Annotated in this window: 42 protein-coding genes (2 of these 42 only partly in view); 20 read left to right on the top strand and 22 right to left on the bottom strand. The window is 52.1% G+C overall.

Features of this window, described 5'->3' with window-relative positions:
- The 4 genes from dcuC to OGW16_RS14355 form a co-directional block, all read left to right on the top strand.
- Window positions 1–1,208, top strand: partial view of a C4-dicarboxylate transporter DcuC gene (gene dcuC / locus OGW16_RS14370; protein WP_286518551.1) — the 3' portion only. 154 nt of this gene lie to the left of the window's left edge; only the last 1,208 of its 1,362 coding nucleotides appear in the window; its start codon lies beyond the left edge, outside the window; its stop codon occupies window positions 1,206–1,208.
- A gap of 298 nt (window positions 1,209–1,506) precedes the next feature.
- On the top strand, window positions 1,507–2,142 hold the full coding sequence (locus OGW16_RS14365; protein ID WP_286518550.1) for a DUF2913 family protein: 636 nt from the start codon (window positions 1,507–1,509) through the stop codon (window positions 2,140–2,142).
- Between the two features lie 91 nt (window positions 2,143–2,233).
- The gene (locus OGW16_RS14360; protein WP_100194010.1) at window positions 2,234–2,479 is read left to right on the top strand and encodes a hypothetical protein; all 246 of its coding nucleotides are present in this window, start codon (window positions 2,234–2,236) and stop codon (window positions 2,477–2,479) included.
- A gap of 253 nt (window positions 2,480–2,732) precedes the next feature.
- Entirely contained in the window at window positions 2,733–4,325 is a 1,593-nt protein-coding gene (locus tag OGW16_RS14355) for a methyl-accepting chemotaxis protein (protein ID WP_286518549.1), read from the top strand.
- Between the two features lie 90 nt (window positions 4,326–4,415).
- Here OGW16_RS14355 and OGW16_RS14350 read toward each other — a convergent pair whose 3' ends face one another.
- The gene (locus OGW16_RS14350) at window positions 4,416–5,045 is read right to left on the bottom strand and encodes a LysE family translocator (RefSeq protein ID WP_047413170.1); all 630 of its coding nucleotides are present in this window, start codon (window positions 5,043–5,045) and stop codon (window positions 4,416–4,418) included.
- A 109-nt stretch (window positions 5,046–5,154) separates the two neighbouring features.
- Between OGW16_RS14350 and OGW16_RS14345 the strand changes: the two genes are divergently transcribed.
- The 3 genes from OGW16_RS14345 to foxA all read left to right on the top strand — a co-directional run bounded on the left by OGW16_RS14345 (window position 5,155) and on the right by foxA (window position 9,395).
- Entirely contained in the window at window positions 5,155–6,060 is a 906-nt protein-coding gene (locus OGW16_RS14345) for a LysR substrate-binding domain-containing protein (protein ID WP_047413165.1), read from the top strand.
- Between the two features lie 121 nt (window positions 6,061–6,181).
- Entirely contained in the window at window positions 6,182–7,165 is a 984-nt protein-coding gene (locus OGW16_RS14340; protein WP_075145097.1) for a helix-turn-helix transcriptional regulator, read from the top strand.
- 121 nt (window positions 7,166–7,286) lie between these two features.
- Entirely contained in the window at window positions 7,287–9,395 is a 2,109-nt protein-coding gene (foxA, locus tag OGW16_RS14335) for a ferrioxamine B receptor FoxA (protein ID WP_286518548.1), read from the top strand.
- Between the two features lie 99 nt (window positions 9,396–9,494).
- Here the strand turns inward: foxA and OGW16_RS14330 are convergent, their stop codons facing one another.
- From OGW16_RS14330 to OGW16_RS14315, 4 genes are all read right to left on the bottom strand, one after another.
- A complete protein-coding gene (locus OGW16_RS14330) occupies window positions 9,495–10,004 on the bottom strand; it encodes a hypothetical protein (protein WP_223306664.1) in 510 nt (169 codons plus the stop codon).
- Between the two features lie 183 nt (window positions 10,005–10,187).
- Window positions 10,188–11,285: a 4Fe-4S binding protein gene (locus OGW16_RS14325; protein ID WP_286518547.1), complete on the bottom strand. Its 1,098-nt coding sequence runs from the start codon at window positions 11,283–11,285 to the stop codon at window positions 10,188–10,190.
- Between the two features lie 219 nt (window positions 11,286–11,504).
- Window positions 11,505–12,893, bottom strand: a complete 1,389-nt coding sequence (locus OGW16_RS14320) for a diguanylate cyclase (RefSeq protein ID WP_286518546.1) — start codon at window positions 12,891–12,893, stop codon at window positions 11,505–11,507.
- Window positions 12,894–12,972: 79 nt separating this feature from the next.
- Window positions 12,973–13,605: a LysE family transporter gene (locus tag OGW16_RS14315; protein WP_043015327.1), complete on the bottom strand. Its 633-nt coding sequence runs from the start codon at window positions 13,603–13,605 to the stop codon at window positions 12,973–12,975.
- A 269-nt stretch (window positions 13,606–13,874) separates the two neighbouring features.
- On the opposite strand from OGW16_RS14315, the gene yahO reads away from it, so the two are divergent.
- Window positions 13,875–14,150 (top strand): DUF1471 family periplasmic protein YahO, encoded by a 276-nt coding sequence (gene yahO / locus OGW16_RS14310; protein WP_003830901.1) that lies wholly within the window; start codon window positions 13,875–13,877, stop codon window positions 14,148–14,150.
- 32 nt (window positions 14,151–14,182) lie between these two features.
- On the opposite strand, the gene prpR is transcribed toward yahO, so the two are convergent.
- Window positions 14,183–15,793 (bottom strand): propionate catabolism operon regulatory protein PrpR, encoded by a 1,611-nt coding sequence (prpR, locus tag OGW16_RS14305; protein ID WP_286518545.1) that lies wholly within the window; start codon window positions 15,791–15,793, stop codon window positions 14,183–14,185.
- A 252-nt stretch (window positions 15,794–16,045) separates the two neighbouring features.
- On the opposite strand from prpR, the gene prpB reads away from it, so the two are divergent.
- From prpB to prpE, 4 genes are all read left to right on the top strand, one after another.
- Complete coding sequence (gene prpB, locus OGW16_RS14300; protein ID WP_043015329.1) at window positions 16,046–16,927, top strand: methylisocitrate lyase; 882 nt, start codon at window positions 16,046–16,048, stop codon at window positions 16,925–16,927.
- Window positions 16,928–17,051: 124 nt separating this feature from the next.
- On the top strand, window positions 17,052–18,221 hold the full coding sequence (prpC, locus tag OGW16_RS14295) for a bifunctional 2-methylcitrate synthase/citrate synthase (protein WP_043015330.1): 1,170 nt from the start codon (window positions 17,052–17,054) through the stop codon (window positions 18,219–18,221).
- Window positions 18,222–18,260: 39 nt separating this feature from the next.
- Window positions 18,261–19,712 carry a bifunctional 2-methylcitrate dehydratase/aconitate hydratase gene (locus OGW16_RS14290; protein ID WP_286518544.1) on the top strand — a complete coding sequence of 484 codons (1,452 nt, stop codon included), beginning with the start codon at window positions 18,261–18,263 and terminating at the stop codon, window positions 19,710–19,712.
- A gap of 39 nt (window positions 19,713–19,751) precedes the next feature.
- Window positions 19,752–21,638, top strand: coding sequence for a propionate--CoA ligase (prpE, locus tag OGW16_RS14285; RefSeq protein ID WP_286518543.1), 1,887 nt, complete (start codon window positions 19,752–19,754; stop codon window positions 21,636–21,638).
- A 44-nt stretch (window positions 21,639–21,682) separates the two neighbouring features.
- Here prpE and OGW16_RS14280 read toward each other — a convergent pair whose 3' ends face one another.
- The 5 genes from OGW16_RS14280 to OGW16_RS14260 form a co-directional block, all read right to left on the bottom strand.
- Complete coding sequence (locus OGW16_RS14280) at window positions 21,683–21,955, bottom strand: YceK/YidQ family lipoprotein (RefSeq protein ID WP_286518542.1); 273 nt, start codon at window positions 21,953–21,955, stop codon at window positions 21,683–21,685.
- Between the two features lie 153 nt (window positions 21,956–22,108).
- Window positions 22,109–22,720: a galactoside O-acetyltransferase gene (gene lacA, locus OGW16_RS14275; RefSeq protein ID WP_043015334.1), complete on the bottom strand. Its 612-nt coding sequence runs from the start codon at window positions 22,718–22,720 to the stop codon at window positions 22,109–22,111.
- A 29-nt stretch (window positions 22,721–22,749) separates the two neighbouring features.
- Entirely contained in the window at window positions 22,750–24,003 is a 1,254-nt protein-coding gene (locus tag OGW16_RS14270; protein ID WP_043015335.1) for an MFS transporter, read from the bottom strand.
- A 57-nt stretch (window positions 24,004–24,060) separates the two neighbouring features.
- Window positions 24,061–27,138: a beta-galactosidase gene (locus OGW16_RS14265; RefSeq protein WP_286518541.1), complete on the bottom strand. Its 3,078-nt coding sequence runs from the start codon at window positions 27,136–27,138 to the stop codon at window positions 24,061–24,063.
- A 121-nt stretch (window positions 27,139–27,259) separates the two neighbouring features.
- On the bottom strand, window positions 27,260–28,351 hold the full coding sequence (locus tag OGW16_RS14260; RefSeq protein ID WP_123915733.1) for a LacI family DNA-binding transcriptional regulator: 1,092 nt from the start codon (window positions 28,349–28,351) through the stop codon (window positions 27,260–27,262).
- 155 nt (window positions 28,352–28,506) lie between these two features.
- On the opposite strand from OGW16_RS14260, the gene OGW16_RS14255 reads away from it, so the two are divergent.
- Window positions 28,507–29,115 (top strand): class I SAM-dependent DNA methyltransferase, encoded by a 609-nt coding sequence (locus tag OGW16_RS14255; RefSeq protein WP_200007611.1) that lies wholly within the window; start codon window positions 28,507–28,509, stop codon window positions 29,113–29,115.
- Here OGW16_RS14255 and OGW16_RS14250 read toward each other — a convergent pair.
- Both OGW16_RS14250 and OGW16_RS14245 read right to left on the bottom strand, forming a co-directional pair.
- The gene (locus OGW16_RS14250) at window positions 29,112–30,062 is read right to left on the bottom strand and encodes a GlxA family transcriptional regulator (protein WP_181634040.1); all 951 of its coding nucleotides are present in this window, start codon (window positions 30,060–30,062) and stop codon (window positions 29,112–29,114) included. The two genes, OGW16_RS14255 and OGW16_RS14250, sit on opposite strands and share 4 nt — an antisense overlap.
- A 19-nt stretch (window positions 30,063–30,081) precedes the next feature.
- Complete coding sequence (locus OGW16_RS14245) at window positions 30,082–30,858, bottom strand: MBL fold metallo-hydrolase (protein WP_047413135.1); 777 nt, start codon at window positions 30,856–30,858, stop codon at window positions 30,082–30,084.
- Between the two features lie 307 nt (window positions 30,859–31,165).
- Between OGW16_RS14245 and OGW16_RS14240 the strand changes: the two genes are divergently transcribed.
- The 5 genes from OGW16_RS14240 (at window position 31,166) to OGW16_RS14220 (ending at window position 46,359) form a co-directional block, all read left to right on the top strand.
- Complete coding sequence (locus OGW16_RS14240) at window positions 31,166–32,803, top strand: ShlB/FhaC/HecB family hemolysin secretion/activation protein (RefSeq protein WP_286518571.1); 1,638 nt, start codon at window positions 31,166–31,168, stop codon at window positions 32,801–32,803.
- Window positions 32,804–32,815: 12 nt separating this feature from the next.
- Complete coding sequence (locus OGW16_RS14235; protein ID WP_286518540.1) at window positions 32,816–44,635, top strand: hemagglutinin repeat-containing protein; 11,820 nt, start codon at window positions 32,816–32,818, stop codon at window positions 44,633–44,635.
- Entirely contained in the window at window positions 44,632–44,934 is a 303-nt protein-coding gene (locus OGW16_RS14230) for a hypothetical protein (RefSeq protein ID WP_181230710.1), read from the top strand. Before OGW16_RS14235 ends, OGW16_RS14230 begins: the two co-directional genes overlap by 4 nt.
- A gap of 616 nt (window positions 44,935–45,550) precedes the next feature.
- Window positions 45,551–45,796, top strand: coding sequence for a YmjA family protein (locus tag OGW16_RS14225; protein ID WP_043015341.1), 246 nt, complete (start codon window positions 45,551–45,553; stop codon window positions 45,794–45,796).
- Window positions 45,797–45,882: 86 nt separating this feature from the next.
- Window positions 45,883–46,359 (top strand): cold-shock protein, encoded by a 477-nt coding sequence (locus OGW16_RS14220; RefSeq protein WP_016151966.1) that lies wholly within the window; start codon window positions 45,883–45,885, stop codon window positions 46,357–46,359.
- Window positions 46,360–46,504: 145 nt separating this feature from the next.
- On the opposite strand, the gene OGW16_RS14215 is transcribed toward OGW16_RS14220, so the two are convergent.
- Window positions 46,505–46,894, bottom strand: a complete 390-nt coding sequence (locus OGW16_RS14215) for a VOC family protein (RefSeq protein WP_043017853.1) — start codon at window positions 46,892–46,894, stop codon at window positions 46,505–46,507.
- Between the two features lie 134 nt (window positions 46,895–47,028).
- Window positions 47,029–47,331 (bottom strand): putative quinol monooxygenase, encoded by a 303-nt coding sequence (locus tag OGW16_RS14210; RefSeq protein WP_199994231.1) that lies wholly within the window; start codon window positions 47,329–47,331, stop codon window positions 47,029–47,031.
- A 429-nt stretch (window positions 47,332–47,760) separates the two neighbouring features.
- On the opposite strand from OGW16_RS14210, the gene mmuP reads away from it, so the two are divergent.
- Entirely contained in the window at window positions 47,761–49,164 is a 1,404-nt protein-coding gene (gene mmuP, locus OGW16_RS14205; protein ID WP_286518539.1) for an S-methylmethionine permease, read from the top strand.
- A complete protein-coding gene (mmuM, locus tag OGW16_RS14200; protein WP_181230708.1) occupies window positions 49,151–50,083 on the top strand; it encodes a homocysteine S-methyltransferase in 933 nt (310 codons plus the stop codon). The genes mmuP and mmuM overlap by 14 nt, the downstream gene beginning before the upstream one ends.
- Window positions 50,084–50,193: 110 nt before the next feature.
- Here mmuM and OGW16_RS14195 read toward each other — a convergent pair whose 3' ends face one another.
- The 7 genes from OGW16_RS14195 to uhpC form a co-directional block, all read right to left on the bottom strand.
- Entirely contained in the window at window positions 50,194–50,598 is a 405-nt protein-coding gene (locus OGW16_RS14195; RefSeq protein WP_087051657.1) for a hypothetical protein, read from the bottom strand.
- Window positions 50,573–52,039 (bottom strand): PAAR domain-containing protein, encoded by a 1,467-nt coding sequence (locus OGW16_RS14190; RefSeq protein WP_179947985.1) that lies wholly within the window; start codon window positions 52,037–52,039, stop codon window positions 50,573–50,575. Before OGW16_RS14190 ends, OGW16_RS14195 begins: the two co-directional genes overlap by 26 nt.
- A gap of 7 nt (window positions 52,040–52,046) precedes the next feature.
- Window positions 52,047–52,469 (bottom strand): hypothetical protein, encoded by a 423-nt coding sequence (locus OGW16_RS14185; RefSeq protein ID WP_286518538.1) that lies wholly within the window; start codon window positions 52,467–52,469, stop codon window positions 52,047–52,049.
- A gap of 502 nt (window positions 52,470–52,971) precedes the next feature.
- Complete coding sequence (gene fbpC / locus OGW16_RS14180) at window positions 52,972–54,018, bottom strand: ferric ABC transporter ATP-binding protein (RefSeq protein WP_087051655.1); 1,047 nt, start codon at window positions 54,016–54,018, stop codon at window positions 52,972–52,974.
- An 11-nt stretch (window positions 54,019–54,029) separates the two neighbouring features.
- Window positions 54,030–56,108 (bottom strand): ABC transporter permease, encoded by a 2,079-nt coding sequence (locus tag OGW16_RS14175; protein WP_043015346.1) that lies wholly within the window; start codon window positions 56,106–56,108, stop codon window positions 54,030–54,032.
- Window positions 56,109–56,176: 68 nt separating this feature from the next.
- Window positions 56,177–57,208: an ABC transporter substrate-binding protein gene (locus tag OGW16_RS14170; RefSeq protein ID WP_043015347.1), complete on the bottom strand. Its 1,032-nt coding sequence runs from the start codon at window positions 57,206–57,208 to the stop codon at window positions 56,177–56,179.
- A protein-coding gene (gene uhpC / locus OGW16_RS14165) for an MFS transporter family glucose-6-phosphate receptor UhpC (RefSeq protein ID WP_043015348.1) crosses the window boundary here: on the bottom strand, window positions 57,205–57,671 show its final stretch. 838 nt of this gene lie beyond the right edge of the window; only the last 467 of its 1,305 coding nucleotides appear in the window; the start codon falls outside the window, past its right edge; its stop codon occupies window positions 57,205–57,207. The genes OGW16_RS14170 and uhpC overlap by 4 nt, the downstream gene beginning before the upstream one ends.

Below are 57,671 nucleotides of genomic sequence, written 5' to 3'. Positions count from 1 at the left end.
TTGCCAGTACGGGGATTTCCTTCCTTGATCCTTTCGAGGTGATGCGCGATCTCTTCAGCACCCGTGCCGCCGATCTCGGCCTGATGATCATGGCGTTAATGGGATTTGCGCATTACATGGACCACATCGGGGCAAATGAAGCGGTCGTGCGCGTCGTCACGAAACCCTTACGGACGCTGCGTTCACCCTATGTGCTGCTCTTTTTCTCCTACCTGCTCGCCAGCCTCCTGCAGTTGGCCATTCCTTCAGCAACCGGGCTTGCCGTATTGCTGATGGGGACGATGTTCCCCATTATGCTGGGATTAGGGCTTTCTGCGGCTTCGGCTGCCGGGGTTATTGCCACTTCGCTTGGCGTGGCTTACACCCCGACGGCAATCGATGCTATCCGGGGCTCTAAAGCGGTCAATATGGATGTGGTGGAATATGTTGTCTACCACCAGGGACCCGCCGCGCTGGCAACGGTTCTGGTCGTCGGCGTTTGCCATTTTTTTTGGCAGCGACATTGTGACCGTAAAGCGGGGACGTTACCACGGGAAATCGGTAGCGCTGAGGTGACTGACTCAGGAAAAGCTCCGGCATTTTACGCGCTGCTTCCGATGCTACCAATTCTGATGGCAGTGGGATCATCCGAGATGTTCGTCAGCGGTATTAACCTGAATATTATCACCATTGTCCTCATTTCAATGGCAATCTGTATGCTGATCGAGTGGCTGCGGGTGCGTGATTTAAAGTCGGTATGCGAAGGATTCAGCCATTTCCTTAAGGGAATGGGCACTGCGTTTACTGGCGTGGTTGGACTGTTGGTGGCGGCGGGGGTTTTTGCTCATGGCATTAAGGTTATCGGTGCTATCGACCAACTTATACTGATGGCTGAACACGTGGGGTTACCACCGTTTGCCATGGCGGTGGTATTTGCGTTGGTGACGCTGGCCGCGGCTATCATTATGGGCTCGGGAAATGCGCCATTCCTCGCCTTTGTTGAGCTCATCCCGCAAATCGCCGCCAGCATGGGGGCTAATGCTGTTGCCATGATCCTGCCGATGCAGCAGGCATCGCATATGGGACGGGCAATTTCACCGGTATCCGGCGTGGTGATTGCCGTTTCCAGCGGAGCCAAAATAACCCCATTTGATGTGGTGAAACGGACCGCCGTGCCGTTGATCGTAGGTTTAGTTACTCATACTCTGATCATCGGTATTTTCTATTAACAATTGCAGGCACAGGCAAACCTCCGATTCATTGAATCTGGAGGTTTTCTGGTTTGATATGTTGTTGCATTGATTGCTGGTGATTATTATTAGCTTTCAGCTTTATTGAGCTGTTCTTATTATTTGTGGTCAACCTTTCAACTATTAATGATTAATAAAGATAATGTGTTTCAGGGTTCATTTTTTACATTGAAATATATTAATCTGGATCATATTTTGAGGTTTTTAGTTGTAGTAGTTTTTTAAATGGAATGATGCAAGGTCGACATGAAATAATGATTTATTTGGGCAGGTTTCAGTGGTAAAAGATTCAGGAAAAGTTAGTACGTTACGACACCATTATCAGGATGACCTGGAAGCGTTTACCTGGAGTGCATTAGTTGCAATCGGTATCGCAATACAGGATCGTAAGATTAACTCTAAAATGTCAGAACATCTTTTTATTATGCATTGGCTGGCCATCGCTAAAAAAAGAAAACTCTTTTCAAGGAGTATCGTCAATGAGCTTCAGTGGTTAATTGATGAAGGAAAGAAAAAAAGCCTCAATGCACAGCTTAAATTTAAAATAGAATACCTGTACTCGACTTCGAGTGGTGATGTAACAATGCAAAACGACTATTTTAAGTTTACTCATACGATCGAGGTATTGAGAAATAATGGCTGGGAAAGCTTTTTGCTTACGCCGGAAAAATGGCGAGGTCTGCATGAAAAAATTAAGGTAAGAGACGGTAATTTTATTTTTATGGATGACACCAGACTTCAGGAGTGCTTTGGCATTCAGGGAGAGATTGTTAACCCCTTCTGTATCCGGGTGTATGGTGATGTTGAGTTTGCAAAGTTAACTTTCATCAAACATAACCTCACAGTTGAATTTGTAAAGCACATATCGAATGAGTTTTACCACTTCCATTTTCTTCAGGTAAGTAATACTTAACTGACGAACTGAGCAGTGTGCTGATAATTCGAACAATGTATTGTTCTACATATCAATGTATCGGATATAAACCACGCGCCAAGGATAGCGAATGTTTACGCGAAAGTTAGCGATCGGCAGCGAATGGATTAGGTTGTCTGATATTTCAGACAACGTATCCATTTCTTTTCGGGGCGTTCTCGAGATAGCGGAAAGCACAGGTATGCCAGATGGCAGTACGCCTTTATTACGCTTAGAAAATGAAATGGCGCCAATCACCGTTGATTCGTTGTCCTGGGTGCGGGTTCCGGGCGATAGACAGGCAGAGGTTACCGTCTATATTCGCTGCCTGGTTTAAGTCAGATAACGCCAACTCAGCTATTCTCAATGGCTTGTTGGCGTTCAATTTGCGTATCATTTTATTATCCATAAATAATATTAATGTGGGTTTGTTCTGGTTTTATTTATCCCTGCTTGAGATATACGCAGCTGGCCGCAGTGTGTAGGTTCGTGCATCTAATTTATGACGAGAAAGCCAGCGAGAATACGTTCTGATAATTAACCATTTTACAGGTTAAGGTATTTCTTTGCGGGTCGATAACAATTAGGTCGTGGATGAACTTTATTGTTATGGAGATGTTCAAATGTTAAAGGATATGAGGATTAAAACCAGTCTGTTATTATTGCTGTTGTTATTCACTTTTATGCAGTTTTTTTCTAATGGATTTGAGCTCATCGATCTCAAAGAGAACCAAAAAAGTACACTTTTACTGCATAATGTCATTAAGGAACAGGATGCATTGCATCAGGTTGCTGAGGCTGTTTATAAAATAAGAGGGGGACTTGATAACATTCAGTTGAATAATATGTCTGATACTCAACAAACATTGAGCCAGGCGCAAGAGGAGATTGGTAAAGCCAGAAAACAGTTCAATAATTTCTGGGACATACCGGGTTTAACCGCTGATGATCCGCAGATCGGTAAAGCTATCAGGGCTGCCTTTGAGCAACAAATGAATGCGGCACAAAAACATGTTGATAAATTAAATGAGATGATTTCTACCGGCAGTATTGTGGATACACAAGTAACTATCGAGCCTGAACTGCTTGCTATTCGCAAAAACTTTGATAGCCAGGTGGAGAATTATTACAAATCAACACTGTTGGTCGGTGAAAAGATCGTAGAACAGACCCACGTTCAGTTTAATAAGTCAGTACTGAAGGTATCTGTGATCCTGATGGTAACAGTACTTATCTTTTTTATCTGCAATATCTGGATGAACCGGACAATCATTCGGCCATTAAATACCGTGTCTGAGCATTTTTCACGGATTGGCAAAGGCGATCTGAGTCATCCGGTTAAGGTATCGGGTAATAATGAGATAGGTCTGTTGTGTTTGAATTTACAAAATATGCAGAACGGTCTGCGTGAGACGGTCAGCACTATTCGCGATGGCGTCGAATCGATTAATACGGGTATGCAGGAGATTGCTTCCGGTAATTCAGACTTATCGACCAGAACGGAGCAGCAGGCGGCGGCAGTGGTGGAAACGGCGGCCAGCATGGAACAGATTTCGGTAACGACAAGAAATAACTCCGATAAGTCCCACCAGGCATCTGCCATGACCAGTGAAAGCACAGAAATGGCCCTGCGCGGCGAGCGTTTGATGAGTGAGATGGTCGAGAAAATTCACCTGATCAGCATCAATGCGCAAAGCGTAAACGAAATATCACATGTTATTGATAGTATTGCGTTTCAGACCAATATCCTGGCGTTAAACGCCGCGGTAGAAGCAGCACGCGCAGGTGAATCCGGGCGTGGGTTTGCCGTTGTAGCCAGTGAAGTCAGAACCCTTGCCCAGCGTAGCGCCGCCTCGGCGAAAGAGATCAGTGAACTGGTAGCCAAAGCGGCAATCAGCGTCAAAGAAGGCGTTGAGATAGCTGAAAATAGTGGGGTCATGATGGCGGATCTCGCCAAAGCGATACGCAACATCAACGTATTAATGGAAGATATCTCCGGCGCATCAGGAGAACAAAGCCGTGGTATTGAACAGATCCGGGTCGCGGTAACGCAGATGGAGCAAGTGACTCAACAGAACGCATCGTTGGTTGAGGAGATTGCCGCCACGACAGGCAGTGTGGAAGAGCAGTCGGCCATGCTGTCCGAGGCGGTGGCTGTGTTTCAGGTGGAAGAAAAATCGTAGCATAGTGTTCAGGGCGTTAACCCGGCGCTGCTCATCTCATCAGTGGGTTATTCCGCCTGATGAGATGATTAGCTGAACAACTTGCCAGGCTTAATTTGCGAGTGAAAGTATTTGTAACGCGTTCACATTATAGATTACGCCAAATATCGCTACCGCCAGCAAAAACAGTGAGGAGATAAAAAGGCTGTGCCGGGTAAAACGTGCGGGCATCCAGCGTTTAAAAATCACGATGTAAAACGACAGCACTGCAACATCAAAAATAACCCACACCAGCGTTAGCGTCAGAATGCTGGTGGCGAAGTCTTGTGTAATGGCAATGAACTGCGGAAAAAACGCAACGAAAAACAGAATATCCTTCGGGTTGGCGACCCCGGTCAGAAAACCGTGGATTAGCCCGCTGTTATCGCGTTCTCGTGCACCCGGCGCGAAGTTTGGAATTTTGCCCCGCATGCCGTTAATCGCCATCACGCCGATATACAACGATCCCGCAAGACCCAGTACGCCAAGCCATATTGTAGAGATCGACACCACGCCTGCCAGCATCAACGCAGCCAGAGCAATCAGTACTAAAGAAGCGCCGTTAGTACCAACAAGCGTGATAAATGCCCGGCGGTAACCATACTGGGCTGCGGTGGCGGTAACCAGCGCCACGACGGGGCCGGGTGTTAGCAGCAGGGTTACAATGCTGAGGCTGTAGGCAGCCAGTAAAGTGAAATTCATACCTGATTATCCTGATGATATTTTCCATCAGTATTCCTCCTGAGTGACGCATTGAAAAACGAATAAAACTGCGCTTAACTGTGAGTAAAACTCAATATAGAAATTCACGATGACGCTACCTCCGTTGTACGCCCTGAGGGCTTTTGAAGCCGCAGCCAGGTTGGGGTCGTTCAGTAAAGCCGCTATTCAACTTAACGTAACGCCGGGCGCGGTAAGCCGACATATTCGCACGCTGGAAGCATGGTTTGACTGTGAGCTATTTGTTCGCAGCGGCCCACGCGTTGAGATAACGCCTTCCGGCCAGGGGCTGGCGCAGCAACTGACTGTCGGGTTTCAGAGTCTGGAACAGGCATGTCATGCTTTTCGCAGCAGCAGCCATCAGTTGCGATTGAAAGCGCCGTCCACGTTGACGATGCGCTGGCTATTGGACGTGCTGCGCTATTTCCGTGAGGCGCATCCAACCCCAGTGATCGAAATTGCCAGCATCTGGATGGATACCGATTCGGTGGCCTTCAGCCGAGAACCGTATGACTGTGCGATCCTATTAGGGAATGGCCATTTTGGTGACGATACCGATAGCCGGTTACTGTTTCTTGAGTGGCTTATTCCAGTGTGCTCACCTGCGTTACTGGCGCAAGCGCAGCGTGATCTTTGTGCCTGCGAATTGATTCACCCCTCCGCCGATCGCCGCGACTGGCGTCGATGGCTACAACGCACCGGGAAGTTTCCTGCGTTGAATCTGGCACGTGGCAAAGTGTTCGACACGCTGGAACAGGGGAGTCTTGCGGCGATGAGCGGTCATGGTGTTTCTGTTGCCGATCTGTTGTTAAGCCACGCCGCTATTCAGTCCGGAATGCTGGCGTTACCGTTTAAAGATGTGGTGGCGACCGGCGAGGGGTATTACCTTGTTTGGCCAAAGGCTTCCACACGGCTCAGAAATATTGAGTTACTGTATCGCTGGTTAAAAGAGGCTGCGCCGTGTACCCCTACGGCAGATCTGAACTGGCTGGAGTAAGCGAATTATTTAGTTTTACCATATTGATAATAGTTCTCATTATTATTGTCGTGTTGTTCAGGGAATGGTAATGTTGCTTCAGTGATAAATCGTTAATCCCATTTCCTGTGCAGAAGACAGCATGAAGAACACCACCGCCCTGAATGCCTCCAGACGCGCTGCTCGCACCTTCTCCGTCAGCGAGTTTATGGATTTTGGTGAACGCTACGGGATTGATTACCGTTTTCCCCTGTTGGCGCAAAAGCCGGATTTACCGTCCTGCAGCCCCGTTCTGCAAGGTGAGGTGGAGGAGATGACGCTCCCCTGCGGAATGTGCGTGACGCACTCCGACGTACAGGTATTGCAACCTTACGAAACCACCTCCCGCCACAGCAGCCCTCTCTATATGCTGGTAGTCATGGAAGGTTGCGTGATCCTGACGCTCAACGGGCAGGAGCATATGGTGCGTTCCGGGATGGCGTTTAGCTCACGCCTGAGCGAGCACCAGACGATGCGTGCCCGCCATCATGCCGACTGCAAACTGCGAACCTTATCGCTTGGTCTGTATCCCGACGGCGCGTGGCGCACGGGGTTGCTTGAATCATTGATGCGTGAGTGGGAAAGATGCCAGACACCGACGCTTATATGGCAGGTACCGGGGTTTTTACTCAGCGGACTGCAGTACGCGCAGCAGAGCACGATTAGCCATGTTTCTCGCCAGTTGATGCTGGAAGGGCTGATATTACAACTGTTCGGCCATGGCCTTAGCGTGTGTCAGGTTGAGAGCGGCAAACGCCTTGCGGCCAGCGGTGAGCAACAACGGCTGGAGGTCGTTCGCCGTCTGCTGGAGCAGAGTCCCGAAAATGACTACACCCTTAATGAACTGGCCCAACGCGCGGCGATGAGTCCCAGCAGCCTGCGCAGTAAGTTTCGCGCAGCCTATGGCTGTTCGGTATTCGACTACCTGCGCGATTGCCGTCTGGAACGTGCGCGCGGATATCTACTGGAAGGATATAGCGTACAACAGGCGGCCTGGATGTCGGGTTATCAGCACGCCACCAACTTTTCTACCGCTTTTCGTCGCCGTTACGGCTTTTCGCCGGGCGATTTGCTCAAACCTTGCTAATCCATATTTGCGTTTTACGCACGTGATTTCCTGACAATTTGGCACTGCGCATAGGCAACCTGGCATCCGGCATAGCTATCTCCGTCAGCAAAAAGGTAATAATTCTCACTTACAATTAGACATGCCTTTGGAGATATTCATGTTCGCGAAGACTCGCTTGGCGCTGCTGGTGGGATGGGTTACCGGCAGCGTGGCTTTTCCTCTGCTGGCGCAGGAAACAACAAAAAACGATACGGTGGTTGTCACCTCACAGATGCAGAGCGGGGCCACGAAGCTTGCCACGCCGGATATTGAAACGCCGCAGTCGGTATCGATCGTTACCCGTGAACAATTTGAAGAGCAGGGCGCAACCAGCGTGCGCCAGGCCGTCAGCTATACGCCGGGGGTGTACAGCAATCAGATTGGCGCTTCCAATCGCTTTGACTACATCGTGCTGCGCGGCTTTTCTGACGGCAGCCTGGACAACGTCTATCTCGATGGTCTGAAGATGATGGGCGACACCAACTCTCACAGCTCGCTGGTGGTCGATCCGTGGTTCCTCGAAGATATCGAAGTGGTGCGCGGCCCGGCTTCCGTACTGTATGGCCGCTCCTCTCCGGGCGGTATTGTGGCGCTGACCTCACGTAAGCCATCGTTTGATGCGGGTGGAGAAGTAAAGCTGTTTGCCGGCAACAATAACCAACGCGGCGCGGCGTTTGACGTCACCGGGGCGCTGGATGATAACGATCGCGTGGCGGCGCGACTGAGCGGAATGACGCGTTACGCGGACTCGCAGTTTGGTCCATTGAAGGAAGAACGTTATGCGCTGATGCCCAGCCTGACCTGGCGCATCACCGACCAGACGCGTCTGGATCTGATGGCCTATCTACACCGTGACCCGGAAGGCGGTAGCCATTCTGGTCTGCCGTATGACGGCACCGTGGTTCCGCATTACGGACAAAAGATCTCCAACACCTTTTACGAAGGCGAGGATGATTACGATAAATACGATCGCCGTGAAAACATGGTGGGCTACAACATTGAGCACCTGTTTGATAACGGCTGGTCGGTGCGGCAAAAGCTGCGCTATCTGCATACCGACGTGGAGCTGAACCAGGTCTATGCGGCGGGCTGGCTGAATGAAACCGAACTTAATCGCGGCTACTCCGGCTCCGATGAAAAAATGTCGGCGATTACGTTGGATAACCAGCTCGACGGCAGCTTTGATACCTGGCAGGTTAACCACCGTCTGCTGGTGGGGATCGACTATCAGGATCGCAGCAATAATACCACTGGCTACTACGGCGCGTTCCCGCCGATTAACGCCTTTAATCCGGTGTACGGCGCGAAGCCTGATTACATCGACATGTATGCGCGCGAAAAGCACAAGCTGCGTCAGGCGGGGTACTATTTACAGGATCAGATGTCATGGGATCGCTGGCGTATTACGCTTGGCGGTCGCTACGATCAGGTCAGCGTCTCTAACATTGATAAGATCAACGATACCCGCAGCGATCTGGATAAAAACAACTTCAGTACCCGCGCCGCTCTGCTCTATTTATTCGATAACGGCTTTGCGCCGTACGTGAGTTATTCCACTGCCTTTACGCCAACCAGCTTTGCCGATGAGAACGGTAATCTGCTGGATCCGATGAAAGGCAAGCAGTGGGAAGCCGGGCTGAAATATGAGCCGGAAGGGCTCAACAGCCAGTTCAGCGCATCGGTATTCCGTATCAATCAGACGAATATCGCCACCAAAGAAGAGCCGACCGATCCGTACCGCTCGATTGGGGAAATTGAATCTGAAGGGGTGGAACTGGAGGCAATTAGCCAACTGACGGATAGCTTCCGTTTGCAGGCGGCGTATACCTATACCGACATTCGCTATAAGAAAAGCAGCCCGGAAGAGCAGGGTAAGCGCGCAGTGTATGCCCCGCGTAACCAGGCCAGTACCTGGCTGAGCTACGATGTGAAAAGCGGCCCGCTGGACGGCCTGACGTTGGGCTCAGGCGTACGTTATGTGAATGGTATTGCCAGCGATCGCCTGAATACTCACACTCTGCCGTCCTACACGCTGGTGGATATGGCAATTGGCTACGACTTAACGAATATCGGCATTAAAGGATTGAGCGCACAGTTGAACGTCAACAACCTGACCGACAAGCGCTACGTTGCGGCCTGTAACTCGCTCTCGTACTGCTACTTCGGCGCCGAGCGCAGCATTGTTGGTAGCGTTTCGTGGAAGTTCTGATGCTTTAGCCGGATGCGGCGCTGGCGCCTTATCCGGCCTCCGGCAGCGCGCAAATTGTATGCCTGATAAGCGCAGCGCATCAGGCATAGTGGATTGCGGCTATTTTGTAAAACCGTTTTGCATACAAATTTGCGCGCTGGTTCTCAGCGTAAAGGCGACCTTGTCCGGGTACTGACTGTAGTAGTTATGCTCTTCTTCCAGCCCTTTGGCCTGCGCCAGGCGTACCGTTTCCAGCGAGCAGGTACGGTAGACCAGGTCTTTATTCATATTGGTCTGCTTTTCGCGCTGTTTATCTGCAGACAGCGCCAGCCAGCTTTCGGACAGGGAGTAATCGTAGACCACCCGATTTCCTTTCGCCTGCACGTTCTCAATGGTAATGAATTCGTCGATTTTCAGCCTTGGCTGCCCACGCATTTTTTTCTTGTCTTCTGCGGCGGCATATTGGGCCAGCGCATTAATATCCATGCTGGCTATTTTCTGCTTATAAATATCGACATAGGCGGCCGGTTGCTGATAATGCTGAGCGTAGGCGTTTCTTAATTCTCCGTCGCTCATCGTACAGCCCGCCAGAAATAAAGGTAATAGCAGTGCCAGTTTTATTTTAGTCATGATGTTATCCCGTTCATTATTGTGGTCCCAGTCGCCCATAACAGAATAGAGAAATGATTACGGGTGATAGTTAAGGTTGTATAAACGAGGACACGATGACACAAGTTCAATAGTCTTAAAATGATGTAACAGGCGGGAAACCCTGCCAGAATTGGCAGGGTTTTTGAACAGACTGATAAAGAATTAATGGCCGATCATGTTTGCTTTCGGGATCAGCTGGAAATACATGTGATCGGGTACCGGTGTATCCCAGACATTGGCATATACAGCGTAACCAATAGTGGCAAACAGAATTCCCAGCACCAGTATTGTCATAGCAACACCCGACAGCGCCGTCTGGCGCCATAATGGTTTACCACCGTTGCCTTGCGCACCTGGCGGTGTCTGCAGGGAAAAGCTCAGCGTTGAGGCTACCGGGCAGGATTCAACGCAGGTCATGCAGCCAGTGCATTCCACTGTTCGCACCTGAATCAGCCTGTCTACCGGGATATTCGACGGGCAGTTTTTCGCGCATTTCCCGCAGTCGATGCAACTGTCGGCATTGCGGCGGATTTTAAACGGTGAGAGCAGCGAGAAAAGCCCAAGCAACGCGCCGTAAGGGCACAGATAACGACACCAGGCGTTGCGAATAAACAGACTCAGAATGCTGATAACCACCACGGAGATAAGCGTGGCGGAGCCAATATGGCGAAAGAAATCGAGCATCTTGACATCGATAATGATGCCATAGGCTGAGGTCAGAAAATATTGGATCCCCTGGGCGGGCATCGACAGGGCGATATACAAGAAGAAGCTCAGCAGCAAATACTTCAGGCTGAGCAGCGGGATATCCAGCCAGCGCGACAACGTGAAGTTGCGACCGAATAATTTTTTGCCCAGATTGCCGAGCAGTTCGGAAAGCGTGCCCACCGGACATAACCACGAACAGAAGGCTTTTTTTAACAACAGGCTGATCAGGATAAACGCAACTAACAGCAGCATGGAGGCGGCATGGATGGGCGGAAGAAAACCGGTCTCCAGCGTATAGCGGATATTCATTAAGCCCGCAATCGGTAGCCATCCCTCAATACCGCCGGGCCTTGGTATATAGACGCTGGTACCGGCGGTTTCGAAATAGCGGACCCAATACCAGAACGTCACGCCAATATAAATATTGATAACCAGCAGGAGAAATTGGGTGGCTTTTCGCCAACTGCTGGCATTGCGCCAGTCATTCCAGGGCAGTTTGCCTCCGGTCGTGCCTGGGCGGCGCTGCCAGCGCGTTCTCTTCTTCCCGTTCATGATTTTATACTGTCCCTCATATTTCCCCTTCTGCATTCAGAAGGCGTCATCACCGGGATATGCTAGCGCTATTCAGATTTGGTGTATTTGATTTGCATCTTATTACGCGGCTGTTATTTTTATCATGCAAAAATACCTGAATAATAATAACAGCCCGATATTTGTCACAGGTCAGATAAATACCCTGAACGGGGTATTTATTTCTCTGCAGGGCAATGGTTATTCCTGATAAACCTCAACGCGGTCACGACCATTACTTTTTGCCTGATAAAGTGCGCGATCCGCTTTATCAACCAGTTGTTTGTAGTCGGGATGATAGTCATATTCGGCAATACCGATACTGACGGTAATAGAAAACGTTTCTGTCGCAGAGGTGGCCATGCGCATCCCGGCAATTTTCATACGCAGCGTTTCCAGAATAATACTGGCCTGCGATTCATCTGACTCGACGAGCAGAATCATAAATTCTTCACCACCGTAGCGGAACACGTAATCGCTGCTACGGATATGATCATAAATAACCGCCGCGACGCTTTTGAGCGTCAGATCGCCGGTATTATGTCCGAAGTTATCGTTAATTTGCTTAAAGTAGTCGATATCCAGCATTGCCAGGCTAAAAGGCTTACGCGCATGTAACGCCAGCGAGATTTCGCGTCGCATGATGGTCGGAATAAAGCGGCGGTTAAGCAATTGGGTCAGCGAATCTTTACCATTTTCCTGCTTAACCAGCGCCTCAAACATTGAGGCGAGCAGGAAATGGATTTTTGCTGAGAGTTGGCGAACATCCTGTAATAAGCTCATCCGTTCGGGCTCTGTCGGCTGATGCTGAGGTGACAGGGTGGTCGTCAGACGAGTGTCGATCTCTGCAATCAGTGATTCCATTTCGTTGAGCAAATTGCTGTTGCCAAGAATATGTTTTCCCTTATGCGAGAACCACATACCAAAATCAGAGTTCGCCAGAAATACCATTTCACCGAAAGGCATTGCGGTGGCAATGTTATAGATAAACTGGTTTTCCCAGTCAGTAAATGAACGGATTTGCCGCTCACGCTCGACGTTAACGTCATCGTAAATAGTCTGCAGACGATACTGCTCCTGAGTATGCAGCGAGTTTTGATGGCTTGGGGAATAGGAGACTGTCATGGCCTCCAGTGCGGTATCCATTGCCAGACTGCTGAAACAGATAGCATCGCTCAGCAGAGAGGACGAATAGTCCGCTTTGGTTTTCAACACCCGATACAGCTCATCTTTGAGCTTACGCGCGCCGCGGTTCACCAGATCGATGGGCAGACCGATGCGGGCATGCACCACGCCAATTTTGCGTTGTTTGGCCAGCAGTTGCGAGAGATCTTCATGCGCGCTGCCAAGGACGCTGCGCAGCCAGTCAAACATGCTGCCGCTGAGGCGGGTACTGACCTGTTCTGTATTGAGGAATAATGCGCTCTGGGCGTGGGAGAGCATATAGTCATAAAAAACGGTTACTAAATGGCGGATCTCTTCATCGCTTAACGATGTCAGGAGCGTGTGAACTTCAGGCGATGTTTGTCGTATCAGCGCCTGCCATTCTGTAAGGAGTAATGTGTCGTTTACCGGTTCAACCTGTTCCATCTCACTGCCACTCAACGTGCGATTAAAAATTCAGGCGGTATTACGGACAATTACCTCACGATGGTCAAGTTAAACTCTCTTATCGATGGCTAATACCTTCATAAATAAGCCTGAGCGCGAAGACACCGATAATGGCGCCAATCACCCGGCTGGCAACCCGCTGGATTCGGCCATAAGCACGGCGCACGGCGGGCAATGAAAACGCCTGACTGAGAAAAATACGCCAGATAACGGAAGACAATATTATGCCTGCCCAGGCCATCAACCTGGCCCACGTTGGCGTGTCAGCGCTTAAGGTGACCGAGAAGATACTAATAAAAAACAGCACGGTTTGCGGATTAGATAAATCCGTTAATAATCCACGGCGGAAAAACACATACCACGGGGCGGAAAGCGGCTGTTGTAACGTTGCCATTTGCGGCGTAGCCTGATGCCGGATGCTGTTCCAGGCGAACCACAGCAGATAGGCGCCGCCGACAATCTTAATCAACGAAAAGATCTCTTCACACTGGGTGATAAGCGTCGCCATACCAAAGAGCCCGAGGCCGGAGTAAAACGCATCGCCTAAGGCCACGCCCAGACCGGTCATGACGCCTGCGCGTCGTCCTGACGCCAGGCTGGTTTGCACCACCACAAACAGATTCGCGCCGGGATTAAAAAAAGTTAAAACAAACAGGCTGACGGTGAGTATGACGGCGTGCAGAGGTTCCATAGACAACGTATCCATTAGTGAGGGCGGAAGCAGGGTCAGCTAACACTATAATTTTAGTATCCACGTCATTCTGCGTATTCACTCACACTGCGCGTTGAAAACGCAGCGCCGCTGCGTTTTGCGTATTTAACGATTAGCAAAATATCTTTATATTTCCGCCTGCTCTGGATCTTTTTATCAGCCTGAACTACTTATTAATCATCCTTGACTCGCGTGTCGAATGTTCAGGGGGCGATGATGGCATATATAACAAAACCTGGAGCTTTTATATGAAAACTGGATATAAAGTACTTATTGGTGCGTTAGCTTTAGTTTTTTCCAACGCCTATGCTGCGGAATTTATGACAAAACTTGAGTTTGAAAAGGTTGAGTCGCAGTACACAAAAATCGGTGATATTTCAACGAGTAATGAAGTTTCTGTTGCAGATGCTAAAGAAGAGCTGCTGAAGAAAGCTGAAGAGAAAGGCGCTGATGTGGTGGTATTAACCTCCGGCCAAACGGATAACAAAATCCATGGCACAGCTAATATTTACAAGAAAAAATAACACGCTGCTGTAAAAAATACGCCACCCGTCGGTCATTGTACTGGCGGGTTTTCTTTTAATCTGCGCCAGAACGTGGTTCTGCTAATTCCGAGATAGCGTGCAGCCGCGGTTTTATCACCATTGAATTGTGCCAGCACCTGCTGCGGCGTCAACGATGTGGATAGCTGTGGGGAGTCAGCAGCAACGACCAGTTCCGGTAACAACTGCTGCAGGAATTGTACATTCAGCTCAGGCTGCGGCTCGACGCTTAAAAACAGCGCCAGACGCTCCATCATATTACGCAGTTCGCGGATATTTCCCGGCCAGCCATAATTGAGCAACGTCGGTTGACTCAGTCCCAGCCCCTTACGCACGGGTTCAGAAAACGGCACATCCAGCTCCGCCAGCGACTGTTTTAAAAAGCCTTCCGCCAGCGGCAGGATGTCGGGCAACCGCTCGCGTAGCGGCGGCAGCTTAAGGCGTAAAATGCTCAGGCGATAAAACAGATCGGTACGAAACTCTCCCTGCTTCATCTCCTGCTCCAGATTACAGTGAGTGGCGCTAATCACACGTACATCGGCCGGAATCGGCTGATGTCCACCTACCCGGGTAACCTCTTTTTCTTCCAGCACGCGCAGTAGTCGGGTTTGTAACGGCAGCGGCATCTCGCCTATTTCATCAAGAAACAGCGTTCCGCCGTGGGCGATTTCAAACAGGCCCGCACGTCCTCCCCGACGGGAGCCGGTAAAAGCGCCATCTTCATAGCCAAACAGTTCAGCTTCCAGCAATGATTCAGTGATTGCCCCGCAGTTGACTGCAACAAACGGCGGCGAGGGCTTCCCGCGGCGATTGTCCTGACGGGTGAAAAACTCACGGTGAATGGCCTGCGCCGCCAGCTCTTTGCCCGTGCCGGTTTCGCCCTGAATCAGCACCGGCGCACGCGAACGGGCGTAGAGCATAATGGTGTGCCGTACCTGTTCCATTTGCGCAGAGTGACCGCGCATATCCCCCAGCGCATAGCGGGTGCGTAGCGTATCGCCAGAGGCGTACTGACCGTTTCTGCGCAGCGTCAGCCGGGTCATATCCAGCGCATCGACAAAAGCCTGGCGCACGGTAGCTGCTGAATAGATAAAAATACCGGTCATGCCTGCTTCTTCCGCCAGGTCGGTGATCAACCCCGCGCCGACCACTGCCTGCGTGCCGCTGGCCTTCAGCTCGTTGATTTGCCCACGGGCATCTTCTTCGGTGATATAGCTGCGCTGTTCAAGCTGCAAATTGAAGGTCTTTTGAAAGGCGAGAAGCGCAGGGATGGTTTCCTGATAGGTAATGACGCCAATCGACGAGGTGAGCTTTCCCGCTTTTGCCAGCGCCTGTAGCACGTCAAACCCGCTGGGTTTAATCAGGATCACCGGAATCGATAAACGGCTTTTCAGATATGCTCCGTTGGAGCCCGCGGCAATGATGGCATCACAGCGCTCGGTGGCCAACTTCTTGCGGATATACGTCACCGCCTTTTCGAAACCAAGCTGAATAGGGGTGATGGTCGCCAGATGGTCGAACTCGAGGCTGATGTCGCGAAACAGTTCGAACAGACGCGTGACCGAAACCGTCCAGATAACCGGTTTGTCATCGTTCACCCGCGGCGGAAGATGCGTATCAACCATAACCAACCCAAAAAGTAAGGAACCGAGTATTAGGGTTTAGTTGTGTTTCATAAATGTTGCAATGAAACGTGATGGAATGTTTCATGAAACGATAGCTGACACGCTTTTGTGCAACACAGAGACAAGGATTGACATTAACATATTGTTTTTAAATTAAAATTCATAAATTAATTAAAAATTAAGGTCTTTGGCATACCCCTTGCTTTAAGTAAATCAACGAATGCTAACAAGTTGATAACAAGAGGACGGGATATGTCTCTACACTCCCCAGGGCTGGCGTTTCGCGCCGCGCTCAGCAAAGAAAATCCATTACAAATCGTAGGCACCATCAACGCCAATCACGCTCTGCTGGCCCAACGCGCCGGATATCAGGCAATTTACCTCTCTGGCGGCGGCGTCGCGGCGGGCTCTTTGGGTCTGCCGGATCTCGGTATTTCTACCCTTGATGACGTGTTGACTGATATTCGTCGCATTACTGACGTTTGCCCGCTGCCGCTGCTGGTGGATGCAGATATCGGTTTTGGATCGTCAGCGTTCAACGTGGCGCGAACCGTGAAGTCTATTGCCAAAGCCGGTGCCGCCGCGCTGCATATTGAAGATCAGATCGGCGCTAAGCGTTGCGGTCATCGCCCGAACAAAGCGATCGTCTCGAAAGAAGAGATGGTCGACAGGATCCGCGCCGCCGTGGATGCGCGTACCGATCCCAACTTTGTCATCATGGCGCGAACCGATGCGTTGGCGGTGGAAGGGTTAGAGGCGGCTATCGATCGTGCCCAGGCATACGTTGAAGCGGGTGCGGACATGCTGTTCCCGGAAGCCATTACCGAACTTGCGATGTACCGCCAGTTTGCCGATGCGGTACAGGTACCGATCCTCGCCAATATTACCGAATTTGGCGCTACGCCGCTGTTCACCACCGATGAACTGCGCAGCGCGAACGTCGCGATGGCGCTGTATCCGTTGTCAGCCTTCCGCGCCATGAACCGCGCGGCGGAAAAGGTTTATAACGTGCTGCGTCAGGAAGGAACGCAAAAGAGCGTTATCGACATTATGCAGACGCGCAACGAACTGTACGAAAGCATCAATTACTACCAGTTCGAAGAGAAACTCGACGCGCTGTACACAAAAAAGTAGCCACGTAGGCCTGATAAGGCGAAGCCGCCATCAGGCAATGCCGGATGGCACTGCGTTTATCCGGCCTGCGTAGCTACTCGCACACCCTCAGCACCCTACATATTATAAAAATGACGAGGACAACATGAGCGACACAACGATCCTGCAAAACAGTACCCATGTCATTAAACCTAAAAAATCGGTTGCGCTGTCAGGCGTCACCGCCGGAAATACCGCGCTGTGCACCGTAGGAAAAAGCGGTAACGACCTGCACTATCGCGGCTACGATATTCTCGACCTGGCGCAGCAGTGCGAATTTGAAGAAGTTGCGCACCTGCTGATCCACGGAAAATTGCCTACCCGCGATGAACTCAACGCCTACAAGATTAAATTAAAAGCGCTGCGTGGATTGCCCGCTAACGTGCGTACCGTGCTGGAAGCGCTACCTGCCGCCTCGCATCCGATGGACGTGATGCGCACCGGCGTCTCCGCGCTGGGCTGTACGCTGCCGGAAAAAGAGGGGCATACCGTTTCCGGCGCGCGCGATATTGCCGACAAGCTGCTGGCGTCGCTCAGTTCAATCCTTCTGTACTGGTATCACTACAGCCATAACGGCGAGCGCATTCAGCCGGAAACCGACGATGATTCCATCGGCGGCCACTTTCTGCACCTGCTGCATGGCGAAAAGCCGTCGCAAAGTTGGGAAAAGGCGATGCATATTTCGCTGGTGCTGTATGCCGAGCATGAATTTAACGCTTCCACCTTTACCGGTCGCGTGATTGCAGGGACCGGCTCCGATATGTATTCCGCCATTATCGGGGCGATTGGCGCACTGCGCGGGCCGAAACATGGCGGAGCGAATGAAGTGTCGCTGGAGATCCAGCAGCGCTACGAAACGCCGGACGAAGCTGAAGCGGATATCCGTAAACGCGTTGAAAACAAAGAGGTGGTGATTGGCTTTGGCCACCCGGTTTACACCATCGCCGACCCGCGTCATCAGGTGATTAAACGCGTGGCGAAACAGCTTTCACAGGAAGGCGGTTCACTGAAAATGTACAACATCGCCGACCGCCTGGAAGAGGTGATGTGGGAAACGAAAAAGATGTTCCCGAACCTCGACTGGTTCTCGGCGGTTTCCTACAACATGATGGGCGTCCCCACTGAAATGTTCACTCCGCTGTTTGTCATCGCCCGCGTCACCGGCTGGGCGGCGCACATCATCGAACAGCGCCAGGACAACAAAATTATCCGTCCTTCCGCCAACTATACCGGCCCGGAAGATCGCGAATTTGTCGCGATTGAAGAACGTTGCTAATACCAAACCTCGAAAGATAAAAAACAGGAAATGTACCCTATGTCTGCACATATTTCGAACGTCCGCCCGGAATTTGACCGTGAAATCGTTGATATCGTTGATTACGTCATGAACTACGAAATCACCTCGAAGGTGGCGTATGACACCGCGCATTATTGCCTGCTGGATACCTTAGGCTGCGGCCTGGAAGCGCTGGAATATCCGGCCTGTAAAAAACTGCTGGGGCCGGTCGTCCCCGGGACTGTGGTGCCGAACGGCGTGCGCGTTCCGGGCACCCAGTTCCAGCTTGACCCGGTGCAGGCGGCGTTTAATATCGGCGCGATGATCCGTTGGCTGGACTTTAACGACACCTGGCTGGCCGCGGAATGGGGCCATCCTTCCGATAACCTCGGCGGTATTCTGGCTACGGCTGACTGGCTGTCGCGCAATGCGGTGGCGGTGGGGAAAGCGCCGTTAACCATGAAAAAAGTGCTCACCGGAATGATTAAAGCCCATGAAATTCAGGGCTGTATCGCGCTGGAAAACTCTTTTAACCGCGTAGGTCTCGATCACGTCCTGTTGGTCAAAGTGGCCTCGACGGCGGTGGTTGCCGAGATGCTTGGCCTGAGCCGGGATGAAATTCTTAACGCCGTGTCGCTGGCATGGGTCGACGGCCAGGCGCTGCGTACCTATCGTCATGCGCCAAATACCGGCACGCGTAAATCCTGGGCGGCAGGCGATGCCACCTCGCGTGCGGTACGTCTGGCGCTGATGGCGAAAACCGGTGAGATGGGATACCCGTCCGTACTGACGGCGAAAACCTGGGGCTTTTATGACGTCTCTTTTAAAGGTGAGTCGTTCCGCTTCCAGCGCCCGTACGGTTCTTACGTAATGGAAAACGTGCTGTTTAAAATCTCCTTCCCGGCCGAGTTCCACTCGCAGACTGCGGTAGAAGCGGCAATGACGCTATACGAGCAACTGCAGGCCGCAGGTAAAACGGCGGCGGATATCGAAAAAGTGACCATTCGTACGCACGAAGCCTGTATCCGCATCATCGATAAAAAAGGTCCGCTTGATAACCCCGCGGATCGTGACCACTGTATCCAGTATATGGTTGCCGTTCCGCTGCTGTTCGGACGTTTAACGGCGGCAGATTATGAAGACGGCGTGGCGCAGGACAAACGCATTGATGCCCTGCGCGAGAAGATCACCTGCTTTGAAGATCCGGCGTTTACTGCCGATTATCACGACCCGGAAAAACGCGCCATCGCCAACGCCATCACCCTGGAATTCACCGACGGTTCACGTTTTGAAGAAGTGGTAGTGGAATACCCAATCGGCCACGCGCGCCGTCGTAACGACGGCATGCCGAAGCTGGTCGAGAAGTTCAAAATCAACCTGGCGCGTCAGTTTCCGACCCGTCAGCAGCAGCGCATCCTGGATGTCTCCCTGGACAGAACTCGCCTGGAGCAGATGCCGGTCAATGAGTATATGGATTTATTTGTTATCTGAAACCCGACTCATCAGGCGTAAGTTCAACAGGAGAGCATTATGTCTTATAGCGAGTTTTATCAACGTTCGATTACGCAGCCGGAGTCGTTCTGGGCCGAGCAGGCCCAGCGTATTGACTGGCAGCAGCCGTATACACAGGTACTGGATCACAGCAACCCGCCGTTTGCCCGCTGGTTTTGCGGCGGCACGACCAATCTGTGCCATAACGCCATCGATCGCTGGCTGGACAAACAGCCCGAGGCGCTGGCGCTGATTGCGGTGTCATCAGAAACCGAAGAAGAACGCACGTTTACCTTTCGTCAGCTGTATGACGAAGTGAACGTCGCGGCGGCGATACTGATGTCGCTGGGCGTACAGCGCGGCGATCGGGTACTGGTTTATATGCCGATGATCGCCGAGGCGCACATTACGCTGCTGGCCTGCGCGCGCATTGGGGCGATCCATTCGGTGGTGTTCGGTGGTTTCGCCTCGCACAGCGTGGCGGCGCGCATTGACGACGCCCGACCGATGGTTATCGTTTCGGCGGATGCCGGGGCGCGCGGCGGCAAGATCCTGCCGTATAAAAAGCTGCTCGATGATGCGATCGATCAGGCGCAGCACCAGCCGCGTCATGTGGTATTGGTCGATCGCGGTCTGGCGAAAATGGCGCGGGTCGAGGGGCGTGACCTTGACTTTGCCGCCCTTCGCCAACAGCATCTCGGGGCGCGGGTGCCAGTTGTCTGGCTGGAATCAAACGAAACGTCCTGCATTCTCTACACCTCCGGGACAACCGGCAAACCGAAAGGCGTCCAGCGCGACGTTGGCGGCTATGCAGTCGCACTGGCGACCTCGATGGACACCATTTTCGGCGGTAAAGCAGGCGGCGTGTTCTTCTGCGCGTCGGACATCGGCTGGGTGGTTGGACATTCCTATATCGTGTACGCCCCGCTGTTGGCGGGGATGGCGACGGTGGTTTACGAAGGGCTGCCAACATATCCGGATTGCGGGGTGTGGTGGAAAATTGTTGAGAAGTATCAGGTCAGCCGGATGTTCTCGGCCCCGACCGCCATTCGCGTACTGAAGAAATTCCCGACCGCGCAAATCCGTAATCACGATCTTTCCTCGCTGGAAGTGCTGTATCTGGCGGGTGAGCCGCTGGACGAGCCGACCGCCAGTTGGGTCACGGAAACGCTGGGCGTCCCGGTTATCGACAACTACTGGCAGACCGAATCCGGCTGGCCGATTATGGCGATTGCCCGCGGGCTGGACGACAGACCGTCGCGGTTGGGCAGTCCTGGCGTGCCGATGTATGGCTATAACGTGCAGTTGCTCAATGAGGTGACCGGTGAACCTTGCGCGGTGAACGAGAAGGGGATGCTGGTGATTGAAGGGCCACTGCCGCCAGGCTGTATTCAGACCATCTGGGGGGATGACGCGCGGTTTGTAAATACTTACTGGTCGCTGTTTTCCCGCCAGGTGTACGCCACCTTTGACTGGGGGATTCGTGACGCGGACGGCTATTACTTTATTCTTGGTCGGACAGATGACGTCATCAACGTGGCCGGGCACCGGCTGGGGACGCGCGAGATAGAGGAAAGCATTTCCAGCTATCCAAACGTCGCCGAAGTGGCGGTAGTTGGCGTGAAAGACGCACTGAAAGGGCAGGTAGCGGTCGCGTTTGTCATTCCGAAACAGAGCGACAGCCTGGAAGACCGCGACATTGCTCATTCGGAAGAGAAGGCGATTATGGCGCTGGTGGACAGTCAAATTGGTAACTTTGGCCGTCCGGCGCACGTCTGGTTTGTATCGCAACTGCCGAAAACACGCTCCGGCAAAATGCTCAGACGAACGATTCAGGCGATCTGCGAAGGCCGCGATCCTGGCGATCTGACGACCATTGACGATCCCTCGTCGTTACAGCAAATCCGTCAGGCGATCGAGGAGTAGCGTCGTGTTATGCCCGGTGGCGCAATGCTTACCGGGCCTATGTTCTAATCAACTTTCTTATACGGTCCGTGATAGTAATCAAACGGTGCATACACCGTATCGGCCACGAACGATAACGGCACATCAACAAACAATAGTGCTAAATCGAAATAGTTATAATCGTAAGCGCCCGGGTTTTTTAGTTTATCAATATCATGGTGCATACCCACGTAATACGTATCTGAATCCTCACCTGCCGTGCGTGCATCAATGCTGCCGCATCCTGAAAGTAATACGCTGATAAAGAGCGTTGTTACCGCAACCGTCTTTTTGCTCATGCTATGACCTGGCTTCTCGCCCCGTTTTATCATAACGGTAAAAAAGCGGCTGGTTGTCCTCGGAACTTAAACTACCAGGTCAGGATACATCATGTGAGGATTGCACATCGTAGGCCGGATAAACCACGTGAGTGGTGCATCCGGCATGACGGTTTAAATTGACGGATCCACTTTATAATTTTGGTAATAGTACTCTCTATCTCGTTCGTTAATGTTTCTTATTACCCGGCAAGGAACCCCCACGGCTACGACATCTGGCGGAATGTTTTTTGTGACCACGCTCCCCGCGCCAATAACGGAATTATCGCCAATCGTTATGCCCGGGTTGATGACTACGTTACTGCCAATCCATACGTTATTGCCGAGGGTGACCGGAAAGGAAAACATCTCTCCGGATTTCCTTAATTCGTGGTGAACAGGGTGACCCGTTACCGTGATCGTGACGTTTGGCGCAATTAAAACGTTATCGCCAATGGTGACCGTGTAATCATCCACAATGGTAAAGTTAAAATTGGCATAGAAATTTTTGCCAATGTGAATATTGCTGCCGTAGGAGAAATAAATGGGGGGCTCGATCCACGCATTCTCTCCCACGGTGGCAAACATTTCACGAATCAGTCTTTCCCTCTTTTCAACCTCCGATGGACGCGTATGGTTAAATTCATACATTAACTCTTTTCCGCGCAGTCTCTCCTGCGGCAGTCCCTCGCCCATATCGGTAAACAGCTTGCCTGCTTTTATTCGGTCTCTTATCGACATGCTCATCGAAGATATTCCCTCTGTGTCATTGGTCTTCAGGCTTGTTTACTTGCTGGAGTGAAAACGCGGGAAAACGGTCCCGGCCCGCTAAGGGTGAATACGGAAATTAGCGTGAAGCTCAGCGCAATGATCCCCAGCACCAGATACGCCCCCTGGAAACCAATGCTTTCATACATTTTTCCGGCCAGAACTGACATGAAAATCATGGCTAACTGTTTGAAGAAGCAGAAACACACCAGGTAAATCGTGGCCGAGAAACGCACTTCAAACTGACTGGTGATGTATTTGAAGCAACCGACAATCAGGAACGGTATCTCGAACATATGCAGCGTTTTGAGGATCACGACCTCCAGCGCAGTGGTGGCAAATGATGAACCAATGATCCGCACCGACATGATCGTACCGGCCAGCAGCAGGGCGTTCTTTCCGCCGATGCGGTTCACAATCAGCGGCGCAAAGAACATGATCGAGGCGTTGAGCAATTCCCCCATCGTCGTGACGTAGCCAAACACGCGGGTACCCTGTTCGCCGGTGGCAAAGAATGAGGTAAAGAAGTTGGCGAACTGCTGGTCAAATACGTCATAAGTGCAGGAAACGCCGACCACGTACAGGGAGAGGAACCAGAGTTTCGGTTGTTTGAATAATTCCAGCGCCAGCTTAAGGCTGAATGCCGAGTTGTTGGCACCTACCGCATCCGCGACTTTTGCTGAAGAGGGGGCATCTGTTTTTGAAAAGAGCAGCAGCAATGCCAGAATGACCGCACAGCCAGAACCTAACCAGAAGACAAACTGGTTATTGATGGTGAACATAATTCCGGCAATTGAGGCGCACAGCGCCCAGCCCACGCAGCCAAACATGCGCGCGCGACCAAATTCAAAGTTGCTTCGGCGGCTGGCCTTTTCAATATAGGCTTCAATCGCCGGAGCGCCGGCATTGTAAATAAAGCCAAGATAAATCCCGCCGACAATCGAACCCAGTAAAATATTAACCTGTAATAACGGGCCAAAAACGTAAATAAAGAACGGGGCAAACATTACCAGCATTCCGGTAATGACCCACAGCAGGTGTTTACGCAGGCCAAGCTTATCGGAAAGCAGTCCGAAAATTGGCTGGAATAATAACGAAAACAGTGAAATACAGGCGAAGATTATCCCGGTGTCACCTTTACTGATCTGATTTACATCGTGTAACCAGATAGGGAAGAAGGGGAAATAGGCACCCATAATGAAAAAGTAAAAGAAGAAGAAAAAGCCGAACATCCAAAAGTTAGTGTTTTTTAAATAATACATAACAGACTTCCTCAGGAAAAATAAGGGCAGGTCATAACCTGCCCATTATTATTATGTTTAACCCCAGATAACCTGGTAGTGATAACGTCCGGCGCTCAGCTGAAATTCCGGCGACACAGAAGGACTCCACGAATCATCGCCGCCGACGCCCATATGGAAGCCATCAATATTGAGCCAGGTGCCCGCCTCAGGTTGCAGCAGATGGCGGTGGCTGGTTTCCATCAGTTGCTGCTGGCTAAAGCGGCTGATGTTGAACAGGAAGTCTCCGCGCCACTGGTGCGCGCCGTAGTGCAGTTCACGCGTGCCGCAGCGCAAACCGTTTTCGCCCGGGAAAACATACGGGGTGTACATCTCATCTAGCGACAGATCCCAGCGATCGAAACAGGCGGCACTCAGGCGATCCGGGTAGTTCTCATGCGGACCGAGACCTAACCAGTTCACTCGCTCTGCGACCTGCGACAGTTGGCAGCTCAGGCCGATACGTGCCGGATGCGGCGTACCGCTGGCAACGTCGACATCCACCGTTATTTGCATTTCACCCTTGCCGTCGATGCGGTAGCTTTTTCGGCTGACGAACAGCGTTTCACCCTGATACTGCCACGCATGTTCGGTGGCGATCAGTACCGCATTGCTCAGCGTGTCGGCAGCACAGTGCAGTAACGTTGCTTCGACCTGATAATGACCAGCAGCCTTCCAGCGTTCAATCCAGGCATTAGGGTCGATGCGGGTTGATTCGCTCACGCCGATATCGTTATCCAGCGGCGCGCGGGTGAACTGGTCGGTCAGTGGGGTTAACAGTTGGGCTTTATCGCCAATCCAGTACTGTGTCAGCAGGCCAGACTGACGGTCGAATTGCCAGCGCTTGTTATCGTTCTCAACGGTAAAAACGTTTTCGCTAACGTTAAGCTGTGGCGCGAAACAGTGAGTTGGCAGCCGTGCCAGGCTGAGTTTTTCTTCCAGCTTCCACTGCTGCCAGGCGCTGATATGCCCGGCGTCTGACCATGCGGTTGCCTGAGGTTGTTCTACGCGCACCGTCAACCACAGCTGGCCAGCGGTTTCCGGCATCGGGACATCAGGCAGGGTAATCACCTGGCGGCCCTGTGGGGCGATATCCAGAACGATTTCTCCGGCGGCCAGCGGATTGCCGTCCTGAGCTATCGACCAGTGCAGAACTTCGTTATCGCTGCGGCGGAACAGATATTCGCTGGTCACTTCAATCTGGCGTTCAGCGCCCGGCAGTAACGTGAACTGGAAGAACTGCTGTTCATGTTTGGCCTCGTATAACGCCGGATGCGGAGTGCGATCGGCGAATACCAGTCCGTTCATGCAAAACTGACGATCGTTAGGTGTGTCGCCAAAGTCGCCACCGTAGGCTGACCATGCCTTGCCGTTATCATCATATTTAATCAACGACTGATCCACCCAGTCCCAGACAAACCCGCCCTGCAGGCGCGGATACTGACGGAACGCTTGCCAGTATTTGGCGAAGCCGCCAAAACTGTTGCCCATGGCGTGGGCGTATTCGCAGAGGATCAGCGGACGCTGCTCGCCGGGCATCGACAGCCACTTTTTAATCGACCATTTGGGGACTGCGGGGAAGGGCTGATCCTGATCTACGCGGGCGTACATCGGGCAAATAATGTCGGTCGCCGCGGTATTTGCGCCGCCGCCTTCATATTGTACCGGGCGAGACGGATCTGCTGATTTTATCCAGCGGTAGAGTGCGTCGTGATTGACGCCATGGCCGGATTCATTGCCCAGTGACCAGATGATAATGCTCGGATGGTTGCGATCGCGTTGTACCATGCGCGTGACGCGCTGGCTCATGGCAGGCAGCCAGGCGGGATCGTCGGTGAGGCGGTTCATCGGCACCATGCCATGGGTTTCAATGTTGGCTTCGTCGACGACATACAGACCGTAGCGATCGCACAGGGTGTACCACAACGGATGGTTCGGGTAATGGGAGCAGCGCACGGCGTTAAAGTTATTCTGCTTCATCAGCAGAATATCCTGCACCATCGTCGCCTCGTCCATCACCTGGCCGTTGACCGGATGGTGCTCATGACGGTTGGTGCCGCGAATCAACAGCGGCTTACCGTTAAGTAACAGCAGGCCGTTTTCAATACCAACCTGACGAAAGCCTACGTCACAGGCTTCCGCTTCAATCAGCACTCCGCCCGCGGTGCGTAACTGCACAACGCCGCGGTACAGATTGGGGGTTTCGGCACTCCACAGCGCCGGCTTTTCGACGTTCATACGCAGGGTAACCCGGTCATGATAAGCGCCGCGTTCATCAATAATCTCGCTGCCGAGTGGGGAGGTCGTTTCGTGAGTGAGCGTTTCACCTTCCCACAATTGCAGGGTGACGCGTAACTCTTCGCTCGCGTTGCCCGCCACTCTGACTTCCGCCTCCAGCACGGCGCGGCTGAAGTCGTCGTTAAAATGGGTGTTAATACGCAGGTCGCAGATTTGCACAGTGGGCTTATGCAGCAAAGATACGTCGCGAAAGATCCCGCTCATGCGCCACATGTCCTGGTCTTCCAGATAACTGCCGTCGCTCCAGCGCAGCACCATCACGGCCAGACGATTTTCGCCGCGTAACAGATAATCGCTAAGATCGAACTCCGATGGCAGGCGGCTATCCTGACCGTAGCCGACCCAGCGGCCGTTGCACCACAGATGAAACGCGGAATTGACGCCGTCAAAAATAATGCGTGTCTGACCTTCATCTAACCACGCGTCTTCAATATTGAATGTGAGCGAGTAACATCCTGTCGGGTTCTGTGCCGGAACGTACGGAGGATTAACCGGGATTGGGTAGGTGACGTTGGTATAAATTGGCGCATCGTAACCGTCCATCTGCCAGTTAGAGGGAACGTTGATAGTGTCAGCCTGTGGCAGATCGCTTGTCAGCCAGCTTTCCGGCACTGCTTCCGGCGCGGGAAACCAGGCGAATTGCCACTGGCCATTCAGCGAACGTAACTGAGTCGAGCGCTGATTAGTACGCGCATCATCCGCTGAGCGCCAGCTACAGAACGGCGGGTGCGCCTCCAGACGGTTGAGCTGCGAGACGCCGGGATTTTCCCAGTCGCGACGTTTCAGAACAGCGGAGAGTGAATCAGTGTTCAGGTTCATAACGGTATCCTGTTTGAATTTGTTATTCGCTCACAATTTCAATCAAAATACGAATAAGCGATCCCAACTGTAAAGGATAGGGCGTTCAATGAGTGAACTGACTCACACAATTGTTATGCGTTCACAATCTTGGTGTGAGCTGAGAAACTTGCCGTGCCAACTGGATCAGTGAATCTGCCAGCGCCTGGGGAGAGGTGGTTTGGGTATCGGGTGGCAGAACCGTTTTGCGCTTAACCAGGGTTACGGGCAGCAGTTGGTTGCCCACGGTCGATTCGCCACGGGGAAGTTGCAGCAGCCTGTCGACGCTGGTTTCACCCAATAACGGAAAATCTTGCCTGATGGTGGTCAGGGGTGGAATGTAGCAGGCGCTGTCCTCAGTGTCATCGTAGCCGATCACTGAGATATCCACCGCCACCCGCAGACCAAACTCGCTGATTGCCCGCATCGCGCCCAGCGCCATCTGATCGTTCGCGACCAGCATGGCGGTGGGGAGGTTACCGTCATTAAGCATATGCAGCGTTTGCTGAAAACCGGACATCGCGCTCCAGTCGCCTTCCAGCTCCGCGGTGGGTTGCAGCTGGTAGTGCGCCAGATATTTGTGCCACCCCGCATGCCGAAGCCTTGCCGAAACAGAAGTGTGCGGCCCGCTCAGCAGGGCGATCCGTTGATGTCCGTGCTGCACCAAATGCTCAACGCCGAGGCGCGCGCCGTCGTCATGGGAGAAAATCACGCTGTTAATTGGCGTCTGGTCAGAGACATCAAGAAACAGCACCGGCACCGTACCGCAGGCGGCAGCCACGGCAATGGCGTCTTCTTCATCCAGTGGATAGTTGATGATAAGCCCGGTTACGCGTTGAGAAAGCAGGTTATGAACCGCGGCTTTACATGCCTCAACGCCGCTGCGCTCGACCATGGCGATCACCACGCTGGCACCCGACTGGTCGGCGCGGGATTTTATGGCGGCAACGATTTGCGACGGGGCATGCAGGGCAAGGTTCGCCGTCACGACGCCAATCAGCGGCGTCTGTTTTCCCGCCAACTGTTGTGCGACGCGGTTAGGGATGTAATTGAGCTCCGCCATCGCGGCCTCAACTTTCTGTCGGGTTTTTGCGGAAACGTGGCTGGCCTGATTCACGACGCGCGAGACGGTCTGGTAAGAGACTCCTGCATGGTCTGCCACATCGTATAGCGTTACCGGTTTCACGTTTATCACCCCTTTCATGACGTTATCTGCGCGCTATGATGCCACAGCGGGACGGTTTTGGGGGATTTGCGCATGGGTTCTGCGAGGCGCATTCCAGGGTTGCGCCTCGTGTGCTGGAGGATTTATCGTCGTTGTGCTTAACAGAATAAAAAAGTGAGGACATTGTGAGCGATTCTGCGGCAAATAATATTCTGTCCATCTACCGACGCCATGCGGATGCCTTTGCCAGTCAGCGCTCACGCGCCCTGTTCGAGAAAAGCTGGCTGGATAAGTTCATCACCGTGATGGGCGGGCAGGGCAGCATTGTGGATATTGGCTGCGGCAACGGTCAGCCGATTGCCGGTTATTTTATCCAGCAAGGCTTTCAGCTTACGGGCATTGATGGTTCTCAGGCGATGCTGGCCCGCGCCCGGCACTCATTTCCCGCACAGCGCTGGCTGGAGCAAGATATGCGCGAGCTGGTGCTTAACGAGACGTTCGGCGGCCTGATCGCCTGGGACAGCTTTTTCCATCTAACCCAGCAGGACCAGCAAAAGATGTTCCCGATCTTTGACCGCCTCAGCCATCCCGGTAGCGCGCTGATGTTTACCAGCGGTACGGACAACGGCATTGCCATGGGGCAATTTGAGGGCGAGCCGCTGTTTCACGCCAGCCTCGCGCCGGACGAATACCGCGCATTGCTGTCAGCGCATGGCTTTGCGGTGGTCGAGATGATGATGGAAGATCCGCAGTGCGCCGGACATACCATCTGGCTGGCGCAAAAAAGAGGCTAATCGCCGCGAAAGGTTTTACGCCATTCAGCCGGGCTAACGCCAAAATGGGATTTAAAATGTTGGCGCCAGGTGACGGGCGACTGAAAACCAACCTGTTCGGCGATACGTTCAACGGGTAACTGGCTGGACTCCAGCAACGTCTGGCTACGGCGCAGGCGCTCGGCAATCAACCATTCGGCCACGCTTGACCCGGTGGCCTTCATAAAATGGCGGGTGAGTGTGCGACGACTCATCATCACCCGCTGCGCCAACTCGTCAAGATTATGCGGTTCGTTGAGATGCAGGCGCAAATAGTCGAGCAGGACGTTGATGCGCTGATCTTTGGTATTTTTTGCCACCGGTTGTTCGATAAACTGTGCCTGGCCACCCTCGCGATGTGGCGGCACAATCATCCGTCGGGCAATCTGATTCGCTACCGTGCTGCCAAAGCGCTGACGGATGACATACAGACAGCAATCCAGCGCGGCGGCGGTGCCTGCCGAGGTAATAATGCCGTCGTCATCCACGTACAGCGCGTTGATATCCAGACGGGCCGCCGGAAAGCGCGCCTGAAAATCCTGCTCGAACTCCCAGTGCGTAGCCGCCCGTTTGCCATCCAGCAGACCGGCATAGCCGAGGACAAACGCGCCCAGACATAGCCCGACAATCTGTGCGCCGTTTTGTCGTGCGCGGTTGAGCGCATCCAGCAGGCTTTGTGGTGGACGATGCGCGGTGGCACCCCACCAGGGGATCACCACGATGTCGGCGGCCTCTACCGCTTCATAGCCGTAAGCGGCGGTAATGGAGAAGCCATCCTGTGAAGAAACGATCCCTGGCTGTTCGGCGCACAGTTGCACCTCAAAACGCTTTTTCGCCGCCACTTTGTCACTGAAAATAATACACGGCACCGAGAAGTGAAACGGGCTGAAATCTTCCACGGCAACAATGGCGACGTTAAGCGGTTGCATACGGTTCCTCTGTGGGTTTTTAAAACGTCAGGGTTTCGCCATCTTCCGGCACGTTAACAAATTGCGCAATCTGGTTATCGCGGGCGTATTCTTGCAGTGCCGCGCGGGTCAGCAGACAGTGGTTAATCGCCTCCATATGGGTCGCCACAATTTGTGCTTCGGGTAGCGTGAAGTGGGTTTTGAGTACATCTTCCGCGCCCATGATGATTGGGCCAAACCCGATAACGTGGGCAAAACCTGCGTTCAAAATAACCACGTCTGGCTGGAACGTCCGCATATTGTTTTCCACCTCGTCGCGCCAGATGGTGTCCCCAACCAGATACAGCGTTTTTTCCGCCGGATGCTGGAAGATAACCCCGCAGGCATCACCCAGACGCTCAGCCATTTGCGGGATAGCGTAGGCGCGATCCGAACCGTGTTGACCGCCGGTTTTACGCAGGGTGATATCGCCGATCATGGTGTTCTGCGCCAGTACGTTCACTTGTGTAAAACCCTGCTCGCGCAGCACCTGCGCATCGTAATCGTTTTGCACATAAATAGGTTTGTCTTTCGGCACGATGCGAGCTGCGGCCTCATCCCAGTGATCTTCATGCAGATGGGTCACGATCAGCGCGTCGACGTTGAGCAGGGTTGCGATATCAACGGGTAGATCGACGGTTGGGTTGCGGATCTCCGCGCGTGCCGTTCCGGCAAAACCCGGATACGCGCCTTTCGCTGCCAGCATCGGATCGATCAGAAAAGTCATTCCACCAAAGGTGATGCGCTGTGTGGCGTTACGGATTTGTGTGATGTTCATGGTATTTACTCCACGTGTTGGGTCAGTGGTGTCATCGTAGAGCGTTGTCCAGAAGATGAATGTGGGCAAATGGGCGACTAGCGATGAGATTGGGCCAACAGGGTATGAATAATTTAATTAAAAAATATAAAAAATCCTAAAATGCAATAGGAATGAAGCGAAACAGCACTTGATGTCTTTACTTTTGTTTACATTTTGTGCTTTTTTAAAATGGTCGACTGTGCTTTGCAGTCAAGTTCGCTTTCGTACTTTTTTGGGGGTTGGGGTGACGTTCAGGGATGAAAGAAAGTTGGCATTACTGATTGGGATGTTAATTTTGCCGTTCACAACTGCTTCTGCCGCACCTCTCTCTCCTGCGGATCGTAATACCATTCAGCAGCAACAGCAGCAGCTACTTAATGAAAACCAGCGTCAGCGTGAAGAGCTGGAGCGTAGCGTTACGTTGCCTGAAACCGTAACGCCGAAAACACCAGCCCGGGCTGAAGGGCCGTGTTTTATGATTTCGCGCATTGATATAGACGGCGCAACGAAGTTGTCCGCCGCTGCCTCGGCAAAGCTTATCGCGCCGTGGGTGAATCAATGCCTGGATATTCCCCGGCTGACGGAACTGACAAATGCAATTTCCGACTGGTATATCAGTCGAGGCTATATCACCAGTCGTGCCTTTTTAACCGAACAGGATCTCTCATCCGGGGTGCTGCATATCGCGGTGCTTGAGGGGAAATTGCAGCAAATACGTCTGGAAGGCGTCCCATCGCGCACTCTGCTGATGACCTTTCCCGGAATGGAAGGAAAAATTCTCAATCTGCGTGACATTGAACAGGGGATGGAGCAGTTGAACCGCGTTCGCCAGACGCCGGTGGAAATTGAAATTTTGCCGGGCAGTCAGCAAGGGTTCTCAATAGTTAACCTCACCGCCACGCCAGAATTTCCACTCAATGGTTCAGTAAGTTTTGATAACAGCGGGCAAAAGAGCACCGGAACCGGGCAACTCAGTGGTGCATTATTTTTCAATAATATGCTCGGCCTGGCAGATAAATGGTTTATCAGCGGCGGACGCAGCAGCGATTTTTCCAGTAGCAAAGATGCGCAGAACTTTGCAGCCGGTGTGAGTATTTCTTATGGCTACGGACTGCTTGATTACAGCTACAGCTGGAGTAACTACCTCAGCACTATTGATAACAATGGTTATGCCTGGCGTTCCACTGGTGATAGCGAAACCCATCGGTTGAACGGATCCTGGGTTTTGTTTCGCAATGGTGATGTCAAGACCGCTGCATCGCTGGGTCTCACGCATCGAATTAACCGTAACAGATTGAATGATGTCCTGCTGGAAACCAGTAGCCGCAAGCTTTCCAGCGTTTCGCTGGGCATCAACCATACGCAAAAAATTGCTTCTGGCGTTGCGACGTTTAACCCTTCATTCACCCAGGGCGTGCCGTGGTTTGGCGCAGAGGATGACAACGATAAACAGGGGGATGTGCCAAGGGCGGAATTTCGCAAATGGAGCGTCAATGGCAGTTTTCAGCGCCCGTTGGCAGAAAGACTGTGGTGGCTTAGCAGCGTCTATTTTCAATGGTCTGTGGACCGACTCTACGGCAGTGAACGCCTGACGCTGGGCGGAGAAACTTCCGTTCGCGGTTTTAAAGAACAATACATTTCTGGAGATAACGGCGGCTACTGGCGCAACGAAGTGAATTATTCGCTGTTTACGCTGCCGGTATTCGGACAGATTGGCGCGATGGCGGCATTCGACGGCGGCTGGCTGAAACAGGATAGCGTTGACAGGTATGCCTCCGGCACGTTGTGGGGGGCTGCGCTGGGATTAACCAGCTCAGGTCGCTGGTTTTCCACTCAGTTTACCGTAGGAACGCCAGTTAACTATCCGGACTGGCTGGCCCCGGATCATCTCAATGTGTATTACCGCGTTGCGGTGGCATTTTAAGGAACAAGGGTGATGAAAAAGGATCAGGTTCGTTTTTCCCAGCGTTTGCTAAGCGGCATGTTGAGTTTCCTGCTGGCTACCCAACCACTGCTTCCGGCGATGGCTGCCGTCATCACGCCTGAAGGCAATACGCAGGTGGATAAAGCCGCCAATGGTGTTCCGGTGGTGAATATTGCCACGCCGAACCAGTCCGGGATTTCACACAATAAATATAACGACTACAACGTGGGAAAAGAGGGGCTGATCCTTAACAACGCGACCGGGCAATTTACCCAAACTCAGCTCGGCGGCATTATCCAGAATAACCCAAACCTACAGCTAGGAAAGGAAGCTTCAGGGATCATCAACGAAGTTACCGGCGCTAACCGTTCGCAACTGCAGGGCTATACCGAAGTCGCGGGGAAAGCCGCCAACGTCATGGTCGCTAACCCCTATGGCATTACCTGTAATGGTTGTGGATTTATCAACACGCCTAACGCCACCCTGACCACTGGTAAACCTGTGTTGGACGCCAATGGCAACCTGCAGTCGCTGGATGTAAGCAAGGGCAGTATTACCATCGAAGGTAAGGGGTTGGATGGTAGCCAGAGCGATGCAGTGTCGATTATTGCTCGCGCCACGGAAATTAATGCTGCGCTACACGCCAAAGATTTGACAGTTATCGCTGGGGCGAATCGCGTTGCGGCGAATGGCCAGACGAGCCCGCTAAATGGCGAAGGAGAAGCACCGAAAATCGCGGTTGATACCGGCGCGTTAGGCGGCATGTATGCTAATCGAATTCATTTAGTCTCCAGCGAGAAAGGGCTGGGGGTCAACCTCGGGAATCTGAATGCCCGTCAGGGTGATATCACCCTCAATGCTAACGGGAAATTAACGATCGGCAACAGTCTGGCAAATGGTGGTCTTTCTGCCAGGGGCGAAGGCGTCACGTTAACCGGTAGTCATAAGACCGCAAGCGGGATGACCATCAACAGCACCGGGGCGTTAGCGCTACAGGATGCAAATCTCTCCAGCGGCGCAAACGTGCAGTTGGGTAGCGATGGCAAGGTGACGATCGATGGTGGCGGGATTGCCGCGGCTGGCGAGTTGCAGGTGGCTGCTAAACAGGATGTAGCCGTTGCTGCAACCACTCTGGTTAGCCAGAAAAACACCTCACTGCGCAGTGACGGCTCGCTGACAGTCACCGACGGCAACCTGACCAGCAAAGAAAAACTGGATGTCGAGGGTACTCATGGACTGACGCTGACCCGTTCCACGCTGGGTAGCGATGCTGATGTTAGCCTTAACAGTAACGGCGATCTGTCGGCGAAAGGGGGATTGCTCTCAGCAGGTAACGGATTAACGCTGAAGGCGCAGCGCATAGCACTGGATAACGCCAGTCGGGCCGATGCGAAAGGCGCATTAAGCCTGACCGGTAGCGAAATGAACAACCAGGGACAGGTTAATGCGGGAGATGCTTTATCTCTCTCCGGTGACCTCCTCGTTAATGGTGGTCAACTGGCGGCAATCGGCAGTCTTGATACTTCTGTCAGCAGCCTTAGTAACACAGGTCTGATGCAGGGTAACAGCGTATCGGTCCGCAGCGGGTCGCTGGATAATATGGGCACGCTGGCGAGCGGCAGCCAGCTTTCAGTTCAGACGGCATCGCTCAACCAGCAGGGGATCCTGAGCGCGAAAAACGATGCGGATATCCGGGCAGATGTCACGCTGCGTAATAGTGGAAAGTTGCTCTCTGATGGCACTCTAACGGTGCAGGCCGCGTCAGTTGAACAATATGGCGTCCTCTCTGGCAACCAGGGGGTAACGCTCAATGCTGAAAACCTCACTGCCGCGAAAGATTCGCTGATCGCCGGGCAACAAGACATACGGTTAAACGTTACGCAAAACCTTAACCTGAACGGTCAGGTTAATGCCGCCGGTGCGCTTAACGTCGGTGCAAAGCAACTGACTACCGGCAAAGACGGTCATTTACAGAGCGGTCTGGACCTTGCGATTACCGGCAACAGCGTGATGCTGGACGGCGTACAGGCGGCGAAAGGTTCGCTGGATGTGACGGCTGACAGGCTCAGTCATGGCGGGAAATCCACCGGGGCACGCGTTGGTTTCAGCGCACAGCAGTCAGTTGATAACCATGGCGAACTGTTGGCAGACACCCTGACGCTCAGCGCGGCGACGCTGACTCATAGCGGCAGCGCCAGCGCTGAACGCATCTCGATTATTGCACCTGAACTGCTGACCAGCAGCGGCTCTCTGATAGCCGACACGCTAACTCTCCACAGTCAGCATGTTGTGAATATCGGTCTGATTCAGGGCAACGCGGCAATGGACCTGCAGATTGATAAGTTAGATAACCTTAGCGGCGGCTCGCTCTATGCCAGGCATTCTCTGGCGTTGGATATACCGTATCTGACCAACCATGGGCTGATTACCACCGACGGTTCATTGCATCTCAACGGCCGCCAGTTGGTTAACGGTGGAGAAATTAACGGCGTTAATCTGCAAAGTGAATATGCGACGGTAAAAAACGAGGCCGCGGGGCGCCTGCTGGCGGACACGTCATTATCTGTTAACGGACAGCAGACAGATAACCTCGGACTCATGGCTGCTGATACGCTCGCGCTGAACAGTCAGGACGTGAAAAACGACGGGAATGTGTTGTCGGTGGGTGAATTGAGCCTGAAGAGTCAGACCCTGCACAACACCGGCTTGCTGCAGGGCGGCACGCTGAATCTGGAAGCAAATACGTGGCAAAACAGCGGTAATGCGTTGGGTGAAACGGGGGTAACGGCGACAGTACACGACGCGTTCACTAACCAGGGCAAGGTACTCAGTCAACAGGGTATGACCGTGCATGCCGCCAGTGCAAATAACAGCGGAATGCTGGCGGCGAAGGTGCTGGCATTACACGGCGATCTCAGCAACAGTGGGATCCTGCAGGGGAATCAGGCGCTCGCCTGGGATGGCAATCGCTTCACTAACCTTGCTGGTGGGCAGGTGACCAGCGGTGAAGATCTACAGCTTAGCGGAAAACGTTTCGAAAATGATGGCCAACTGGAGGGCCGTACGGCGGCGATTAGGCTGGATAACCTGCACAATAGCGGCAGCGTTCAGGCACTGGATAGCCTGAAAATTAAGGCTAACGGGCGACTGGATAACAAGGGATCGCTGCGCAGTCTCAACCTGTTCGAGTTGGCTGCGGCGCAGTTGTTTAACGACAAAACGATTGCAGCAAAATCCCTTAGCATTTCCGCGCCGGAGCTTATGAATAACGGCATTGTGCAGGGTAATTCGGCGCTACAGCTCACCACCCGCAATCTGTTCAATGGCCAACAGGGGCAGTTGGTTAGCGGTGCGGGGCTGGATTTAGGCCTCGATTCGCTGGAAAACCACGGTCTGCTGCTGACAAATACCAACTTCACGCTGCGCAGCAACACATTAATTAACGCCGGTGATATTCAGGCCAATTCCCTGGACCTGACGCTGGCAAACTCAGTTGAAAACCAGGGTAACCTGGTGGCGAAACAGGGGGCGTCGATAAACACCGCCTCTCTGGATAACCGCGGTACGCTGGCGGCGAAAAGTGTCACTCTGGATGGAAAATCCATCCGTAACAGCGGTCTGGTTCAGGGTAATGACAGTACCTCGGTTTCTACGAATAACTTCACCACGGATGCTACAGGCAAATGGTTGGCCGGTAATGCGCTGTTGGTGCATACCGGTGCGATGGAAAACGCCGGCGTACTGCAGGGAAATACCCTGACATTCACTGCCGACTCGCTGAATAACAGCGGCGTGCTTAACGGTTTACATGGCCTGGAAGGCAAGCTATCCGGGCGACTTACTAACCCCGGACACATTCAAAGTGGCGGCGCGCTGGCGCTTAAGGCTGATGATATCAACAGCGCCGGACGTATTGCCGGTGACAGGCTGACACTTGCAGCCTCGACGTTAAACAATTCAGGCCTGTGGCAGGGGACGAACGGGCTTGCGCTGTCTGGTGATATTCTCACGACGGGTACAACCTCCCGTACGCTGAGCGGCGGCGCGTTGACCTTTGATGCTGGCAATATAACGACGCAAGGAACGCTGCAGGGGCAGCAGCTTACACTGACCGCTGATAACTGGCTGCACAAAGGATCGCTGATAAGCCTGGGTAATCTGACGGCTACTGTAAACAACGGCCTTACCACATCAGGCGATGTGATGAGTCATGGCGGAATGTCACTAACCGCGCAGCAGCTTGATAACAGCGGAAAGCTGCTCAGCGAGAGCGACGTAACGCTCGACGGCGCACAGTTCGATAACAGTGGCACGGTACAGGGAAATACCCTGACCCTGCAGCAAAACCGGATCCACAATCAGGGCACGCTGACCGGCCTGCAAAGCCTGACGCTGGAGGCTCGTCAGCGTCTGATGGCGCGAATGGCGATGGCTTCACCGCAACAGGAATTGATTAACGCAGCAGGTGGTTCACTGCTGACGCAGGGGGCGCTGAAACTCACTTCTGGCGATGTGACGAATAATGGCACGTGGCAGGGACAGTCCGTTCTGCTCAGTGCGCAAACGCTGACAAACAATGGGGCAATACAAAGCGCCGACGCCCTGCAACTTACGCTCGCAAATAACCTGACTTCTGCGGCTGGCAGCAAAATTACCGCCCTTGGTAACGCGACGCTACAGGCGCTTTCTCTGACTAACTCCGGGCAATGGACGGCGAAAAATCTTACGCTGAAGGGGACAACCCTTGATAACAGCGCGGCGATTAGCGGCGTAAATGCGCTCACGCTTGCCATGAACGGCGCGGTCAGGCAGCAGAAAGCGGGCAGTATGCTGAGCGGCGGCGCGTTGGATCTGACTGCGGCGTCAGTCACCAACGAGGGTAAAATTCAGGGTGCGACGCTGGGCATGACGACCGGCGCATTGACCAACAGCGGAAGACTACAAGGGGATAATGGCGCAACGCTGTCGCTGAGCGGTGATTTGATAAACCAGGCTTCCGGGGAGATTGTCAGCCGCCAGGGGCTGACGCTTTCTACGCCAGTGCTGTCCAACTACGGTTTGATGCAGGGCGGTGGAGAGACTCATCTTAACGCCACAACTCGCGCGCTCAATGACGGCAAACTACTTTCCGGCGCGGGGCTGACGCTGACCACGGCGCAGTATTCCGGCGCAGGCTGGTTACAGGCGACAAATCTCATTCTGAATGCGACAACGGCCACCAATGACGGTAACTGGCTGGCCGACAGCGCCACGCTTGCAGGGACCCGGTTTACCAACCAGGGAACCGCGCAGGCCGGTCAACTGTCGGTGAAATACGCGCAACTGACGAATAACGGTACGCTGTTAGGGAACTCGCAGTTGAGTGTGAATGCCAGCGAAGTTAATCAGAATGCGGCCGGGAAACTGTTCAGCGGCGGCGACCTGTCCGTTGAAAGTCGCGGGCTGGGTGCGTTGGGACAGGTGGTTGCGCTGGGTAATCTGACGCTGAAACTGGTGAATGGTTTTACTGCGCAAAGCGCGTTTGCCGCGGGTAAAACGCTGACCATTACCAGCGATGGCGCTATCGACAACCGTAGCGTGCTTCAAGGGCAATCGCTCAACCTGGCGGCGGGCGGACAGCTCAGCAATAACGGGCAAATTACAACGGGCAACGGTGCGAGCCACCTCAGCGGCAGCAACGTGGCGCTCAATGCCGCCGGAACGTTACAGGGCGGTGGCGATATTACGCTGACCAGTCGCGGTAATATTTCAGTCGCTGGTTTCACCGGAACGCGTGGCTCTCTGACGCTCAATGCACCGGGCGCCATCGTCAATACGGCGCTGTTGTACGCGGCAAATAATCTGGCGCTTTATGCTAACACTATTACCAACCAGCGCGGCGATATCCTCGCGGGCAACAATCTGTGGATGCAGCGAGATGCTGCGGGCAATGCCAACAGCGAAGTGGTCAACACCTCCGGCAATATCGAAACCCAGAACGGTGATATCACCATCAAAACAGGACATCTGCTGAACCAGCGGGATGGGTTGAAAACAAACCAGACACAAATAGCTGGATCAAACAGTATTCCAGGGATAGGTGATGCGACAATAAAAGTTGATATAAGCGAATTACCGTCAGGCTCCTATGGTGTTAATGGTTATTCCTACACAACAGAATCAGGAGCCTGTAATGCACATGGAGCCTGTAGCTACCACCATTATTATCAGTATTACTACGCGCCGTTCAAAGATACCGCGACGCAAAAATTCATTTCCAGCCAGGTAAAAACAGAGGTTTCCAGCTCTGGCGGCGCAGCTCGTATTTCATCAGGGCGAAATCTGTCAATTGGCGCAAACACGCTGGATAACGCAGCCAGTACTATTCTGGCAAATAATAATATCGACCTTTCAGGAAGCACATTAAATAACCAGAGCTGGCAGTCCGGGACGCTTACTGATTATCTGGTTTATACCTATACCCCAGAGAAATACTCACGTCAGAAATTTGCCGTAAATAATATAGATGTGTTACCTCCGCGTTATAACGAGGGGAGAAACAGTAAAGGTGAAACTATTGTGCTTCCTAAAGAACGCACAATAACATTTACCCTGGAAGGGCATGACCGGGTTCAGGAAGGGGGAGAAACGTACCGTTCTGTGATTCAGGCGGGCGGTAATGTAAACGCCAGGTTTACTACTTCTATTGGCAACGAAAACGCAACCTCTGGTGGGGGACGGGTTAGCAATACCATCGTTACCCCAACCCTCAACACCCTCAGCAACCAAACTATCAGTAATGGGGTGCAAAAGCAGGCACTGGCTGGCAATGACACGGTGAGCGTCAGTTCCCCACAGTGGAACGATCGACTGCATGACGCATTGCAGCAGATTAACGGCGGAGGCGCGCTGGAAAGCGGTGGCGTATCAGACTCTACGCTCAACCCTGTTTCTACCACGCAGAAAGGTAACGCCAGCCTCGGTCAACTCAATGGCCTGATTAACCCAGGCGAGAAGGGCGTGAATGCCGCCGGGCAAAATCAGGGCAAAACGGTGGATACCAGCTCGTATCCGTTACCTTCCGGAAACAACGGGTATTTCGTCGTCTCTGACGATCCGAAAAGCCCGTACCTGATCAACGTTAATCCGAAACTGAACGGTCTTGGTCAGCTCGATCCCAGCCTGTTTGGTGAATTGAATGCAATGCTGGGTATCAAACCTGGCGAAGCGCCGCGTGAAACCAATATTGCGTATACCGATCAAAACCAGTTCCTTGGGTCGGCCTATATGCTCGATCGTCTCAAACTGAACCCGGAATATGACTACCGCTTCCTCGGTGATGCGGCGTTTGATACCCGCTATGTCAGTAACGCCATGCTGAATCAGACGGGAAGTCGATATATCAACGGTATTGGTTCTGACCTTGATCAGATGCGTTATCTGATGGATAGCGCTGCCAGTACCCAGCAGTCGCTGGGACTGAAATTTGGCGTGGCGCTGACGGCCGATCAAATAGCGTCCCTTGAGCACAGCATGCTGTGGTGGGAAGCCGCGACCGTCAACGGTGAGACAGTAATGATACCGAAGCTGTATCTCTCGCCGAAAGATATCACCGTGAACAACGGTAGCGTCATTGCCGGGAATAATGTCCAACTGACTAGCGGGAATATCACCAACTCCGGCAGTACGCTGTTGGCGAGAAACGATCTCACTCTCGACAGCCAAAACAGTATTAACAACCTTAACAATAGTCTGATGCAGGCCGGGGGTAATCTCGACCTGAGCGCGAGGGGTGATATTAATAACGTCAGCTCCGCCATCAGCGGAAAAACGGTGGCGCTGGAAAGCCTGGGCGGCAACATCAATAACCTGACGCTGGCGGAACAGATTGATGTGAGTGCCAGGGACAAATACCGCAATGTGAGCTTTAAAGATACGTTGCTGGGGTCTACGGCATCCATTACCGCGCAGGACGGATTGTCGCTCTCGGCAGGCAAAGATATCACCGTTACGGGCGCCAATCTCTCTGCGGGCGGTTCATTGTTGATGGAGGCGTGGGGAGATATTGCGGTAAATGCCAACCAGATTAACGATGCACGGAGCCACTCCGGACGCTGGATAACCGAGACTAGCCGTTCGTCAGTGGACTGGCAGGGTAGCACCATCAGTTCGGGCGGTAAGCTCGGTATCAATGCCGGGAATAACCTCAACGTCACCGCCAGCGATGTTAACGCGGGGGGGAATGCTCAGCTTACATCGGGTAACGATCTTAATCTGAATGCGGCCACCACTCAGCAAAGTAGCCGTAACGGCGGCAGTGAATCGCACAGCACAGGACTTTCCCGTACCACCGTGTCAGCGGGTGACAATCTGGTGTTAAAAGCGGGCCAGGATATTAATTCCCATGCGACCGGGCTGGCTGCGGAGAATGATGTCGGTCTGCTGGCCGGGCGAGATGTCAACCTGCTGGCTGACGCAACGACAGACGGCGACAGTTATCGTGCGAAGAAGAAAACCGTGGTCAATGACGCCGTACGCCAGCAGGGAACGGAAATTGCCAGCGGCGGCGACGCCGTCATTATTGCCGGGCGTGATGTAAACGCACAGGCAGCGGATGTTACGGCGCAGGGCGATATCGGCGTAACGGCAGGCCGGGATGTGAATCTTACGACCGCCACAGAGAGCGATTATCACTACCAGGAAACCACGAAAACCAAAAAAGGATTCCTCAGTAAAAAGACTACCCATACGATTGAAGAAGACAGCGCTACGCGGGAAAAAGGCGCGCTGCTGAGTGGGAACAATGTGACGGTCGCCGCCGGGAATAACATTCTGGTACAGGGCTCAGCCGTTGCCGGTGACGGCAATGTGGCGCTGGGGGCTGGCAACAATGTGGATATCGTTGCTGCCACCAATACGGATACCTCATGGCGCTTTAAAGAGACTAAAAAGAGCGGTCTGATGGGGTCGGGCGGGATCGGTTTCACCATCGGTAGCAGTAAAACGACGCACGATCTGCGCGAACAAGGCACCACCCAAAGCGAGAGCTTCAGCACTGTCGGCTCAACGGGGGGCAACGTCAGTATCACCGCAGGCCAGCAGGCACATATCGGCGGCGCGGATATCATCGCCCAGAAAGATATTGCTGTTCGCGGCGACAGCGTACTTATTGAACCGGGTCATGACAAACGCACCCGTGATGAGAAGTTTGAGCAGAAAACCAGCGGACTGACGGTGGCGCTGTCGGGGGCTGCTGGCAGTGCGGTGAACAGCGCGGTTTCAGCAGCGCAGGGGGCAAAACAAAGCAGCGATTCCCGACTGGCGGCACTGCAGGGCACGCAGGCAGTGCTCTCCGGAGTACAAGCCGGCCAGGCCGTGGCTCTGGATCAGGCGAAAGGGACCGCTAAAGACAATACCAATACGATAGGTATTAGTGCCTCTCTGGGCTCACAGTCCTCAAAATCGACCTCCCATAGTGAGCAGGATTCAACGACGGGAAGTACTCTGAACGCAGGCAACAGCGTCAATATCACGTCCACAGGTAGCGATATTACTATTGCTGGTAGTGAAGTGAAGGCCGGTAAGGATGTGGCACTGGATGCCGCCCGGGACGTGAATCTCATCGCTTCACAGGATACGCAACTGACAACCGGTAAAAACAGTAGCAGCGGTGGCAGTATTGGCGTGGGTATCGGCGTGGGCTCTGGTGGTGCGGGGATCAGCGTCTCGGCGAACGCCAACAGCAGCAAAGGGCATGAGAAAGGCAACGGTACCTGGCAGAATGAAACCACGGTGGATGCGGGTAATCAGGTCACGATACACAGCGGGCGGGATACCACGCTTGCTGGTGCGCAGGTCAATGGCAAACAGGTGACGGCGGATGTAGGCCGCGATCTGACGATAACCAGCACACAAGATAGCGACCACTACGACAGTAAACAGAACAGCGTGAGCGGAGGAGTGGGGTACACCTTCGGCGCGGGGACCGCTTCCGCAAGTCTTAATGCCAGCCGCGACAGGATGAAGAGCGACTTTGATTCAGTGCAGGAGCAGAGTGGCATCTTCGCGGGTGACGGTGGCTTTGATATCACAGTGGGCAAGCACACCCAACTGGATGGCGCGGTCATTGCTTCTACCGGTTCGGCGGATAAAAACAGTCTGGATACGGGCACGCTGGGCTTTGGCGATATCCACAATCAGGCAGATTACAAAGTGGAGCACCAGGGGGGAGGGATCAGTACAGGGGGCAGTATTGGTCAACAGTTCGCGGGTAATCTGGCGAACGCCCTGATTGCCGGAGGTGGCAGCAGTGGGCATGCGGAAGGAACAACGCAGGCGGCGGTGAGTGAGGGGACGATAACGGTTCGCGACACGGAAAATCAGAAGCAGGATGTCGCCGGTCTGAGCCGTGATGCGGAGCATGCAAACGGCAGCATCAGTCCGATTTTTGACAAGGAAAAAGAGCAGAAGCGCCTGCAGGAAGTGCAACTGATAGGCCAGATAGGTAACCAGGCGGCGGATATCGCGAGGACGCAGGGTGAGATAAATGGCCTGAATGCGGGTAAAAAAGCGCTGGCAAAGGAAGGTATTCCTGAGCCGGATGTGAACGCCAGTGATGAAGAAAAAGCAAGATACCAGACGCAACTACGGAACTCAGCGGCATATAAAACCGAGCAGGCAAAATACGGTACGGGTAGCGATATTCAGCGGGGTATTCAGGCTGCCGTAGGCGCTCTGCAGGGGCTGGCTGGCGGTGATATTGGCGCGGCGCTGGCGGGTGCATCGGCACCGGAGCTTGCCAATATCATAGGCCATAAGGTGGGCCTCGATGAGGATGATATCGCGGCTAAAGCCATCGCGCATGCGATACTGGGCGGTGCTGCGGCGGCTATGCAGGGGAACAATGCAGCAGCCGGAGCGGCTGGCGCAGCGGCAGGAGAGCTTGCTGCGAATGCGATACTGAAAACGATGTATCCGGGCAAGCACGTCAGCGAGCTGGATGAAAGTGACAGGCAGTTAGTCAGCAATCTTGCGACTATCGCATCCGGTCTGGCAGGTAATCTGGCCGGTGGTGATTCGAAAAGCACGACAACGGGTGCGCAGTCTGGTAAAAACGCAGTTGAGAATAACTACCTGGGTGATAAGGACATCACGACCTTCACCGAAAAGTACGCAAATGCGAAGACTGAGGCCGAGAGAGAACAGCTTCTGTCTGATCTGAAAAAGCTGGATGTAAAGCAGCAGGCGAAGGCGTTGGCAACCGGTATTCCGGTTAACGACCAGAAGGCCGAGCTTGAGAAACTGAAAACGCTGGCTGTTTCACCGGACTGTAATGCACAGTGTCAGGGACTGGTTGCTTATTCAATCTCTGAACTGGAACCGGTAGCGAATAATACAGAGCTGCACAAGAATAACCTGAATAAAGCGATACTGGCGGGTGTGATATTTGGGTTAACCGTTGAGAAGCCTGCAGCGAATAATCCAATATCGCGCCTGACAAGGGAACAGCAGCAGTTAATCAAGAATGCAGAATATATAACTACAGCTAAGGGGATACAGAATCCGTTCCCGCGCGATCTGAATGAAAAAATCGTGTGGAATCAGGTTCGGACAAATCCGGCTTCTGCTGGAGAACCACTTAAGGGAATGAACAAAGATCCCCGCTTCCCTACATCTGCGGGATTCCAGAAGATGGAAGCGAAGCAAAAATTAGCTGATGGCTCAACAATAACAGTACATTATCAATATAATTCATTTACTGGTAAGGCTTATGATATGAAAATTACCACACCGCAGAGAAATGTCAGTGACCCAGCTAAGGTGATTGATTCTATTAAGGATGTTGTTAAATGAAAATAAAAGAAAATGATGGAACACTAATAGATGTCTACGCTATTTACTGGATAAAAGGGAAAACATATTTTTATGGACTAGTCAAAGATTATGGGTTGTCTGTATTTAATGCAGATAAAGTGGAAATTACTGATCCTACAATGTCTGGTGACTTTATTTTTTTTGAAGACGGTATCTTTTTTAAGCCCCTCATAGCGGAAAGAATATTAGATGACTTGGTTGAGGGAGATCCAGAAACTTACAGGCGTTTTATTGAAATCCTGAAAGCAGAAGGTCGGATAGAACCAGACTTCCTTTAACCGTTAACGATCCCGGCCAGCGAGCCGGGATTGTATTATCAACCGTCAGCCTTATCCACAATGCCCGTTACCGCGCTTATACACCGGCAGATCGCCGGTGTCGTTCAGCGCCCCCGGAAACCCTTCCAGCCACAGCTTCATCTTCTACCGGTTGACGTAAGCCACGCTCAGCCCCACAGCTCGCGGGTGAATACTAGCCGTACCTGTCAGCAAACTGTGCAGGGGGAAAGTGGTTTTTTGCGTAGTAGCTCGTGGTTTTATGGGGCATCTGGTAAAACACCTGAAGCTGCTTGGGCAACGGCGGGTTCTGGCGTAAATGTTGTGTCAGAGAAAATCAACTTCTTGTAAATAGTCATGTGCTAAGCGGAATAAAGGTGTTTGTGTCCCTGTGCTACTACACTATTTAACCTATGGCTATCACACCGTACTTAATAAAAATGTCGTCATTTAAAAATGGCATGTTTATTAAATGCAAAGTGGCTCCAGAAAATAGTGTTGATATATGTAATGTGTTACAGCAAATAAAACAGATCGCGAACCATGAAATAAGAATGCTATCATTCACATCAGACGCGGCAGGCAACTGCTGGCACACGCATTCACCCCGGAGCACCTGATGAACAACGACATTCCGCTAAAATATTATGATATCGCCGACGAGTACGCGACCGAGGCCGCAAAGTCGGTGAGCGATGCCGAACGCGACGCGCTGGCGCATTACTTCCAGCAGTTGATCACTCGTTTGATGAACAACGAAGAGATCAGTGAAGAAGCGCAGCAGGAGATGGCAACCGTGGCCGGCGTCGACCCACTGCGTATCGATGATATCGCGGAGTTCCTCAATCGCTGGGGTAACGAGTAGCCAAAGACATGGCCTGTGTTTTACACTGCGCGCAAATTGAGTAGATATACTCTACGAGTATTAGGTTTAATCAGGCGGAAACAGCAATGAACGGAACAATCACAACGTGGTTTAAAGATAAAGGCTTTGGATTTATCAAAGATGAAAACGGCGACAACCGCTATTTTCATGTGATTAAGGTTGCTAATCCTGAGCTGATCAAGAAAGACGCGGCGGTGACCTTCGAGCCTACCACCAACAACAAAGGCTTGTCTGCCTATGCGGTAAAAGTCATACCAGACAGCAAATACATCTATATCGCAGGCGAGCGTCTGAAGCTCACGGCGATCAAGTCATACCTGGTCTACAGCGAAGAAGTCCCTGCTGAGACTCGTATCGACAAAGAAAATGCGGTGCTGTCTGTTGGCGTGCTGATGAATAGCATCCGACCGAAATCAGACGTCAAGCCTGGCGAAATGCGCACGCTGAAAAAGCTGGCGATCACCACCTTCCAGGGGACGACGCTGATTTTCTCGGAAGATGAAATCGATATCGACGAGACGGTGAAACTGCTTAAGGTCTGAAGCCCTGCGGACTGAATGAATACCGAAATCCTGCTCTTTATTGAAACGGGGTTTCGGTATTTTTATTTCGGCGTGGGAAGAACAACGTTGTGCCAGAAACAGACATCCAGTTGAGTTGGATACGTCTAATGACCACATATGGTGTTTACTTTCTCTGTAATAAATCCCATCGATTACCATAGAGGTCCTCAAAAACAACAACGGTACCGTATTCTTCTTCTCTGGGGGCTTCGCAAAACTGAACGCCAGCCAACTTCATTGCATTGTAATCATGCCAAAAATCATCGGTTTGCAGAAACAGGAATACGCGTCCGCCACATTGGTTACCGATGAATGCTTCCTGAATCTCATTAGCCGCTCTGGAAAGTAACAAATGACAGTCACTGTCGGGGTTCGGTGATACCACAACCCAACGTTTCCCCGGTTGCGGAGTATCTTCAATCAGGGTAAAACCGAGCTTATTTGTGTAGTAATCGATAGCTCTGTCGTAATCATCGACAACAATCGAAATATATCCCAGACATTTTTTATTCATTTTTAATAGGCCACCCAGTTTCAACTTACTATTTGTACTTGCTATTTTATCATTAACTGCAGCGCTTTTAAGCATTCTGCCAAAAAGTTATTTCCTTACTTTCGTTATTACCCTCCTGACCAATTCCTCTATTTTTATGCAACCTTTGGATTTACCACGTCATCCATCAGTATGTAACGTGCTTCCTGGCGTGAGTAGTGATCGATTAACGGTACAAGTCGTCGGAAATGTTCGCTGGCACAATGTTCATCGAGAGCCGCGTGGTTTGGCCATTCTTCGATAAAAACAAAATGGCCCGGATCTTTTTCATCAATATAGAGGTCATATGCAATGCACTGCGGTTCTTTCTTCGTTGCCGATATTAGCTCACGATACAAAGGGAGAACGGTTTCAATGAACTCAGGTTTGATGAAATCTTCGGCAATGACCTTTAACATGCAGCCTCCTGGCTGAAAATGAATGCACACTATGCGATGAAGATATATTTAGAGCAAGACGCCACAGTGTTATTTCGGTCAGCGAGTGAGTTATTCCAGCTATCAATCAGATGATCCGCAAATCGCAAAGGCCGATCCCGGCCAGCGGTGCTTAAGCACTCATTCGGTTGTATGAGCGGGGAGATACGGTTCCCACTTCCGGGTGAGCGTCAGCCGACGACCACGTTGCCAGAGTTTATATAAAGTCTGGCAACGGAGGTGTTATGAGCTGGCGGCCCTTTTTGTATTTGATTATTAATCCTCACCCGATATTAAGCGCCCGGCGTGGTCATCTGCGTCTGGTACAGGGTTGACTTTGCATTCTGTTAACAAACGCGGTATAACAAACCTTCTTTGGATGTTTAGATGTCCATACGTTTAGAAGGTTATATGCAAACAACACAACAAAATGCGCCACTGAAGCGCACAATGAAAACGCGTCACCTGATTATGCTCTCCTTAGGCGGCGTGATTGGCACAGGGTTATTCTTTAATACCGGGTACATCATCTCCACCACCGGAGCGGCGGGAACGCTGCTGGCCTATCTGATTGGTGCGCTGGTGGTCTGGCTGGTTATGCAGTGTCTGGGCGAACTGTCGGTGGCGATGCCGGAGACGGGGGCGTTTCACGTCTATGCAGCGCGCTATCTTGGCCAGGCAACGGGGTATACCGTGGCCTGGCTTTACTGGCTGACCTGGACCGTGGCGCTGGGGTCGAGTTTTACCGCCGCCGGATTTTGTATGCAGTACTGGTTTCCACAGGTGCCGGTATGGGTTTGGTGTGTGTTGTTCTGCGTGATTATTTTTGGCCTGAACGTTATCTCCACGCGCTTTTTTGCCGAAGGGGAGTTCTGGTTCTCGCTGGTAAAAGTTGTCACTATCATCGCCTTTATCATCCTCGGTGGGGCGGCGATTTTCGGTTTTATCCCGATGCAGGATGGTTCCCCCGCGCCGGGGCTGAGTAACATCACGGCAGAAGGCTGGTTCCCGCACGGCGGCTTACCGATCCTGATGACTATGGTGACAGTGAACTTTGCTTTTTCGGGCACCGAGCTTATCGGCATTGCCGCGGGTGAAACAGAAAACCCGCGCAAGGTTATCCCGGTGGCGATTCGTACCACCATCGCGCGGCTGATTATTTTCTTTATTGGCACCGTGTTTGTGCTGGCAGCGCTGATCCCGATGCAGCAGGCGGGCGTGGAGAAAAGCCCGTTTGTGCTGGTGTTTGAGAAAGTAGGGATTCCGTACGCCGCCGATATTTTTAACTTCGTGATCCTGACGGCCATCCTGTCTGCGGCGAACTCCGGGCTGTACGCTTCCGGGCGCATGCTGTGGTCGCTGTCGAATGAACGTACGCTGCCAGCCTGTTTTGCCCGAGTGACGAAAAACGGTGTGCCGCTGACGGCACTGTCGGTCAGTATGCTCGGCGGCGTGCTGGCGTTGTTTTCCAGCGTGGTGGCTCCGGATACGGTATTTGTTGCGCTGTCGGCAATCTCCGGATTTGCGGTGGTGGCGGTGTGGCTGAGCATATGCGCCTCGCATTTTGTTTTTCGACGCCGTCATCTGCAACAAGGTAAGGCATTGAGTGAATTACATTATCGTGCGCCGTGGTATCCGCTGGTGCCGGTATTAGGTTTTGTGCTGTGCCTGGTGGCCTGTGTAGGGCTGGCATTCGATCCAGCGCAGAGAATTGCGTTGTGGTGCGGGTTACCGTTTGTCGCGTTGTGCTATGGTGCTTATTTCCTTACTCAACCCCGTAACGCAAAACAGGAGCCAGAACATGTCGCAGAATAATCCGTTACGCGCTCTCCTTGATAAACAGGATGTCCTGTTGCTGGATGGCGCGATGGCGACGGAGCTGGAAGCGCGAGGGTGTAACTTAGCCGACAGCCTGTGGTCAGCCAAAGTGCTGGTAGAAAACCCGGAGCTTATCCGCGAAGTTCATCTTGACTATTACCGGGCGGGGGCGCAATGCGCGATCACCGCCAGCTATCAGGCGACGCCGGCGGGCTTTGCCGCGCGAGGTCTGGATGAAGCGCAGTCGAAAGCGCTGATTGGCAAAAGCGTGGAGTTGGCGCGTAAAGCCCGTGAAGCATATCTGGCAGAGAACCCGCAGGCGGGCACGCTGCTGGTGGCGGGATCCGTCGGGCCTTACGGCGCGTATCTGGCGGATGGCTCTGAATACCGTGGCGATTATCAGTGCAGCGCCGAGGCGTTCCAGGCGTTTCATCGCCCGCGTGTGGAAGCCTTGCTGGATGCCGGGGCCGATCTGCTGGCCTGTGAAACCCTGCCAAATTTTGCCGAAATTCGCGCACTGGCTGAGTTGTTGACCGCGTATCCGCGTGCGCGGGCATGGTTCTCGTTTACCCTGCGCGACAGCGAGCACCTGAGCGACGGTACGCCGCTGCGCGACGTGGTCGCTTTCCTTGCGCAATATCCGCAGGTGGTGGCGTTAGGCATTAACTGCATTGCGCTGGAGAACACCACTGCCGCGTTGCAGTATTTACACAGCTTAACGGCGCTGCCGCTGGTGGTGTATCCGAACTCGGGCGAGCATTACGATGCGGTCAGCAAAACCTGGCACCATCACGGTGAGCATTGCGCGCAACTTGCGGATTATCTGCCGCAGTGGCAGGCCGCAGGCGCAAGGTTGATTGGCGGATGCTGTCGCACCACGCCTGCGGATATTGCCGCGCTAAAAGCGCGAAGCTGAGAGTTTATCGGGCCTACAGTGAATGATGTGGCGATACGGCTGGATTGTTGATCAGATATAGGGTGCATTGATATAAAATTAAAGAAGGGACTCCAATGGAGTCCCTTTATTCAAAATGCAATAAACATACTTAGCAACACAGGAATACATAAAATCCACAGTACTGCTTCAATTTTAAATCCTAGTGTTAATTTGCAAGGCAAGCCTCTTATTAAATTGTAACCCTCTATGCTCATACCATAATTAGAAATTTTATTATATTTGAAAATTAAAGTCTCCATAATAAACGCGACTTTAGTCAAATATAATCCTGGTGTGGTAAATAGACTTGCATTTTTACATATTATTGCTGTAACAGGTAATGGTCCGATTTCCTTTTCATAGATATCAACAATTTTTTTATATGCTATTTTGTTGTAAAAATAAAAGGTTATTATTAATAATCCATTAAGCATTAAAGCAAAGCTAATGATAATTTTTATATCATCTTTATTTTGAATGAAAAAAGTTTTCATAGATAATATGATCTCCTACATAATTACCTAATTTTTCACCAGCGTCCTCGCCATATTTTTCTGCAATCTTACCTGACGTAATAGTAACACCGACCCCTGTAACAAAACACAGAGTAGCACCGACACCGCCTGCTTCTATAGTAGAAATCCCTAATACCCAGGTACAAAGCGCAGTCGCAGCACGCCCTGCAACAGCTCCTGCCAGTATACTACTGCCCTGTTTTAAACCAAACTTACTATATTCTGTTATCGCCGCTTTTTTACAAGCACTTTCACGACCTTTTGAACAAGCGTCATAAACATTTGATGTATATCCGGCAAAATCTAAACCTATGCCAACAAAACCAACTGTTTTCATTAGATTCATTAGTTTTGCCGAGCGCTCAATATATGTAGCATAACCTTCAATATTATCTATTCCCGTTTTATCCCATTTATACATAATTGAACTTGTAGATAAACCTAATGCTTTTTTAATGCTATTATATTCTTCTAATTTAAGCTGGGTTTTTGAAAATTTGTTTAAAACAGCATCTAGCTTTTTAAACAGTCTTGCCCGTTGACCAAAGAATTCTTCCCCCGATATAATTCCTTTGTTGTGGCCATACGTATCTTTATACAACTCCTGAATTTCAATTAATATTTTTTTTATTTCTTCGTAATAACTTTTACCTACTTCACTAATATAACCAAAACCATCTCCAGCATTTCCTAAATAATCACCGAAAAGTTGATATGAAAATGCATCCACGGCTCCTCTGTTATCATGCAATAACTTTGCATCCTGCAAGGTAAGTGGGGCCAGAGCTTTATCAATTCGATCACGCGCTTTTTGCAATGTTTCAATCTGTTGCTGATCTTGCTTTTCAGGATCAACAACAATCAGAATTGAACCAGGTTGTTTTTTCATATCAGGGTTCAGTTTGTGATACAGCTCTCTCGTACCCTCGGGGGGGTTAACGAAAATATACGGCTCATATGTTGATGGCTTTGACTCATAGGGCAATACACAAAATCCCCCATCGACAGGCTCACGAGGCGGTTTATCCTCTTCACCCGGACAATATGGTCCAGGTGCCATCGTGAGCGGTTTTGGCGAGTTCTGCGGCGCTACAGAGACCACTCTGTTTGTGACTGGCTTAGGTGCGGAGAGAACTTCACTCTCATAGAAATAAGTGACATTTGAAATTGAGTTAATAAATCTGCATTTGCAGGGGCATGTGCCAACGCTATGTGCTGTTCCGGCAGCTTGAACACCATGTATAAAATAACCCGGTTGTCCTCCTACTATGTGGTAGAGTTTTTTATCTTTACCGCATATATAGCTATCGCCATGTCGTGCCGTTGGCTGTCCGTCGAGTATATGATTAGTACAACCTGTTAAAATAGTACCACCGCAGGTTGTTTTATCACCGACCCTTAAAAAATATGCAATTCCCATACAATTCTCATTTTAATAAAGTTAAGTTTTCCGGATTGCAAAAAATCCAGTCATTTTTCCATGTTGTCATGTAAATACAATCTTCGATTTTATTTGATTCTTTGAATTGCATATTATTATAAGCGATTAGACTTTGTTCTTTTAAATAGTCATTATGATAATTACATTGCGATTGAGTATGACTTAGAAAATCAGGGAGTCTTTTCTTCCACATTTGATGAAATCTATCTGTAACTTCTTCAGGTATTTTTAGGGTAGGGAATTTTTCATTTTCACTGAAACTGCTAAAAGTATATTTGACGGGGATTATAACTTGAGCCAGATGATAACCATGATATATAATATTGTATTGTTTATCAGCCCATAAACCCGCACTCAACAGCAGATAATAATCATCACTATTTTTGATGATTTTATTATTTTTTACCATTTCCTCAATGTTAAAATCATTCAGTGCATATACGCTCCACTTTTCATTAAATTTTTTCTATAGGTAAACAGAGTAAATTGATGCTTCCATCTTTGAATAAAAGATTAAAATCCCCTCGATACTTCGATCGTATTTCCTCCACAACGGTTCTAACATTTTTTCGTTTTTATGCGTTGTTTTGTTGTATATCCCGCTGACACGACCCAATACCCATAATTCGTGCTCGCTTATATATTGAGTGATTTGGTTTTCTTCCTGGTAAAAATACATTTTTGAATCTCTCTCATCCGTTGAAAGCGTGATGACATACTATTTTCTCTGTAAAAGTTGTGCGGCTGATCGCATAAGTAATAAAAAAGCCTGAATCCATTTAAGGATGATTCAGGCTTGGAATAATTAAGTTTATCTGTATTTATTTAATAAATATTTTATAAGAATTTTTCCTTCTCTATAATCAAATTAATTTTATCTGGTCCGTTGTTTGATCGTAGCCCGGCACAAATCATGCCGCATCCGCCAGGACAAACATGCCGTACGGGTGGATTTCGAGGTAATACTGCTCGCCGACGTCCGGTTGCAGACGCGTAGCATTGACCTGCAATAAAATCTCCTGCCCGTGCCACTCCACCGTGACCTCATACTGGGGTCCCATATACGCGACGTGGCGGATCACGCAGCGCTGACTCTCTTCACCGCGATCGCTGAGCGTGATCGCTTCCGGACGCACGCCGACCATGCCTTCACCTTGTGTATCAAAGTGCAGCGGGCGCGGCAGATGATAGCCGTAGATATCAACGTATTTGTCGCTGAAGGTAGCCGGGAACAGGTTGGCATCGCCCATAAAGCTCGCCATAAAACGGGAGGCGGGCTGGCGATAGAGATCCTGCGGTGAGCCGATCTGCATGATATGTCCTTTGTTCATCACCAACACGGTATCAGAAACCGCAAAGGCTTCGCTCTGATCGTGGGTGACGTACAGCGAGGTGATATCAAACTGCTTTTGCAGTTCGCGGATCTTGTCGCGCATGCTGCGACGCAGGTTGGCGTCGAGGTTACTTAACGGCTCATCAAACAGCAGCACTTTCGGTTTGAGGATCAACGCGCGAGCCAGCGCCACGCGCTGTTGCTGACCGCCGGAGATCTGATCGACAAAGCGGTCTTCGAAACCCTCCAGATCCACCATCGCCAGTGCCTCTTTGACGCGAGCTTTCACCTCTGCGCGCGACACGCCGAGCATCTTCAGGCCATAACCGACGTTCTCCCCCAGCGACATATGCGGGAACAGGGCATAGGACTGAAACACCATACAGATATCACGCTGCTGAATAGAGCGATGAGTGACGTCTTCGCCATCAATGTAAATCTGTCCTTCGCTCGGTTTTTCCAGCCCGGCGACCAGGCGCAATATGGTGGTTTTGCCGCAGCCGGATGGGCCGAGCAGGGTCACCATTTGCCCCTGCGGGATGGTGAGGTTGATATTGTCTATTACCGTATTACTGCCAAATCGTTTAGTGACGTTGCGCAGTTCAACGAAATTTTTCTGAGTCATAGTGCGCTCCATTACGCCTGGTTTTTGGCTTTTGAACGGGAGGTACGTGATTCACCGATCAGCCAGTCAAAGATGAAAATAATCGCCAGCATCACCACGATCAGAATGGAACCGTAGGCAATCGCCACGCCGTATTCGCCGTCTTCCACGCGGTTCAGGATGTAGGCCGTCGCCACGCGGGTATCCGGGGTGACGAGGAACACAATGGCGCTGACGGTGGTAATGGCGCGCACAAAGCTGTAAATCAACGCCGAGAGGATCGCCGGGCGCAGCAGCGGCAGCAGAATGTGTGTAATGGTGCGCAGAGAACCGGCGCGCAGGCTGAGCGAGGCTTCATCGAGCGATTTATCGATTTGGCCTAAGCCCGCGATACCCGCCCGGATACCGACCGGGACGTTACGCATCACCATCGAGATGATCACGATGGCGGCGGTGCCGGTGAGATACACCGGGGCGCTGTTAAAGGCCAGAATGTACGATACGCCCGCGACGGTGCCCGGAACGGCAAAGCACAGCATAGTGGTGAACTCGATGGTCTTTTTGCCTTTAAACTGCTGGCGCACCACAATCCACGCGATCAGCAGACCGAAAATCGCGGTGATCGGCGCGGCAATCCCGGCGTAGAGCAGGGTGTCGAGCAGTGAAGGCCACGCGCCGTCGCTCATCCCCTGACCGAACAGTTTGGTAAAGTTCGCCAGCGTCAGGGTGTAGTCCACGCCCCAGTTGACGGTGAAACTGCCGTAGAAAATGCTGCCGTAGAGCAGGGCGTTAAAGGCAATCCACACCGCCAGCAGTGCGACCACGCTCCACACCAGCGTGACTGGTAGCGGCTGCACGTCGCCCCGGTAGGATTTACCGGAAACGGTGACGTACGAGCGTTTACCAATCCACATATACTGCACGCAGAACACCAGCAGCGAGAACAGTAGCAGGAAGGCACCCAGCGTACTGGCGGCCTGGTAGTCGAGCTGCGAACCGGTGATGTAGAAGTAAATTTGCGTAGCCAGCACGTCGAAGTTACCGCCGAGCACCAGCGGGTTGCTAAAGTCGGCCAGCGACTGCACCACCACAATTAAAAAGGCGTTCGCCAGCGCCGGTTTCAGCAGCGGGACAAACACGCCGTTAAAGGTCTGCCAGCGGCTGGCGCGCAGGGTATATGACGCCTCTTCCAGCGATGGATGAATGGTTTTGATTGCTCCATCGAGGATCATAAACGCCATTGGCGTAAAGGCCAGCACCTGCGCCAGCCAGATACCAGTAAAACCATACAGCCAGTTGGTGTTGGTTAAACCAAACCATTCGACCATAAATTCGGTGATGTAACCGGAGCGTCCCATCATCAGCGTGACGCCTAAACCGACGACAAACGGCGGGGTGACGATCGGCAAAATCGAGAAAATACGTCCGATGATGGCGCTGCGTCTGGCGATACGAGTGGTATAGATAGCCAGTACCAGACCAAAGAAGGTACAGCCGACGCCGACGGCAATCGACAGCATAATTGAGTTGAGGATCACCTGAATGATATGCGCTTGCGACAGCACATTCATAAACGCCAGCGGGGCAAATTCTCCGGCGTCGTTGGTGAACATCGGAATGAAAATGGCGATGCTCGGCCAGACGATAAAAATACCGATCAGAGCGACTATCGCGGTGAGCGAGCCGATGACGAAACGGTCGCCGCCCAGCCATTCCAGGCGAGTGAGCGCCAGGGTCATGATTGCGCCAAGTGCCACAAACAACACGATGGTGGCATAGCCTAAGCCGCGGCCCTCAAGGGTGGCGCTGGCGACGATAAAGGCCATACAGAAAAATGCCCATCCCGCGTCAAGATAATGGCGGTTGCGCTGCTCGCGTCTGGCTTCATGGAATGGACGCACCAGCAACAGGCTTGGCAGCAGATACCAGAGCCAACTGATATTGAACTGTGACCAGCCGTAGGCGGCGAGTATTTCTTCGCGCGTGGACTCCAGCAGACCATAGTCCAGGCTCCAGCTCGGAAGCAGGGCAAACGCCAGCCAGCCGAGCAAAACCCAAAGGAATATCGCATCCCGTTTTTTCACGGGATGGAGTGCAAGTGTGTGTGACATAGCGTTTCCGGTAATCCAGGCCGGGTAAGGCGTTTGCGCCACACCCGGCAAATGAACGTAACGTGGGCTTATTTACCCATCTTAACTTCGCTAACCCACTTATTGATCAACGCCTTACGTACGTCGGTCGAGCCGTACTTATCCATGTCGTAATTGATAAGCTTCAGGTCGTCGAGCTTCAGTGAGTTAGGAGAGGTCTCGGCGGTGGTGTTGGTCAGGATCTGATAGGATTTGCCTTTCTTCCACGCCAGCTCCTGTGCGTCTTTCGACAGCACCCAGTCAACGAACAGTTTGGCGTTGTCGGCGTTGCGCGCGCCTTTCAGGATGCTTACGCCGCCAATTTCATAGCCAGTACCTTCGCATGGGGAGATTAGCTCCAGCGGCGCGCCCTGTTCTTTCTCCAGCGAGTAGTCGTGCAGGAAACCGATGCCGATAGCCGTTTCTCCACGAGCGGCGTTACGCGCCGGGGCAATGCCGGATTTGGTGTACTGGGAGACGTTGGCGTTGAGCTGTTTCAGGTAGTCAAAAGCCTGATCTTCACCCCATAGCTGGGCAAAGGTCGCCAGCGCGGTGTAGGCGGTACCAGAGCTTTGCGGGTCAGCAATCTGAATTTCGCCTTTGTATTCCGGTTTGGTCAGATCCTTCCAGCATTTTGGTACCGGCAGGTTTTTCTCTTTCAGGCGCTGGGTATTGACGCCAAAGCCCAGAATCCCGACGTAAACCGCCGAAGAGAGGTTACCTTTTACCTTCGCGGGATCGCGGAATTTCTCCATAATCTGCTCGAGGTTTGGTGATTTATACGGCTGCAGCAGACCCATTTCACCGGCCTGAGACTGCGGATCCAGCGTACCGCCGTACCATACATCCGCCTGCGGGTTTTTCTTCTCGGCATCGACTTTCGCCAGCGTACTGCCCGAGCCGTTACGAATGAATGAGGTTTTCACATCATATTTTTCACCGAAGGCTTTGGTTTCGGTTTCGCACATCTCGTTGGTGGCGCTGCAATACACCACCAGACGACCCTGTGCCTGGGCTGCGTTGCTGAAAGCCGCCAGCGTCAGAGCGGAAGCAATCAGGGTAGAGGTAAGCGTCAGTTTCATTGTTTTATCCTTTGACTGAGAGAAGGGGTAATGCCCGCAATGAGCAGAGGCATCAGCAATAAACCCATAAAGACAGCGGCAACCGAGAGCAAACTGAACATTCCCGACCAGCCGTAATGTTCTATGACCAGCGACAGCGGCCAACCCGCCAACGCGGCCCCCAGATAGGCGAACAGCCCGAGAAAACCGGTAATTGAACCTGCCGCCGCTTTGTGTCCGCATTCAACGGCTGCGAGGCCAATTAGCATCTGTGGGCCAAACACAAAAAAGCCCACGGTAAAGAAACACACGGCCAGTAGCGCGTAGTGGTGTACCGGCGCCAGCCACAGCGCGGCGACAGACACCATCAGTCCCAGTGTGAACAGTAAAATCATCGGCGCACGCTGACCGCTGAACAGCAGATCCGATCCCCATCCGGCAAACAGCGCCCCCAGCAAGCCGCCGACTTCAAACAACATCACCG

This window comes from Citrobacter sp. Ce104, from assembly GCF_030334595.1.
Taxonomy (GTDB): domain Bacteria; phylum Pseudomonadota; class Gammaproteobacteria; order Enterobacterales; family Enterobacteriaceae; genus Citrobacter; species Citrobacter europaeus.
This window is presented reverse-complemented; position numbering and strand designations above follow the sequence as displayed.

Coding starts and splice junctions, on each gene's coding strand:
- OGW16_RS14360 (WP_100194010.1), top strand. CDS start 2,234: ATGTTTACGCGAAAGTTAGCGATCGGCAGCGAATGGATTAGGTTGTCT.
- OGW16_RS14350 (WP_047413170.1), bottom strand. CDS start 5,045: ATGAATTTCACTTTACTGGCTGCCTACAGCCTCAGCATTGTAACCCTG.
- OGW16_RS14345 (WP_047413165.1), top strand. CDS start 5,155: ATGACGCTACCTCCGTTGTACGCCCTGAGGGCTTTTGAAGCCGCAGCC.
- OGW16_RS14340 (WP_075145097.1), top strand. CDS start 6,182: ATGAAGAACACCACCGCCCTGAATGCCTCCAGACGCGCTGCTCGCACC.
- foxA (WP_286518548.1), top strand. CDS start 7,287: ATGCCTTTGGAGATATTCATGTTCGCGAAGACTCGCTTGGCGCTGCTG.
- OGW16_RS14330 (WP_223306664.1), bottom strand. CDS start 10,004: ATGACTAAAATAAAACTGGCACTGCTATTACCTTTATTTCTGGCGGGC.
- OGW16_RS14325 (WP_286518547.1), bottom strand. CDS start 11,285: ATGAACGGGAAGAAGAGAACGCGCTGGCAGCGCCGCCCAGGCACGACC.
- OGW16_RS14320 (WP_286518546.1), bottom strand. CDS start 12,893: ATGGAACAGGTTGAACCGGTAAACGACACATTACTCCTTACAGAATGG.
- OGW16_RS14315 (WP_043015327.1), bottom strand. CDS start 13,605: ATGGAACCTCTGCACGCCGTCATACTCACCGTCAGCCTGTTTGTTTTA.
- yahO (WP_003830901.1), top strand. CDS start 13,875: ATGAAAACTGGATATAAAGTACTTATTGGTGCGTTAGCTTTAGTTTTT.
- prpR (WP_286518545.1), bottom strand. CDS start 15,793: ATGGTTGATACGCATCTTCCGCCGCGGGTGAACGATGACAAACCGGTT.
- prpB (WP_043015329.1), top strand. CDS start 16,046: ATGTCTCTACACTCCCCAGGGCTGGCGTTTCGCGCCGCGCTCAGCAAA.
- prpC (WP_043015330.1), top strand. CDS start 17,052: ATGAGCGACACAACGATCCTGCAAAACAGTACCCATGTCATTAAACCT.
- OGW16_RS14290 (WP_286518544.1), top strand. CDS start 18,261: ATGTCTGCACATATTTCGAACGTCCGCCCGGAATTTGACCGTGAAATC.
- prpE (WP_286518543.1), top strand. CDS start 19,752: ATGTCTTATAGCGAGTTTTATCAACGTTCGATTACGCAGCCGGAGTCG.
- OGW16_RS14280 (WP_286518542.1), bottom strand. CDS start 21,955: ATGAGCAAAAAGACGGTTGCGGTAACAACGCTCTTTATCAGCGTATTA.
- lacA (WP_043015334.1), bottom strand. CDS start 22,720: ATGAGCATGTCGATAAGAGACCGAATAAAAGCAGGCAAGCTGTTTACC.
- OGW16_RS14270 (WP_043015335.1), bottom strand. CDS start 24,003: ATGTATTATTTAAAAAACACTAACTTTTGGATGTTCGGCTTTTTCTTC.
- OGW16_RS14265 (WP_286518541.1), bottom strand. CDS start 27,138: ATGAACCTGAACACTGATTCACTCTCCGCTGTTCTGAAACGTCGCGAC.
- OGW16_RS14250 (WP_181634040.1), bottom strand. CDS start 30,062: ATGCAACCGCTTAACGTCGCCATTGTTGCCGTGGAAGATTTCAGCCCG.
- OGW16_RS14245 (WP_047413135.1), bottom strand. CDS start 30,858: ATGAACATCACACAAATCCGTAACGCCACACAGCGCATCACCTTTGGT.
- OGW16_RS14240 (WP_286518571.1), top strand. CDS start 31,166: ATGTTAATTTTGCCGTTCACAACTGCTTCTGCCGCACCTCTCTCTCCT.
- OGW16_RS14235 (WP_286518540.1), top strand. CDS start 32,816: ATGAAAAAGGATCAGGTTCGTTTTTCCCAGCGTTTGCTAAGCGGCATG.
- OGW16_RS14230 (WP_181230710.1), top strand. CDS start 44,632: ATGAAAATAAAAGAAAATGATGGAACACTAATAGATGTCTACGCTATT.
- OGW16_RS14225 (WP_043015341.1), top strand. CDS start 45,551: ATGAACAACGACATTCCGCTAAAATATTATGATATCGCCGACGAGTAC.
- OGW16_RS14220 (WP_016151966.1), top strand. CDS start 45,883: ATGAACGGAACAATCACAACGTGGTTTAAAGATAAAGGCTTTGGATTT.
- OGW16_RS14215 (WP_043017853.1), bottom strand. CDS start 46,894: ATGAATAAAAAATGTCTGGGATATATTTCGATTGTTGTCGATGATTAC.
- OGW16_RS14210 (WP_199994231.1), bottom strand. CDS start 47,331: ATGTTAAAGGTCATTGCCGAAGATTTCATCAAACCTGAGTTCATTGAA.
- mmuP (WP_286518539.1), top strand. CDS start 47,761: ATGCAAACAACACAACAAAATGCGCCACTGAAGCGCACAATGAAAACG.
- mmuM (WP_181230708.1), top strand. CDS start 49,151: ATGTCGCAGAATAATCCGTTACGCGCTCTCCTTGATAAACAGGATGTC.
- OGW16_RS14195 (WP_087051657.1), bottom strand. CDS start 50,598: ATGAAAACTTTTTTCATTCAAAATAAAGATGATATAAAAATTATCATT.
- OGW16_RS14190 (WP_179947985.1), bottom strand. CDS start 52,039: ATGGGAATTGCATATTTTTTAAGGGTCGGTGATAAAACAACCTGCGGT.
- OGW16_RS14185 (WP_286518538.1), bottom strand. CDS start 52,469: ATGGTAAAAAATAATAAAATCATCAAAAATAGTGATGATTATTATCTG.
- fbpC (WP_087051655.1), bottom strand. CDS start 54,018: ATGACTCAGAAAAATTTCGTTGAACTGCGCAACGTCACTAAACGATTT.
- OGW16_RS14175 (WP_043015346.1), bottom strand. CDS start 56,108: ATGTCACACACACTTGCACTCCATCCCGTGAAAAAACGGGATGCGATA.
- OGW16_RS14170 (WP_043015347.1), bottom strand. CDS start 57,208: ATGAAACTGACGCTTACCTCTACCCTGATTGCTTCCGCTCTGACGCTG.